Genomic DNA, 55667 nt, shown 5'->3' with positions numbered 1-55667 from the left:
CCCGGGTGGCAGCTGGTTCTTCAGTTCCACCACGGCGGCGTTCAGGCCATCGACCACCTCAATGGTGTTCTCGCCCTGCGACTTTTGCACCGACAGAAGCAGCGTGCGCTGGCCGTTGTAGAGCGCCAGGCTTTCCACTTCCTGCGCGCCGTCGTTGACGCGGGCCACCTGGTCCAGGCGCACCGGCGCCCCGTTCTTGCGGGCCACGATGATCTTGCCGAAATCCTCGGGCCGCTCCATGCGCGCGTCGATCTGCACCACGCGCTCCTGCGCCAGCGAGCGGATCGCACCCACGGGCAGGTCCTGGTTCTCGTTGCGCACGGCATTGGCCACCTGGTCGGGGGTCACGCCAAAGGCTTCCAGGGCCTGCGGGTTGAGGTAGATGTTGATTTCGCGCTTGGTAGCACCCACCAGGTTCACCGCGCCCACGCCGCGCACGTTTTCCAGGCGCTTCTTCAGGATCTGCTCGGCCCAGGTTGTCAGTTCCACCGCGCTGCGACCCGATTTTTCGTCGGGCAACACGGCCAGCGACCATACGGCGCGGCTGGCAGGGTCAAAGCGCAGCACGCGTGGCTCCTTGACCTCGGTGCGCAGCAAGGGGCGCACGGTGGCGACCTTTTCGCGCACATCCTCGGCGGCCTTGCGGCCGTCGATGTGGAGCTGGAACTCAATGATGACAACCGCCGTGCCCTCATAGCTGCGCGAGGTGAGGGCGTTGATGCCCGCAATCGAGTTGACACCTTCTTCGATCTTCTTGGTGACCTCGCTCTCGACGATTTCAGGCGACGCACCGGGGTAGTCCACGGTGACCACCACCACCGGGAAGTCGATGTTGGGAAACTGATCGACCTTGAGGCGCTGGTACGAGAACAGGCCCAGCACGACGATGGCGAGCATCACCATCGTGGCGAACACGGGGTTTTTAAGACTGACTTTGGTGAACCACATGGCGCGTCAGCCCGCTCAGGGTGTCGTGCGCGAGGCAGCGGGAGCGGGTGCAGGCGCGGAGGCCTGGGACGCGACAGCGGCCTGCGCTGCGGTCACGGGCGTGCCTTCGCGCAGCGAGCCCATGCGGCCCGCAATGACGGTCGTGCCCACGGGCACGCCATCCACTGCCACCAGGGTCTGTCCGTTGACCACGGCGCGGGCGCCGGTCTGCACCGGTGCATAGGCCACGCGGCCGTCCTTGATGGTCTGCAGGTAGGGGGCGGGCTTGTCGGTGCGCACGGCGTCCAGAGGCACGGTCAACACCTGGGCGCTGCCGGTGGTCAACAGGCCTTGCACAAACAGGCCCTGGCGCAGGCTGGCGGTTTGGGCCGGTTGGTCTACCCGCAGATAGACCGGCACCGTGCGGCTGCCCGTCTGGGCGCTTGGGTTGATGCGCACCACCGTGGCTTGCACCGGGGTTGCAGCGCCTTCCACCGTCAGTTGGGCCTTCTGGCCCACACGCACGGCCAGCGAATCGGCGGGGGTGAGCAGGGCTTCGAGTTCCAGGCGGGACAGGTCCACCACTTCAATGATGCGGGCGTCTACAGGCACCCGCTCGCCCGGCTGGGCAAGGCGCTGCGCGACCAGGCCGCTGATCGGGCTCTTGAGCACGGTGTCCTCCAGCGCCTTGCGCGCCACGTCAGCAGCCGACACAGCGGCCTGGTAGCTGGACTGGGCGGCCTCCAGGCTGGCCTGCGAAGTGACCAGCGCGGTGACGGAGATAAAGCCCTGGTCCACCAGCGCGCGGTTGTTGTTGTACTGCCGCTGGTTGATGTCCACCTGCGACTTGGCGGCATCGGCTTGCTGCTGGGCCTGGCGCAGTCGAGCGCGGGCTTCGGTGGGGTCGATTCGTGCCACTTCCTGGCCCGCCTTGACGGTATCGCCCTCGCGCAAGGTCAGGCCCTGCAGTTCGCCCGCCACACGGGCCTTCACCATGGCCGAGTCCACCGCCCGCAAAGAGCCCGACACCGGCACCCCCAAGGAGAGCTGGGACGACTGCACGGTGACCACCTCATCGGCAGCCAGTTGCAGCGGTGCCTCGGCGCGCTGGGTAGATGCCTCGGCCAAGGCCTTTTGCTGCGCCTGCCGCGCCGCCATGGCCCGCCACACGCCGCCGCCGAGCAGCACGACAACGATGGCCGCAGCCATCCAGGGAATCCAGCGTTTCATGGTCAGGAGGTGCGCGAGCGCTTGGAGGAGGGGGGGAGAGAAGAGGGGGAGGGCTGTGCGCCAGCCGACGGATCGTGACAGGCGCTTGTGCCGGCGGATGCCTCAGCGCGCACACACAGGCCATGGAGGATGTTGTCCGCCTGGGTCTCGATGTACTGCTCGGGCGTCATCTCCATCGAGTCGGGCACGCAGGCGCCCAGCGAGTGTTTCCACAGCGTCAAAAAGATCATGGGCGCCAGCACCAGGTACACCGCGTAGTCCAGGTTCACCGGGCGGAACTCGCCCCGGGCAATGCCCCGCTCCAGGATGCGGCGGACCAGCGCCTGGCCGGGAAGGATGACCTCTTGCTGATAGAACTGGGCGATTTCGGGGAAGTTTTGTGCTTCGCTCAGCATCAGCTTGGTGATGCCGGATGCCTTGGTGGCGCCGATGCGCTCCCACCAGACCTGATAGCAATACCGCAGCACCTCGCTGGTGGTGCCCACGAAGCTTTCCAGCTCGTTGTTCCATTCGGCAAAGCGCCCGGCGATGTTCTCGCGCACCACCGCCTTGAAGAGTTCTTCCTTGCTGGGGAAGTACAGAAACAGCGTGCCTTTGGACACTCCGGCGCGCGCCGCCACCTCGTCCACCCGTGTGGCGGCAAACCCCTTCTCGACAAACAGGTCGAGTGCGGCCTCCAGCAGCTCTCCCGGGCGGGCTTCCTTGCGGCGCTCGCGTTTGGTGCTGGTCGTAGCAGTGGAGGTTGGGGGGGGAGTGGTCAAACCGGCTATTTTTAATGACTGACTGGTTAGTAATGTAGCCAATGCCTGTAGGAGCGTCAATGCGGCCGTGCCCTGTGCCGCCAAAAAAGGCGCGTGTTGGGTGTCGAAGCGCCGTTGGCTGGCACGGCGGTTGCGTGCACTCGGTGCTGTGCACCGGCAACGCAAATGTCCTCAGCATGGCAAATTTCACTCCTAAATGTCTTATTGACAGGACATTAGAACTATTCCTAATATGACTTCCATGCCGTCCAACAACCTGCCACTCCCCAAGTACCACCAGATCTATCTGGTGCTGCGCGAGCAGTTGCAGGAAGGCCGGTTTGCCGATGGCTTGCCGGGCGAGCTGGCGCTGATGCGGCAGTTCGCTGTGGCGCGTGTCACGGTGCGCCGCGCGCTGGAGCTGCTGGAGGGCGAGGGCATGATCTCCCGCGAGCCCGGCCGGGGCACCCGGCCGGTCCCCCCCGCTGCGACCCACGCAAACGACGCAGGTGGCGACGGCGAAAACAGCCGGGCGCACCTGACCGGCCTGCTGGAGAACCTGGTCAGCATGGGCCTACGCACCTCCGTCAAGGTGCTGGATGTGGATACCGTTACCGCGTCCCGCGCGGTGGCCGGGGCGCTGAACATCGCAGTCGGCGATGCCGTGCAAAAAGCGGTGCGCGTTCGTAGCACCAAAGAGGGGCCGCTGTCGCATATCACCACCTATGTCCCTGCCGACATAGCGCGCCAGTTTGGGCGGCGTGAGCTGGCACGCAAACCCATTCTGGTGCTGCTTGAAGAATCCGGCGTCAAGGTAGGCCGCGCGCACCAGACCATTTCGGCCAAGCTGGCCGATGCCGTGGTGGCCAGGCACCTGGATGTCTCGGTGGGATCGGCGCTGCTGGCCGTGCGCCGCCTCATTTACGACGACCAGGAGCGCCCGGTGCAATGGCTGCACGGGTTGTACCGGCCAGACCGCTACGAATATGAAATGCAGCTGTCCCGCGTGGGCAGCATCGATGCCAAGGTCTGGGTCAGCAAAGAGCTGTCGGCCCAGTTTCACTGAATTCCATCCCCCACCTCAACCCTACCTACCTGCCAGGAGAATGCCCATGAGTACTCGCCGCCATTTCATGACCCAGTCGGCTGCCGCCGCGTCGGCACTGGCCTTCCCACTGGTGGGCGGTGCCCAGGCCAAGTCCGTCAAGGTGGGGGTGCTGCACCCCGTGACCGGGGCACTGGCCTATTCGGGCCAGCAATGCCGTGAAGGCGCGATGATGGCCATCGAGGACATCAACAAGGCGGGCGGCATCAAGGCCCTGGGCGGTGCCAAGCTCGAAGCGCTGCTGGGCGACGCGCAGTCGCAGCCCCAGGCCGGTGCCGCCGAGGTCGAGAAGATGAATGAAGCGGGCGTTTCAGCCGTGGTGGGGGCGTTTGCCTCGGCCATCTGCCTGGCCACCACGCAGGCCGCCGCCAAATACAACCTGCCGCACATCGTGGACGTGGGTGTGGCCGACCAGATCGTGGAACGGGGTCTGAAGAACACCTTCCGTTTTGGCCCGGGCTACAAGAAGTGCACTGAAACCGCCATGGCCAACCTGCATGTGCTGAACACCGCAGCCGGCAAGCCCGCCAAGACGGTGATGATCATCCACGAGGAATCGCTGTTTGGCTCGGGCACTGCCCAGCTGCTGTCGCGCGAACTGCCGGGCTACGGCTACGAAGTCAAGGAGGTCATCAAGCACGCCAATCCCACGCGCGATTTCAATAACATCGTGCTGCGCATGAAGGCGGTGAACCCGGACATCGTCATCCCCGCCAACTACTACAACGAATACGCGCTGCTGGTGCGCACCATGCAGCAGCAAAAGGTCACGCCCAAGGCCATCTATTCGGTGCTGGGCGGTGCGGCGTCGAGCTACAAGTTCGTCAAGGAGTTTCCGGACGCAGCCAACGGCATCATCGACTGCAACCACTGGTTCAACCCCAAGGACAAGCGCGCGCAGGACCTCAAGAAGCGCGTCGAGGCCAAGGGCCTGTTCTTCAGCTACGAGCTGTTCATGACTTACACCTCGATGTGGCTGCTGGCCGATGCGCTGGAGCGTGCCAAGTCGGCAGACCGCGCGGCGCTGATCGACGCACTGGAAAAGAGCACCTTTGCCGATCACATCATGCCGTACGGCCCCACCAAGTTCGTGGCCGGGCAGAACCAGGGCGCCCAGCCGCTCATGACCCAGGTGCTGAACAAGGACATCAAGGTCATCATCCCGCGCGACTACCGCGAAGCGGACCCGCTGTTCCCGCTGAAGGCCTGACACCCACCACTTTTCAGCCCTGATCGCAGGGGCTGCGGGGCGCCTCATACCGAGGCGCCAGGCCGCGTCTTTGCCTGAATGGCGTCCATTCCCTCCATGTTCGACCTCAGCATCCTCTTTCCGTCGGTCCTCAACGGCCTGACCACGGGCGCGGTGTATGCCCTCATCGCGCTCGGGCTCACGCTGATTTATGGCGTGCTGCACATCATCAACTTCGCGCATGGCGCGTCGCTGATGCTGGCGCTGTACGCGGTGTACCTGCTCAAGCAGCACTTCGGGCTGGACCCTTACCTGGCGCTGCCCATCCTGGTGCCGGGTATGTTCGCCCTGGGTTATGCGCTGCAGCGCCTGGTCATCAACCGCGCCAGCCATGGCAAGGACGAAAACATCCTGCTCGTCACGCTGGGCATTTCCATCGTGATGGAAAACCTCGCGCTGTTGTTCTTCAAATCCGACACACGCACCATCGACACGGCCTACACCCTCACCACCGTGGCGGTGGGTCCGGCCATGATCGCCTTGCCCAAGCTGGTCGCCTTTGCTGGTGCGCTGGTGGTGTCGGCCGTGCTGCTGTGGATCGTGGGCCGCACCGACCTGGGCCGCGCCATCCGCGCCGTGGCCAAGGAGAAGCACGGCGCCAAGCTCATGGGCATCAATGTGGACCATGTGTATGCCATGAGCTTTGGCATTGGTCTGGCCTGCCTGGGCGCTGCCGCGTGCTTTCTGCTCCCCGCGTATTACGTGAACCCGCAGGTGGGCAGCGGCTTTGTCCTGGTCGCGTTCACCATCGTGGTGCTGGGAGGCATGGGCAGCTTTACCGGCGCGCTGGTGGGCGGTCTGCTGATCGGCGTGGTGGAGTCGCTGGGCGGCCTGTACCTGGGTGAATCGCTGGGCCAGATCGGCATCTTTGCCATCTTCATCGCCGTGTTGCTGTTCCGCCCGCAGGGCTTGTTTGGAGCCAAGGCATGAAGCAGCTTGCAAGCATTGGATTGTTTGCCGTCGTCGTGGCGGCCATCGCAGCGTTTTCCGACTCTGGCGTGTTGCTCAATTTCGTGATGATGTCGCTGTATGCGGCGCTGCTGGCGCAGGCGTGGAACATCCTCGGGGGCTTTGGCGGCCAGTTCTCGTTCGGGCACGCATTGTTCTTTGGCACGGGGGCCTACATCCAGGCCATTGCCCAGATGCAAGGGGGCATCAACCCCTGGTTGGCATTGCCTATGGCAGTGGCCGGCAGCGCGCTGGTGGGGCTGTTCGTGGGCGGGCTGTCGTTCCGCTACGGGCTCAAGGGCTCGTACTTCGCGCTGGTCACGCTGGCCTTTGCCGAAGTGTTTCGCATCCTGGCGCTGTCGGTGCCGTTCACTGGCGCAGGCGTGGGGCTGATGCTGCCGCTTAAGGAGTTGCTCTCCAACATGCAGTTTGGCTCGCGCAAGGGCTTTGTCTTCCTGATCCTTGCGCTGGTCACGCTGGCGCTGCTGGTCAGCTGGTGGCTCAAGAACTCGCGTTTTGGTGCCTGGCTGCAGGCCGTGCGCGACAACGAAGACGCGGCGCGCGCCATCGGCGTCAATCCATTCGGCGTGAAGATGGGCGCCATTGCCCTGTCGGGCGGCTTCATGGGGGCAGCCGGGGCGTTCTATGTGCAGGTGTTCCAGTACATCGACCCAGGCATTGCCTACGGTTCGGTAACGTCGGTGGAGGCCCTGGTGGCGGCCATCGTGGGTGGCATTGGCACTGTGTGGGGCCCTGTGCTGGGTGCGCTGGTGCTGCACATCCTGGCCGACGTCACGCGCAACCTGTTCGGCCAGCTGCCGGGCATCAACATGGTGATTTACGGCGTGGTGCTGGTGCTCATCGTGATGTTCCTGCCCCGTGGCATTGCGGGCATCGGGCAGTCGGTGGTGGCGGTGTGGAAACGTTCGGGAGGCCGCCATGGCGAATGACCTGTTGCAGCTCAGCGGGCTGAGCAAATCCTTTGGCGGCCTGAAAGCCGTGCAAAACGTGAGCCTGGCGGTGCCTGAGGGCTCGTTGACCGCACTGATCGGCCCCAATGGAGCAGGCAAGACCACGCTCTTTGCACTGATGTCAGGTTTTGTACGGCCCGACACAGGCACCGTGCGCTTTGCGGGCCAGGACATCACGGGCCAGGCCCCGCACCTCAACGCCCGGCTGGGCATGACGCGCACGTTCCAGATCGTGCAGCCTTTCGCAGCGCAGACCGTGCGTGAAAACATTGCTGTGGGCGCCCACCTCAAAGAGCCCAATCGCCGTGCCGCCCTGGAGTTGGCCAGCGAAGTCGCTGCCCGTGTGGGCCTGGCCCCGCAGCTGGACAAACCTGCAGCCGACCTCACGGTGGCGGGCCGCAAGCGCCTGGAGCTGGCGCGCGCCCTGGCCACCCGGCCGCGGCTGCTGCTGCTCGATGAAGTGCTGGCTGGCCTCAACCCCCAGGAGATTGCCGAGATGATTCCCGTGGTGCGCGGCATTGCCGATGGTGGCGTGACCGTGTTGATGATCGAACACGTCATGCAGGCGGTGATGAACCTGGCTGAGCATGTGTGGGTGCTGGCCCAGGGCCAGCTCATTGCGCAGGGCAACCCCGCGCAGGTCACCTCGGACGAGCGTGTGATCGAGGCCTACCTCGGCCACGGCACCGCCGCCCGTTTGCGCGCCGCCGCACCGCAGGAGGCCGCATGAGCACCGCCCCCTTGCTGGAAATCACCGGCCTGCGCGGCGGCTACGGCCGCGTGGAAGTGCTGCGGGGCGTAGACCTGCAGGTGCAGCCCGGCGAGACTGTGGCGCTGGTGGGCAGCAATGGCGCGGGCAAGTCCACGCTCAACAACGTGGTCTGCGGCATCTACAAGGCCTGGGCGGGCAAGGTGGCGTTTGATGGGGCCGACCTCAGCGGCGCCCACTACACCGAGGTCGTCAAGGCGGGCCTGATCCAGGTGCCCGAAGGCCGCAAGATATTCCCCAACCTGAGCGTGATGGAGAACCTGGCGCTCGGCAGCTTCACCCGGGCGCGCGAGCGCCGCGCCGAGAACATCGACAAGGTGTTCGCCACCTTCCCGCGCCTGAAGGAGCGCACCCTGCAGCTCGCCGGCACCATGAGCGGCGGCGAGCAGCAGATGCTGGCCATTGGCCGCGGAATGATGGCCGAGCCGCGCCTGCTCATCCTTGACGAGCCTTCGCTGGGCCTTTCGCCGCTGCTGGTCGAAGAGATGTTTGGCCTGATCCGACAGTTGCGCTCCACAGGCCTGGCGGTAATGCTGGTGGAGCAGAACGTGGGCCAATCCCTCGAAATCGCCGACCGCGCCTACGTGATGGAAAACGGAAGCATCCGCTTCTCGGGTGCCCCCGCCGATCTGTTGCGCAGCGACGACCTGCGCCGCGCCTATCTGGGGCTGTGATGCCTGCACTTGCCCCGCAAGCCACCACCCCACAAGTCACAAAACCACAGGATTGGAGACACACCCCATGACTTCACGCCGTCACATCTTGGTTGCCCTGGGCGCCGCGCCCGCCCTGTGGCAGGGCCCGCTCGCGCTGGCCCAAGGCAATACCCCCATCCGCATCCTGGTGGGGGCGCCAGCCGGTGGCTCCACCGACACGCTGGCGCGCACCCTGGCCATCGAAATGGGCCGCCTGCTGGGCCGCACCGTCATTGTCGAGAACCGACCTGGCGCGGGCGGCAACATCGCGGCCGACGCAGTGGCCAAGGCCGCGCCCGATGGCAATACCCTGCTGATGAGCTTCACCAGCCATGCCATCAACGCCAGCCTGTACAAGACGCTGCCGTTCGACCCCATCAAGGACTTCACGCCGCTGACCTGCGTGGCGACCTCGCCCTCGGTGCTGGTGGCCAACCCCGCCGTGCCCGCCAAGGATGTGCGGGAGCTGATCGCCCTGGCCAAGGCCAAGCCCGGCAAGCTCAACTTTGCGATCGGCGCCGTGGGCTCGTCGCTGCACCTGGCGGGGGACGCGTTCAAGATGCAGTCGGGTGCTTACATCGTCAACATTCCGTACCGGGGTACTGCGCCCGCGCTGCAGGATGTGCTGGCCGGGCAGGTGGAGCTGATGTTTGCCGCCGTGGGCAACGCCCAGGCGCAGATCCGCGCGGGCAAGCTCAAGGCGCTGGGGGTGACCAGTGCGCAGCGCCTGCCCGCGTTCCCCGATGTGCCCGCGATTGCCGAGGTGCTGCCCGGTTATGAGTCCAGTGCCTGGTTCGGGCTGTTCGGCCCGGGGCAGATGAACCCGGAGCTGGCCAAGCGCATCAGCGACGCCGCGCGCCAGGCCATCGCCTCGCCCGATGTGAAGCGGCGCCTGGAGCACGAAGGTGCCGTGCCCGTGGGCAACAGCCCCGAAGAGTTTGCGCGCTTTGTGCAGGCCGAGATCCCGCGCTGGGCCAAGGTGGTGCAGTTTTCCGGAGCCAAGCCCGAATGAGCCTCCCACTCAGCCCCCCGAGCACGCTGGCGCAGAAGCTCGTGGCCCGCGCCAGTGGCCGCGACCGCGTCACGCCCGGCGAGATCGTCAATTGCCGCGTCGATCTGGCCATGTTCCACGACTCGTCCGGCCCACGCCGGCTCAAGCCCATGCTGGAAGAGCTGGGCGCCCAGATCTGGGACAAGCGCCGCGTGGTCCTGGTGATGGACCACTACCTGCCCGAGCGCGACGACGAATCCCGCCGTATCGTGCGCATCGCCCGCGACTGGGCGCGCGAGCAGGATTTGCCCCATGTGTACGACGGCCAGGGCATCTGCCATGTGGTGGTGCCCCAGCACGGCCACATCCGCCCCGGCATGTTCTGCGTGGGCGGCGACTCGCATTCGCCCACGGGCGGCGCGTTTGGCGCCTACATGTTTGGCATCGGCAGCACCGAGATGCTGGGCGTAGTGGTCACCGGTGAGATCTGGCTGCGCGTGCCCCATACTCTGCAAATGCACTGGAGCGGCCAGCTGGCTGTGGGCGTGACCGCCAAGGACATGATGCTGCACATGATTGGCCGCTTTGGCATGAACGGCGGCCAGTACCAGGCCGTGGAATTTGCCGGCCCCGCCGTGCAGGCGCTGGGCATGCAAGAGCGCATGACCCTGTCCAACATGAGCGCCGAGCTGGGCGCACAGGCCGGGCTGATTGCCCCCGACAACACCACCCGCGACTGGCTGCGGGCTGCGGGTGTGCCCGATGCAGATCTGCAGGGGCTGGATGCCTGGCGCACGGACGAAGGCGCTGACCTGACGCGCCACACCTTCGACGCCACCACACTCACGCCCCAGGTCGCCGCCCCCCACAGCCCCGCCAATGCCGCACCCGTGGCGCAGCATGCTGGGCAGGGCATCGATGTGGCCTACATCGGCGCCTGTACTGGCGCCAAGCTGGACGACTTGCGCGCCGCCGCCAGCGTACTGCGTGGAAAGCAGGTAGCCCCTGGCGTGCGCCTGATGGTGGCGCCCGCCAGCCAGCGCGACCAGGCCGCCGCCCAGGCCGAAGGCGTGCTGCAGGTGCTGCAGGACGCAGGGGCCGAGCTGTTTCCCACCACCTGTGGGGCCTGCGCGGGCTATGGCGACACGGTGGGCGACGCCACCAACGTTATCTCCAGCACGGCGCGCAATTTCAAGGGTCGCATGGGCTCGCCCACGGCGCAGGTGTACCTGGCCTCGCCCTACACGGTGGCGGCCTCGGCCCTGCGTGGCTGCATCACTGATCCCCGTGAGGTGCTGGCATGACGAGCGAACACCGCATGGCCGCAGCGCCGGGCCGCCCCCAACAAGGCCCGGCCCCCTCGGGGGGCAGCGAACCACGCGCAGTGGGGAGCGTGGGGGCACGAGTCTGGAAGTTGGGTGCCGACATCGACACCGACGTGCTGGCCCCCGGCCACGCCATGAAGCACGGCATCGACGTGCTGGCGCGCCACTGCCTCGAATCCGTACGCCCCGACTTTGTGGCGGGCGTGCGCAAGGGCGATGTGATCGTCGCCGGGCCCAACTTTGGCATTGGCTCGTCGCGCGAGCAGGCGGCTGCCTTGCTGGTGCGCCTGGGCGTGGCGGCGGTGATTGCGCCGTCGTTCAGCGGCCTCTACTTTCGCAACGCGTTCAACCTGGGCCTGCTGCTGCTGACCTGCCCCGAGGCCGAGACCATCGGGGAGGGGGAGGGCATCACCTTGAACGAACAAACACCTTCGGTCACCACCGCCCAGGGGCGTGTGCTGGCCTGCGACCCGATTCCCCCGTTTCTTTTGGACATGGTGCGCGCCGGTGGGCTGATGAACCAGCTGCGCGCCCGCTTTGACAAGGAGCCCCTGCATGGCTGAACACACACCCACCCCGCCGCCCATGGCCCCAGTCATGGACCCGGTCACCTTGGCCGTGCTGCGCGGTCGGCTGGAACAGATCGCTGACGAGATGGACGCCACGCTCTACCGCAGCGCGTTCAACCCCATCATTGCCGAGGCGCACGATGCCTGCCACGGCCTGTACGACGCCACCACCGGCGACACGCTGGTGCAAGGCAAGTCCGGCCTGCCTGTGTTTGTGGGCGCCATGGCCTTTGCCGTGCGTGCTGCCATGCGGGCAGCGGGCGAGCGCGGCGGCATCACAGCGGGGGATACCTGGCTGTTCAACGACCCCTACGAGGGCGGCACCCACGCCAACGACTTCAAGCTGGTACGCCCGTTCTTCCGCAACGGCCAGCTGTTTTGCTTCTTGGCATCGGCCGCGCATTGGCACGACGTGGGCGGCGCCGTGCCTGGCAACTACAACCCGGCCGCCACCGAGTGCTGGCAAGAGGCGGTGCAGATTCCGCCCGTGCGCATCGTGCGGGGCGGTGTGTTCGACGACGACGTGCTCGCCATCCTCAAGGCCAACACCCGCCTGCCCGACAGCCTGTGGGGCGACCTGAACGGCCAGCTGGCCGCGCTGGATCTGGGCGAGCGCCGCCTGCACGACCTGCTGGACCAGTACGGCGATGCCCAGGTGCAGCAGGCCATGGGTGAGCTGCGCACGCGTGCCGTCAAGCTCATGCAGTCGCATATTGCGGCGCTGCCCGACGGGCGCTACAGCTTCAGCGACATCCTGGACAACGACGGCGTGAAGGATGAGGCGCTGACCATCGCCCTCGACATGACGGTGCAGGGCGAGCGCCTCACGCTCGACTTCTCGCGCACCTCGCCGCAATGCGCCGGGCCGGTCAATATCTCGCGCGCCACGGCCATTGCGGCGTGCTATGTGGCGCTCAAGCACTTGTTTCCTGATGTACCCGCCAACGCCGGTGTGCTGGACGCGGTGGACTTTGTGCTGCCCGAGGGCCTGGTCATCAGCGCCGCACGGCCACGCCCGGTGGGTGGCTACACCGAGACCATCCTGCGCATGATCGATGTGATCTTCAGCGCCACTGCGCAGGCCGACCCCAGGCGCGCCATGGCCCAGGCCTACGGCACCATCAACGCACTGTCCATCGCCGGGCTGCGCACCGATGCCGCGCGCAAGGGCCAGCGATGGGTCATGTTCAGCTTTTTTGGTGGCGGCCACGGCGGGCACAGCGATGGCGATGGCCTGAGCCATGGCAACGCGCCGATTTCCACCGCCACCATCCCGCCGCTCGAAATTCTGGAGGCTGCGTACCCCGTGCGCTTTACGCAATGGGCACTGCGCCCTGATTCGGGCGGTGATGGCGAGCACCGCGGCGGCCTGGGTGCGATCTATGAAATCGAGCTGCTGGAGCATGACGCCGAGGTCTTCATCTTTGGCGAGCGCGGCAAGGCCGCACCCCAGGGCATTTCGGGCGGTAGCGCCGGTTCCATGAACGTCTTCAGCTATGAAAACAATAGTGAGTGGAAGCAGCCCCCTATGCGCTCCAAGATGATCGGCATCCGCCTGAAGCAGGGCGAGCGCGTGCGGCTGGAAACTCCCGGTGGAGGTGGCTACGGTGTACCGGCCGCACGGGCCGCAGCAGCGCGTGATAAGGATTTGGCGATGGGCTACGTCACTGCCCCCGCCACAGCGAAAGGCAAGGCATGAGCAGCGGCAAGGTTTCGGATCAGGCTTCGTATGTGGTGGGTGTGGACGTGGGCGGCACGTTCACCGACCTGTTTGTACTGGACGAGCGCGATGGCAGCGCCCGCATCGTCAAGGTGCCCAGCACCCGGGGCGAGGAGGCGCGCGGTTTCATGAACGGCGTGGCGCGTGTGGCCGATTCGGCCGCGCAGATCGCCACCATCGTGCACGGCACCACCGTGGGTACCAATGCGCTGCTGGAGCGCAAGGTGGCACGCACCGGCATCATCACCACCCGCGGCTTTCGGGACGTGCTGGAGATGCGCCGCCGCGACCGGCCGCAGACCTGGGGCCTGCGCGGCAGCTTCGAGCCCATCGTGCCGCGCAACCTGCGGCTGGAGGTGGACGAGCGCGTATTGGCCGATGGCACAGTGCACACACCGGTGGATGTGGAGCAGGTCAAAGCCCAAGCGCGCGCGCTGCTGGAGGCGGGCTGCGAGGCTGTCTGCGTGTTCTTCATCAACACCTACGCCAACCCCGCCAACGAGCAGGCCGCCGTGGCCGCCGTGCGCAGCGTGTGGCCCAACCCGCATGTGACGGCCGCCAGCGAGGTGCTGCCCGAAATCCGGGAGTTCGAGCGCTGCTCCACCGCCACGCTCAACGCCGCCCTGCAGCCCGTAGTGGGCAGCTACCTGGAGCGGCTGGAGGGCGACCTGCGCACGCAGGGCTTTGGCGGCGAGCTGCTCATCGTGCAAAGTAACGGCGGCGTGATGTCGCGCCAGACGGCCTGCGATGTGCCCGTGCGCACCGCGCTCTCGGGCCCGGCGGCGGGTGTGATTGCCTGCGCGGCGATTGCGCGTGCGGCAGGCTTCCCCGATGTGATCACGGGCGACATGGGCGGTACCTCGTTCGACGTGTCACTGGTGGCCAAGGGCGAGGCGGCGTTGGCCGCACAGACGGCCATTGAATTTGGCATGGTGGTGCGCTCGCCCATGATCCAGATCGAGACCATTGGCGCGGGTGGTGGCTCGATTGCCTCGGTGGATGCCAGCGGCATGCTGCAGGTGGGCCCCGAGTCGGCCGGTAGCATCCCCGGCCCGGCCTGCTATGGCCGGGGCAACACCCGGCCCACGGTCACCGATGCCAACGTGCTGCTGGGCCGTATCGCCGCCGACCGGCCCCTGGGCGGTGGCCTGCTGGCCGCCATGGACGCGCAAAAGTCGCGCGACGCCATCGAGACCCATGTGGCCCGACCCCTGGGCCTGGATGTGATGGCAGCCGCCGAAGCCATCCTCACGGTGGCCAACGCCAAGATGGCGGGCGCTGTGCGCGTGGTGTCCATCGAGCGCGGGCACGACCCGCGCCAGTTTGCCTACATGCCCTTTGGCGGCGGCGGCGCACTGCATGTGTGCGCCATGATGCGCGAGGTGGGCGTGGGCACGGGCATCGTGCCGCGCTACCCCGGCGTCACCTCCGCCCTGGGCTGTGTGATGGCTGACATGCGCCACGACGCGGTGCAGACGCTGAACAAACCCCTGGTCGACCTGGACGTGGCCGACCTGCGCCAGCGCGTGGCCACACTCGCAGCCACCTGCCAGCAGCGCCTGGACTCAGCGGGCGTGAAGTTTGTGGAAGTGCAGGAAATCATTGCGCTCGACATGCTCTACGCCGGGCAGACCCACACCGTGCAGGTGCCCGTGGCGGCTGATGCGCTGAGCCACGAAGGCATCCGCGCAGCGTTCGAGGCCGCCTACCGCGCCGCCTTTGGCCGTGTGCTTGACGGCATTGCCGTGCGGGTGATGAACCTGCGCTACGCCCGCGTGGGCGTGCGCCCCAAGTTCGACCTGACGGTACTCGCCCCGCAGACCACTACCGTGAACCCGTCGCTGGGCGTGCAGCGTGTGTTCCACGCCGGCCGCTGGTGGGACGCCGCGCGCCACGCACGGCTGGACCTGCCCGTTGGCACCCGCATCGACGGCCCGGCCATCCTGGAGCAGCCCGACACCACGGTGTGGCTGGAGCCTGGCTTCAGCGCCACGGTGGACCCGCTGGGCAATCTGCTGGTGCGGGCCGACGGGGAGGGCGCAGCATGAGCCACGGCGCACCTAACCCGAGCATCAACCCGCACCACGCCGCGCTGGTCATCATCGACCTGCAAAACGACTTTCTGGCCCCGGACGGCGCCTACGCGCGCGGTGGCGCGGTGAGCGCTGCCGCCCAGGCCTTGCCACCCCGGGTGGCAGCGGTGGCCAAGGCACTCAAGGCGGCGGGCGGCATGGTGGTGGGCAGCCAGTTCACCCTGTGGCCCGATGCGCAGGGCGAACCCATGGTGTCGCCGCACCTCAAGGCCTTGCGCCCATTTCTGCGGCGCGGCGACTTTGCGCCCGGCAGCACAGGCCAGGCCCATGTCCCCGAGATCGCACCGTGGGTGGACGTGTCGGTGTGCAAGGTGGCGTACTCGGCTTTCTTCAACACCCAGCTGGACTGGGTGCTGCGCCGCGCGGGCATCACCACCGTGGCGGTGTGTGGCATTGTCACGAACGGGGGCGTGGCCAGCACGGTGCGCGATGCGCACATGCGCGACTACCAGACGCTGGTGCTGTCCGACGGCTGCGCAGCCTTCCAGCAGGCAGTGCACGACACCTCGGTGGCCGACATGGCCAACGTGGCCCAGGTGCTGACCTGCGCCGACTTTGCTGCCGCTGTGGCCGCCCCTTCCGCATGAATTCGCCCATGAGCACCCCCCGCATCTGCCATGCCGAGCACCTACCCGGCACCGTGGCGCAGGACGCACATGTGCCCGTGCTCATCGTGGGCGGCGGCGCCTGTGGCCTCACGGCGGCGCTGATGCTGCACGACGCCGGTGTGGACTGCGCGGTGCTGGAGCGCGATGCCACCCCGCTGGGCTCTTCGGCCCTCTCATCCGGCTTTATCCCCGCGCCCGGCACGCAGGCGCAGCGCGCGGCGGGCATTGATGACAGCCCGGAGCGGTTTGCCGCCGACATCAGCGCCAAGGCCAAGGGCAGGGCAGCGCCCCATTTGGTGCAGGCCTATGCTCAGGCCATCGGCCCGGCGCTCGATGCACTGCAAGCGCGCCATGGCCTGCAGTGGCAGGTGCTCGATGGATTTTTGTACCCCGGCCACAGCGTGCGCCGCATGCACGCCACGCCCGAGAAAACCGGCGTGGGCCTGATGGGCCGCCTGGCCAACGCGGTGACGGCGGTGGACATTCCCCTCATCACCGAAGCCACGGTGCGCGAGCTGTGGGTCAATGCCCAGCAGCGCGTGATCGGCGTGGGCTACGAGCGGCCTGATGGCACCCTGGAGCACCTGGCCTGCGACGCACTCATCCTGGCCTGCAACGGCTTTGGTGGCAACCCGTCCATGGTGCGCGAGCTGCTGCCAGAAATGGGCGACGCCCTGTTCGCCGGCCACACCGGCAACGACGGTAGCGCCATCGCCTGGGGCCAGGCGCTGGGCGCACGGCTGGCCGACCTGGGCGGCTACCAAGGCCACGGCTCCTGGGCCATTCCACAGGGCGCGCTGATTTCATGGGCGCTGATGATGGAAGGCGGCATCCAGGTCAATGCGCTGGGCGAGCGCTTTCACGACGAGACGCAGGGCTACTCCGAGGCGTCGGTGCATGTGCTGGCGCAACCGGGCGGCGTGGCGTGGAATGTGTTCGATGCGCCCATCCTCGCGCTGGCCCGGGGCTTTCCGGACTTTGTGGATGCTGAGGCGGCAGGTGCGGTCAAGCACTGCGACAGCGTGCAGGCGTTGGCGGCCACCATTGGCTGTGAAGAATCAAAATTGATAGCTACTCTGGTAAGCACCACTAGCGCTAGCGACCAAAACGATCACAACCGCCGCGTATTCGCTCGTCCACTTCAGGCACCGTTCTGCGCCGTCAAGGTGACCGGCGCGCTGTTCCATACCCAGGGCGGGCTGGACATCGACGCCCAGTGCCGTGTGCTGGGGCAGACCGGCCAGCCATTTCCCAATCTTTTGGCCGCAGGCGGTGCGGCCCGTGGCGTGTCGGGCGATGCGGTGTGGGGTTATCTCTCCGGCAACGGCCTGCTCAGCGCCGTGGCCGGGGGCTACATCGCTGCGAACACGGCGGCCGGGCTGAACCGTCAGAAAGTTTGAAGACATGACCCCTTCATCGTTCAAAAAACGCCTCCATGAACCCCGCGCCATCCTGGCCCCCGGCGTCTATGACGCCCTGAGCGCCCTGGTGGCCGAACAGGCGGGCTTCGAGGCGCTGTACCTCTCGGGCGCATCGATTGCCTACACGCGCCTGGGCCGCTCCGACGTGGGCCTGACCACCTACACCGAGGTGGAAGACACCCTGGCACGCATCACCGAGCGCGTAAACACGCCGGTCATCGTCGATGCCGACACCGGCTTTGGCAACGCACTCAACACCCAGCGCACCGTGCGCGGCTTTGAGCGTGCGGGCGCCGCCATGGTGCAGATCGAGGACCAAGGTTTTCCCAAGCGCTGCGGCCACCTGGACGGCAAGTCGGTGGTGCCGGTGGGCGAGATGTGCGGCAAACTCCACGCTGCGCTGGACGCGCGCCGCAGCGCCCACACGCTGATCCTGGCCCGCACCGACGCGCTGGCCGTGGAGGGCATCGACGCCGCATTTGACCGCGCCGAGGCGTACCTGGAATGTGGTGTGGACGCGCTGTTCATCGAGGCCCTGCGCACCCCCGAGCAGATGGACGTCGCCTGCCAGCGCTTTGCCCACCGCATCCCGCTGCTGGCCAACATGGTCGAAGGCGGCAAGACACCGATCCAGGGCGCGGCCGAGCTGCAGCAGCGCGGCTTTCGCATCGTGATCTTCCCCGGCGGCACCGCCCGCGCGGTGGCGCACACGCTGCAGGGCTACTACGCCAGCCTGCAAACGCACCAGACCACAGCGCCCTTCAAGGACCGGATGATGGACTTTGACGGCCTGAATGCGCTGATCGGCACGCCCGAACTGATGGCACAGGGTCGCCAGTACGAGTAGCCCCCCCAAGGGGTAAAGGCCAATGCCCCCGCCCGCACTGCGGCGGGTGAGGGCGCGTACCATGCCGTGAACGTTTTTCCCCCGAACTGCATGGAGATCTCCCACATGGCCCACAACCCACAAACCATCACCCTGGGCGGCGGCTGCTTCTGGTGCACCGAAGCCGTGTTCGACCGCGTGCGCGGCATCACCGATGTGGAAAGCGGCTACACCAACGGCCACACCATCAACCCCACGTACGAGCAGATCTGCCAGGGCGACACCGGCCATGCCGAGGTGGTGCGCCTGACCTTCGATGCCGATGAGATCAGCCTGGAAGAGATCCTGGAAATCTTCTTCCACACCCACGACCCGACCACGCTCAACCGCCAGGGCAATGATGTGGGCACGCAGTACCGCAGCGGCATCTACTACGACAACCCCGAGCACGGCGAGATCGCCAACGCCATGATCCGCCAGATGTCGCAAGACAAGCTGTTTGGTGCGCCCATCACCACCGAGGTGAAGCCGCTCTCGAACTACAGCACGGCCGAGGCCTACCACCAGAACTACTTTGCCAACCACCCCAACGCGGGGTACTGCGCGTTTGTGGTGGGGCCGAAGGTGGAGAAGTTCAGGAAGACGTTTGCACGGTACTTGAAGGGGTGAGTCCGGATCGGGGGATACCCCGTTGCTCCAACATGGTTACCAGATCGGCCCAGCTTGAAGACGCGGGCGAGAGCCTCTGGCTGGGCACGTAGGCATAGAGATTGTTTGACAACTCTATTTCTACGAATTGCTTTCCCAGCCGATAGGAACGCACAGAGGTCCAAGGGGCAAACGACTCTACCCCTGAATCGGATTCGCGCAGCCCTTCCTCGGAAATCTCAAGCCGAACGGGCTGCGGCGCATGGCTGCGAAACGATGGGCGCAAGCCCCACAGCGCCCTGTCCAGAAGACCAAACTGAGCGAAAAAAGGTCGTATTCGCCATGCCAGCGCGATCAATAGCGCAATCAGAAGCAGCCAGCGCTGGTACCTGAGCGCCACCAGAGCCACGCAGAAGAGGGTCACTGCGATGGCCCATTCCCGGGCATAGTATCTGCGCCCTTGGACGGCTAGGTGGCGCAGTCCACCGCCTTCGCGAAACCGCCGACTATGGAATCGCCAGTCTTGAACATATTCGTAGAGCAGAGGAGATTTCATCGAGATATTTTGGGCGGAGGGGCGCGCGATTCAGGTGGCAAAGAGCAGGCCTGCCTGCCGGCGGTGAACGACAAGGCGCCACGCACTATAGCCATCCTCCATGGCAAGAAGGTGTCGCATCTTTCGGGTAACGAGGTTGAAGCCAAGAAGGCGGAGTGAAGAAGGCATAATGCAAACCGATTGCGTTATTGACCTTTCCCTAGCCCACTACGGTACCTACCGCACTTTCATGCCCGCCCCGGCTTTACCACCCTCGTCCCCGCATAGTCCGCAGTGGCCTCTTCCCCCCGGCATGCGCGCCACCCGCGCCACGCGGGCGTTGGCGGCAGTGTACGAAGCCCGGCCGGACGCAGCCCTGTCAGAGCCCGAGGTTGAAGCGGCCTTAGCTGCAGCGGGCGTTGCGGTCAACAAGGTCACGGTCTACCGCATGCTCGATCGTTTTGCCGCCGCCGGCCTGCTGCACAAGCAAGTCGATGCCGCCCGCGTGACGCGGTATGCGCTGGCGCCGCAAGGGGAGGAGGGCGCCGCCCCACGTTTTGAATGCGACGACTGCCACCGCCAGTTCCGCCTGTCACAGGGTTCGGCCAAGGTGCAGACCGCCCTCAAGCAGGTGCTGCGGGCGCTGGCCACCGCAGGACACGAGAGCTTGGCGGTGGACATTGCAGTGCACGGGCGCTGTGCCGACTGCGCGCACCCGGCAGAGGGCGCTGCCGCATGATCCGCACCCGGGGACTCTCCTACACCTATGCCACGGTGGGCGCAGCGCCACTGCGCTTTCCGGATGTGGATCTGCGCCAGGGCGGCACGCTGCTGCTGCGGGGGCGCTCGGGCACCGGCAAATCGACCTGGCTGGCGCTGATGGCGGGGCTGCGCGGTGCCAGCGGGGGCGACCTGTTTGTGGCGGGCACCCAGCTGGGCACGCAGCGGGGGGCCGAGATCGATGCCTGGCGCGCGTGCAACATCGGCTTTCTGCCGCAAAAGCTGTACCTCAGCAGCGCACTCACCGTGGCGGACAACCTGGCGCTGGCGTACTTTGCGGCCGGGCTGCCGCGTGACGATGCGGCCATTCACCGTGCACTCACCCAAGTGGGGGTGGCCGAGCTGGCCGCCCGCAAGCCGCACCAGCTCTCCGGCGGGCAGGCGCAGCGCGTGGCGCTGGCGCGGGCCGTCCTTCTGGCGCCGCAGGTGCTGCTGGCCGATGAGCCCACGGCCAGCCTGGACGACGAGGCGGCTACGGATGCGCTGGCGTTGCTGCAGCAGAGTGCTACGGCCTGTGACGCCAGCCTGGTGATAGCCACGCATGACCAGCGTGCGGTGTCTGCCCTGGCAGGTGTCCAGACCCTCGATTTGAATGAAATCGGCCCAGAGCGCCGGTTGAATATGCCTGAGCAGCTATGAATTCAGGAGTATTCAAGCTCGCCCGCCTGTCCTGGCACTACCTCTGGTCCCGCCCGCTGGCGGCCGTGCTCAACCTGCTGGTGCTCACGCTGGGCCTGGCCGCCATCACGCTGGTGCTGCTGGTGGCCACGCAGCTCGACAAGGCGTTCGAGCGCGACCTGAGCGGCATCGACCTGGTGGTGGGCGCCAAGGGAAGCCCTCTGCAGCTGATCCTGGCGGGCGTGTTCCACATCGACGTGCCCACGGGCAACATCCCGCTGCAAGAGGTGCAGACGCTGCAGAAGAACCCGCTGGTGGCGCAGGTCATCCCGCTCAGCCTGGGTGACAGCTACCGGGGCTTCCGCATCGTGGGCACCACGCCGGACTACATCACGCACTACGCGGCCACGCTGGCCGAAGGCGCGCTGTGGCAGCAGCCCATGGACGCGGTGCTGGGCGCCAGCGTGGCGCGCGGCATTGTCAAGGCCAGCCACGCAGGTGCGCCGCTGGTCGGCGCCACCTTCATCGGCAGCCATGGCCTGGATGGAGGAGGGCATGCGCACGGCGACCACCCCTATCGCGTGAGCGGCGTGCTCGCGCCCTGCGGCTGTGTGCTGGACCGGCTGATCCTGACCAGCACCGAATCCGTCTGGATGGTGCACGAGACCGCCACGGCCAACGATGCCGAAGACCTGGAAATTCTGAAGGAAGAGCGCGAGGTGACTGTGGCGCTGGTGCACTATCGCACGCCCATGGCGGCCATCACGCTGCCGCGCCTGATCAACGGCGGCACCTCAATGCAGGCGGCGGCGCCTGCCATCGAGGTCACGCGCCTGCTGCGCCTGCTGGGCGTGGGCGCCGACGTGTTGCGGGCCTTTGGCGGCGTGCTGCTGGCCGTGGCAGCTCTCAGTGTGTTCATCGCCTTGTGGAATGCCGTGCGCGAGCGCCGCGCTGACCTGGCCATGCTGCGCATGCTGGGCGCACCCCCGGGCCGCGTGGCCGGGCTGGTGCTGTGGGAGGCGCAGTGGCTGGCCGCGCTCGCGTCCATGCTGGGGCTGCTGCTGGGCCACGGCCTGGCGCAGGCCTTGGGCTGGGCTTTGCAGGCGCAAGGGTTGCTGCCGGTGACGGGCTGGATCTGGCTGTCCGCCGAAGCCGGTGTGCCGCTGTTGGCCGCAGGCGTGGCGGCGGTGGCGGCGCTGCTGCCGGCGATGCAGGCCTACCGGACCGATGTGGCCGACTTGCTCAGCCAGCCATGACCGTCCCGTTGAACACCCCCGTTTTTGTTTAACCCAATTCTCTGAATCACCTGGAAGGACCCACCATGAAGCAACTGATCTCCGCGCTTGCCCTGGCCCCCATGCTCCTCGTTGGTGCGCTGGCCCACGCCCAAGCCCACAACGACAAGGACACCCAGGAAGACATCGCCCGCCACCGTGCGATGGCGGCCGCGCACGAGGCGGCTGCGAAGTGCCTGGAATCCGGCAAGGGCCACGACCAGTGCCAGAAAGATTTGCAGGCGGCATGCCGGAACCTGGCCATCGGAAAATACTGCGGCATGAAGCATGCGCACTGATCGCCTGTTTGTCTTGAAGCTTGTTCGCCCGGAGTCCCCGCCATGCCCCGCACCTTGAACCCCTTGCCCGTCACCGTCCAGATGGCTCGCCTGGCTTGTATTGCCGCCGCGTTGGCAGTGGCAGGCGGTGCACATGCGCAGCAAGGCGGTGCCACCAAGCCCGCGCCGGGCGCTTTTGAGCGCGCCAAAGAAGGCGCGGCCGCAGCACCGGTGCTGTCGTCGCCCCTGCCTGCGGGTGCGGGCACTGCCGTGCCAGCCGGGTCGGGTGCGGGGTATCACAGCCCCAACAGCCCGATTGCCCCGCTGCCCCAGCGCAACGACGTGGTGCCCTGGTCGGTGCTGACCGATTTGAGCAAGAAGACCACCAAGGACGGCATCCTGCCCGTGTTCAACGACGCCCAGAAGGGCATGGACAAGACCACGCAGCGCATCCAGGGCTTCATGGTGCCGCTGGATGCCAAGCCGACGCAGACGCACTTCATCCTCACCTCCGTGCCGCTGACCTGCTCGTTCTGCACGCCGGGCGGGCCCGAGAGCATGGTCGAAATCAAGGCCAAGACGCCCGTGCGCTATTCGCTGGAGCCCGTGGTGGTGGAAGGCAAGTTCACCGTGCTCCCTAATGATCAATATGGCCTGTACTACCGCGTGGTGGACGCGGTGCCGGTGAAATAATCCACGGCTTTTAGCGCTGCAGCGCTACAGCCTCTGCCGCAATCCTTTTCCCTTTCGTTCCTGACGTGACCCGCGCGCTTCTTCGCCCCCAGTACCTGCCGTCCGCCGCGCTGCGCAGTGCGGTGGTGCGGCGCGTGGCGTTGGCGTGGCTGCTGCTGGCCCTGGTGGTCGTGCCCACGCTGGGGCGGCTGCACCAGGTGGTGCACGGGGGAGCGCTGGACCAGGCCCATGCCGGTCTGCTGGCCGCGCCGTCGTCGCTGCCCGGACAGCCGGCGTGGGACCCGGCCCCCACTGCGCAGCCCGCTGCCGCACCGGGCCACAGTCTGTGGCTTCCGTATCTGCTGGCCCACCACGCGCCGGTGGACTGCCTGTTGCTCGACCAGCTGGCGCTGGGCGACGCATTGCATGCTGCCCCGCTGGCGCTGCCCGCGGCCGATGCGCCACTGCCGCCCGCCATACACGCGGCGGGGCGAGCGAGCACACCCCACATTGCGCTGTTCCACGCGCGCGGCCCGCCGGTCGCCTGACGCGCAGCGCACCTCTAGGGACCCTCTGCACGAATCAAGCGGCAAGTGGGCGCAGCGGATCGGGAAGGGCTGCAAGGCGCAAAACGCAGCAATAGCCGTAGCTATTGCGAGTATTTGCAACGCGGCAGACCGCCCGAGCCCGCTGATGCACACGGCGCGCTGACTTGTGCAGAGGGTCCTTAGCCCCACCTTCTCAGACGGCGTATCCGCTGTGTGCCTTGCAGGGCAACGCGGCGGTGTTGTGCCTGCTGGCGAGCGGCGTGAGGCGCGGTCTGCAGGCCGCAATACGCAGGCTTGGCTGGCGGCTGCCAGCGGCCGCACCACGGTGCGCCCATCATTACTCCTGTTTTCATAGCTGCTTGCGCATATTTCACTGGCGCTTGCAGCGGTTTTTATTCATCAACTCGCGCCCAGGGCGCGGGTCGGCATGCGCAGGCGCGTTGGCACCGCCAGCGCCGCGCATGCCTTGTTGCAGGCCACCACCATGACCCACACGTTTTCTACCCACCGCTTTGTTTCTCGCCGCGCCCGTCCGGCCCTCCACCCCGTGGCCCTTGCAACCCTGCTGGCGCTGTCGGGCACCAGCGTTGCCACCCAGGCGCAGACTGCGCCCGTGCCCGCTGCCGCGGCGGACGCCGCACCCAGCCTGCCCGCTGTCACCGTGTCGGCCAGCGGCCTGCAATTGGGCGCCAGCGACATGACCACCCCCGCCACCGTGCTGGAAGGCGATGAACTGGTGCGCCGGCGCGAGGCCACGCTGGGCGAAACGCTGAACAGCGAGCCCGGCATCACCAGCAGCCACTTTGGCGCCGGTGCCAGCCGCCCCATCATCCGCGGCATGGACGGCCCGCGCGTCAAGGTGCTGAGCGATGGCGCCGAGCTGCACGACGCCTCCACCATCAGTCCCGACCACGCGGTAGTGTCCGAGCCGCTGCTCGCCACGCAGATCGAGGTGCTGCGCGGCCCTTCGGCCCTGGTCTATGGCAACGGCGCCGTGGGCGGCGTGGTCAACGTGCTGGACGGCAAGGTGCCCACCGCCATTCCGCAAAAGGGCTACGAAGGCAGTGCCGAGCTGCGCGCCAATTCGGGGGCGGGCGAAGGTGCCGGGGCCTTCTCACTGACCGGCGGTGCAGGCAACTTGGCTGTGCATGTGGAAGGCGTGGCGCGGGACGCAGGCGACTACCGCGTGGGCAAAGGCTGGTCGGGCGGCAGCAAGGTGCTGGGCAGCTTCAACCGCACGGACACCGGCAGCGTGGGCCTGTCGTGGGTGGGCGACCAGGGCTACCTGGGGGCGGCCTACACCCGCCAGACCGCCAAATACGGCCTGCCTGGCCACAACCACAGCTTTGACGGCTGCCACACCCATGGCGACCACCTGCACTGCGGCGCCCACGCGGACGACGAAGCTGACGGCCATGACCACGACCATGACGCAGCGGCCGGCGATGTGCCGGTGGTCGACCTGCGCAGCGAACGCATTGACGTACGGGGCGAGCTGCGCAACCCGTTTGCCGGCTTCTCGGCACTGCGGCTGCGCGCGGGCGTTACCGACTACAAACACGACGAAGTCGAAGACGGCGCCATCAGCACGACCTTCAAGAACAAGGCCTACGACACACGCGTGGAGCTGCAACACGAGCCCATCGGCGGCTTCAAGGGCGTGATCGGCCTGCAGACCTCGCAGCGCAAGTTCAGCGCCGAGGGCGAGGAGGCCTATGTGCAGCCCACCGTGACCCGCAAGACAGGCCTCTTCGTGCTGGAGGAGTACCGCTGGAACGACTGGCGCTTTGAAGCCGCCCTGCGCCACGACCGCCAGACGGCCGAAGCCCAGACCAGCGGCATCGAGCGCAGCCACAACGGCACGTCGGCATCGCTGGGCGCGGTGTGGAAGTTCACGCCCGGCTACCAGGTGGGCACCTCGTTCACCCGCGCCAGCCGTGCCCCGTCGGCCGAAGAGCTGTACGCCCAAGGCCTGCACATGGCCACCAGCACCTACGAACGCGGCAATGCCGACCTGCGCTCCGAAATCTCGCAGAACATCGATGTGAGCCTGAAGAAGACCAGTGGCGACACCACCTTTGGCGTGAGCGTGTTCCGCAACCGCATCAACAACTACATCTATGGCCGCACCCTGGATGAACTGGACGGCTTACAGCTGCTGCAATACAGCCAAGCCGACGCCACCTTCACCGGCATCGAAGGCCAGGTGCGCCAGCGCCTCACGCGCAATCTGGGCATCACGCTGTTTGGCGACACCGTGCGCGCCAAGCTGGACGGCGGTGGCCTGCTGCCGCGCATCCCGGCCACTCGCGCAGGTATCCGCCTAGATGCCAACTGGCAGGCGTGGGAAGGGCAGGTTGAATGGGTGCAGGTGGCCCGCCAGAACCGCGTGGCCGACTTTGAAACCGCCACGCCCGGCTACGGCATGCTGAACCTTGGCGTAAGCTACAACGGCCAGTTCAGCAGCGGCACGCCCTGGCAGGTGTACCTGAAGGCCAACAACCTGACGGACCGCCTGGCCTATGCACACACCTCGTTCATCAAGACCGCTGCGCCGCTGATGGGCCGCAACATCACGCTGGGGGTGAAGGTGGCGTTCTGACGGTTGATGCCGTCGTGACGTGCGTGAGCCAGCGCGGGGGAGGGCGTTGCTGGCTCGCGAACCTCCAGGCTCCTAACCAGCCAGACCAGGGAGGACTTGGATGCATGCCATACTTGGTTCACATGGTTGATTTTTCGATTCGTGAAGGCGCCGTTGCCTGAGTCCCCGTGATCGCGCACGCCCGATGCTGGAACGGGATTGACTGCCCGGCAGGCCGCCCCAAGTCGGCTGCGCGACACGTGAAGGACTTGTTCATCGCGGCCCTGCATGTCTCTGACCTGTTTTGCGATACCCCTGCATGCCCACCACTCCCGCGCCGTCCGCAAACCTTTTGCAACTGCTCCCTGAGGCGGTGGTGCAGACCGATGCGCTGTGGGAGATCACGTATCTGAACCCGGCGTGGCACAAGCTCACCGGGCATTCGGTTGAGGCGGCCCTCGGGCGGTCTTTGCTGGAGTTCGTGCATCCCGATGACATTGGCACCATGCGCTCAGGCATGCCGGTGTTCCGCCTGCGCTTTGCCGACGGGGACTACCGCTGGGTGCGTCTGCAGTTCCACCCCGAGACGGATGCGGCAGAGCGGGTGATCAGCCGCCAGGGTGTCCTGATCGAGATCACCGAGGTCACCGAGCAGGTGCTGGTGGAGGTGCGCCAGCGCTTTCTGCGCTTGCTGGAAACCATTGACGGTGTGGTGTGGGAGGCTGAAATCGGCGTGGGCAACACCTTTCTGAGCCCGCAGGTCGAACGCTTGTTTGGCTACTCCGTCGAGGAGTGGCGGGCCGACCCGGGCTTCTGGCGGGCGCATGTGCATCCCGATGATCTGGAGGAGGCCCTGCGCATCGACGATGCCGCTTACAACGCCACGCACAGCCATGCCTACGAGATGAGCTACCGGCTGATTGCCAAGTCGGGCAAGGTCGTGTGGGTGCGTGACCTGTGCCGCGCGGTGGTCGAGCCGGGTCGGCCGAACCGCATGATCGGCCTGATGATCGACGTCACCCAGCAGAAGAACACCGAAATCGATTTAGTGCGCTCCGAAAACCGCTATTCGCTGGCGACGCGCGGCTCCAATGACGGCATCTGGTATTGGGACTTGCGCACGGACACCCTGCACGTGTCGGGGCGCTTTCTCCAGATCGTCGGGCTGGGTAGCCGCGATCATGTGTATGAGGGCGGCTGGCGCTTTCTGGAGCAACTCATCGACCGCGAGGATCGCGCTCGTGTGCAAGAGGCCTACAGCAGGCACCTGTCCGGAAACAGCGCGAAATTTTCGGTGGACTTCCGCGCGTTCCACGGAGCGGGGCGGCTGGTATGGGTCAATTGGCGCGGGCTCGCCGAGTTCGAAGACGGCGTTGCGGTGCGCATGGCGGGCTCGTTGAGCGATCTGGCCGAGCGTGGCAGCTCCTACGATGCGCTGACCAACTTGCCTGGTCGGCCATTGTTCCGCGACCGCCTTGCGCAACTGATTACGCTGCACCAGGGCGACGGGGCGAACGGGGATGGAGTGCCCACGCGCGGTGGGGCCACCATGTTCGCTGTGCTGCTGCTGGACCTCAACGGGTTCAAGGCGGTCAATGACTGCTACGGACACCATGTAGGCGACCAGCTCTTGCAACAGGTGGCGCGGAGGCTCGAATCCTGCGTGCGGTCGGTGGATCTGGTCGCCCGCATGAGCGGCGACGAGTTCAATGTGCTGTTGGAGTCCATTGACCCCGCTGAAGCCAGCCAACGCGCCCAGCAGATTGCCGTCGCGCTTGCTGCGCCCTATGTGATTGGCGAACATACTGTGATCAGCGGCGCGAGTATCGGGTTGGTCAGCAGCGCGTCCAGGCTGGCGACGGTGGACGACTACCTGCGCGCGGCAGACACTGCCATGTACCGGGCCAAAAGTCAGTCACTCGGAGTGTGCGTGTTTCAGTAAGGCGCCGTATCCAGGCGTGGTTGCGGCGGTTAGTGGCTGGATCAGGGAACAATCGCCACCGATTTGACCTGGGCCCACACCGCGCTGCCGGGCGCCACGCCCAGCGCGTGCAAGGACCGGTGGGTGACCCGCGCCAGCAAAAATGACTCGCCACAGCGCAGCCGCACCAGCGCTTGCGAAGGGTGTGCGTCGGGTGCTATGGAGTCGATCACACAGGGCAGGTGGTTCTGGATGCTGGTCTGCATGGGCTCCTGCACCGTCAGGCTCACGTCGCGGGCCAGCACTCGCAGCCGCACTGGCTGGCCTACGGGTAGGCCGCTGTCGCGCAGCCACATGGCGCCACCCGCAAAGCCCACGCGCGCCAGGTGCCAGGTAGTGTCCCGCTCCAGCACCTGGCCGCGCAGCAGCGCGCCCGCGTCGTCGCCGAGCACCACCGGCAGTTGCACGGACGACAGCACCTGGTCCACCGGCCCGGCGGCCGTTACCTGGCCTCCGTCCAGCACTACCAGGTGGTCGGCCAGCCGCGCCAGTTCGTCGGCGGAGTGCGTGACATACAGCATGGGGATGTGCAGCTCATTGCGCAGGCGCTCCAGCCAGGGCATGATCTCCTGGCGCCGCGCCAGGTCAAGCGCGGCCATGGGTTCGTCCAGCAGCAGCAGGCGGGGCGAGGTTGCCAGGGCGCGGGCAATGGCCACCCGCTGGCGCTCGCCGCCCGAGAGCTGACCCGGCCGGCGCTGCAGCAGGCGGCCAATGCCCAGCAGCTCGATGGCAGCCTGCAGCGTGGCCTCCGCCTGCGCAGACCGGGCGCGCTTGAGGCCATACCGCAGGTTGCCCAGCACGTTGAGGTGCTCGAATAGGCTGGCCTCCTGGAACACATAACCCAGCGCCCGCTGGTGTGTGGGCCAAAACACCTGGGCGGCATCGTCTTGCCACACCTCGCCGGCCACGGCCACCAGGCCAGGGCGTGCGCGCTCCAGCCCCGCCACACACCGCAGAACGCTGGTCTTGCCCGAGCCCGATGCGCCGAACAGCACCGTGATGCCGCTGCCGGGCAGATGTAGGTCCACGTCCAGTTCAAAGTCGGCACGCGGCAGCGCGAGCCGGATGCGCAGGTCGCCGGGCGCACTCATGGCAGCACCCGCGAGCCACGGTTCTTGAGCAGCGCCAGGCACAGCAGCACCACGAACGAGAACAGCACCATGCCGCCCGCCAGCCAGTGCGCCTGGGCGTATTCCATGGCCTCCACATGGCCGTAGATCTGGGTGGAGACCACCCGTGTCTTGCCCGGGATGTTGCCGCCGATCATCAGCACCACGCCAAACTCGCCCACCGTGTGGGCAAAACTCAGGATGGCTGCGGTGAGCAGGCCGGTGCGGGCCTGCGGCAAGGCCACCGTGAAAAACGCATCCAGCGGGCTGGCCCGCAGGGTGGCGGCCACCTCCATCGGGCGGCGGCCCATGGACTCGAAAGCGTGCTGCAGCGGCTGCACCGCAAATGGCATCGAAAACACCACCGAGCCAATCATCAACCCGGTAAAAGTGAACGACAGCAGGCCCCAGCCCATGGCCTGCGTGAACTGCCCCAGCGGCCCGGCCGGCCCCATGGCCACCAGCAGGTAAAAACCGAGCACCGAAGGCGGCAACACCAGCGGCAGGGTCACGAAGGCGCCCACCGGCCCCTTCCACCAAGACTGCGTTTGCGACAGCCACCAGGCCAGCGGCGTGGCGATCAGCAGCAGCACGAGGGTGGTGAGGGTGGCGAGCTGCAGGGTCAGCCAAACGGCTTGCAGTGCTTCAGGGCCCAGGGGCATGGAGGAAAAAGACGGTGACAGAGAGGATGTGTGAGTATCTCAGTGCTCGTAGCCAAAGCCGCGAATGACTGCCCGCGCCTTGTCACCCTTGAGGTATTGCAGTAACGCGGCCGCCGCGGCGTTGCCCTGGCCCTTGTTGAGCAGCACGGCGTCCTGGTGCAAAGGGGAGTAGAGCGTTGCAGGCACGGCCCACACCGAGCCCTCCACCAGGCGGCCATCGGCCATCACCTGCGACAGGGCGACAAAACCGAGCTGGGCATTCTGGGTGGCGACGAACTGGTGGGTTTGGGCAATGTTCTCGCCCTGCACAAACTTGGGCCGCAGGGTGTTCAGCACGTCCAGTTGGGTCATCACCTCCACCGCGGCAGCTCCATAGGGGGCGAGCTTGGGGTCGGCCAGCGCGATCTTGTCAAAGGTGCCGGATTTGAGCACCTGGCCCTGTGCATCCACCAAGCCGGGCTGCTTGCTCCACAGGGCCAGCTTGCCAATGGCGTAGGTAAAGCGGCTGGCATCGACCGCTAGGCCTTCCTTGGCGAGCTTGGCAGGGGTTTCATCGTCGGCGGACAGCAGCAAGTCAAACGGCGCGCCGTTCTTGATCTGCGCATAGAACCGCCCGGTGGAGCCAAAAGCCAGCGTGGCTTTGTGGCCGGTGTCCTGCTCGAACAGGCGGGCAATCTTTTGCATCGGGGCCGTGAAGTTAGCCGCCACGGCTACCGACACCTCGCCCGCATGGGCTGAAAACGCCATCGCCAAGGAGGTGGCCAGGGACAAAAGAAAACGCTTCACGACAACCTCGCTATTCTTTTATGGAATAGCGAGACTGTAGCATGGCCGCTGCTGCGCTATTCCACTAATGAACAGCGGTTCCGCAAACGTCCGCACCACGCAGTTAACATGCCCGCATGAGCAATTCTTCCCAGCCCCTGGCCGATGTGCTGGGCCACGAGGTCACGGACAAACGCATCGACATCCTGCGCCGCATCGGCGAGGTGGGCTCCATTTCCGAGGCGGCGCGGGGCGCGGGCGTGAGCTACAAGGCCGCCTGGCAGGCGCTGGAGACGCTGACCAACCTGGCCGGCGTGCCGCTGGTCGAGAAGGTGGTGGGCGGCACCGGCGGCGGCGGGGCTGCACTGACCCCGGCAGGCCAGCGGGTGCTGCAGGCCGCCCACGCGCTGGCCGCTGCGCGCCGGCAGGTGCTGAGCCGACTGCACAGCGACGACGACGCAGCCACCGGCCGCGCCGCATTGGCGCTGCGCACCAGCATGCGCAACCAGTTTCCTTGCACCGTGGGCAAGGTGCGGGCCTTGGGCGGGCAGGTGCGTGTGCAGCTGCTGCTGGCGGATGGGCAGGCGCTGCACGCATCCATCACCCGGGTCAGCGCACAGTTGCTGGATTTGAAGGCTGGGCTGGGTGTGCTGGCGCTGTGCAAGGCAACAGCGGTTCAGGTGGCCCCGGACCCGGCCAGTCCCGCAGGCAATGCCATGGCCGGAGTGGTGCGGAGCGTCGCTCGCGGTGCAGCCCCGGAGGTGGTGCTGCAGCTGCCCAGCGGCATCCAGCTGGTGGGCTTTGCTGCTGCAGGAGTCAAGGTTCGAACGGGCCAGCAGGCCACGGCGGTTTTTGACGAATCCAGCATCGTCATCGCCGCGAATTTTTGAGGGTTGACCGCCCTCCAGCGCGTTTAAGAACCTGTTCAAACAGCCAGGAGGGCCAGAGGCCCCCACTACCGGCTGCGGTCGCCGTCGCGCACAGATTCGATGGCGCCGTTGTAGATGCGAACCACCCCCAGAAAGGTGCCAGGCCCCCGGTCGTACGTCCACTCTTCCATGGGCACGCACTGGTTGGCCAGCACCGCTGCGGGGCTGCCGGGGCGATAGGGAGTCACCACCCAGCCCAGCTGCAGCATGGAAACGCACACGCCCTGGCGGTAGATGGGGTCACCACATTTCTGGAGCAGGGTCACCGGAGAGTCTCCCTTGCCCACCAGCGAACCATTGCAGCGCAAGGACTGCGAGGCCTGGGCGGGCAGCGCCGTGCACAGGGCCAGTGCGGCTGCCAGCAGTTGCAAGGTCTTTCGGCAAGTGCCTGACGGCGCGGGCTGGGTCAAAAGTGATCTCATGGCGGCGGATTCCAGAAGGCTGGACCTCACTGTACAGCGGCCCGCCGCAGAAGGACTAACCCGCCTTTCGCTTCGCTTTCATCGCCCGTCCGTAGAAGCACAGTGGCCCGGGCCTGCCACAGGCGGCATGATCGGGGGATGAAACTGCTGTTGGTCGAGGACGATTTTGATCTGGCTGGCGCCCTGAGCCGCAGCCTGGTTGCGCGTGGATTCGAGGTGTTGTGCTGTGCCGATGGCAAGGAGGCCCTGGCCGCCGCGCGGCGCACCGCGTTTGACGTGATCACGCTCGACCTTTCGCTGCCGGGCCTGGACGGGCTGGAGGTGCTGCGGCGCCTGCGCGATGGCGGCAGCACCACGCCGGTACTGGCATTGACGGCCCGCGCGGCGGTCACGGACCGGGTGGCGGGTCTGGAGGCCGGAGCCGACGACTACCTGGCCAAGCCGTTTGACCTGGACGAACTGGTGGCGCGGCTGCGGGCCCTCACGCGCCGCGTGGGGCGCGACGGGCAGTTGCGCTGCGGGGCGCTGTACCGCGAGCCGGGCAGCGGCGTGTTCTACAACGATGCCTTGCCGCTGGAGCTGTCGCAGCGGGAGTCCGAGCTGCTGCGGCTGCTGATGTCGCGCGTGGATCGGGTGGTCAGCAAGGAAGAGCTGCGCACCCAGGTGTTTGCCAACACGGACGAGCAGGTGCAAGCCGATGCGGTGGAAGTGGTGGTGCACCGGCTGCGCAAGAAGCTGGTGGGCACCAACGCCGAGATCGTGACCTTGCGCGGCGTGGGCTACCTGCTGTGCGACGCCGACAGCATGGCCGCCCACAAGACGGACAAATCCGAAAAATCCGACAAAGGCGGGGTGGCACGGTGACGCTGCGCTGGTGGCAGCAGCGGCTCTGGCGGCCGCGTGGCGGCTCGTTGCAGCGGTGGCTGCTGGTGGGCTGGCTGGTGCCGCTGTGGGCCCTGGTGGCCGTGATCTGCGCGGTGCAATGGGCCTACCAGGCGCAGCAGGACGCCGCTGCGCAGGACGAGGCCCTGCGCCAGGCGCTGGCGCATTGGCCTGCTGATCTATCAGTAGACCCGGCCACATCGTTGTCTGCCCAGCCAGCGCCCGGCGTCTGGTACCGCGAGAGCAACCTGGACGGCGAACGCCTGACGGGCAGCGCCGACCTGCCGCGTGTGCCCCCCACTGAGGCGGTACGTGACCCGGGTGCGGTGCACTTCTACCTGGCGCAGGTGGGCGACCGGCTGGTGCGGGTGGCCGTGACCTTGTACCAGCCCACCGTGGCGACGGGCGGGCAAGCTGCAGCTGCGCCCGTGGTGCGCCAGGTGGCGCGCCCGCTGGGCGAACGCCTGCCCGGTGCGCGCAGCCTGCTGGGCGGTGGCTCGGGCCTGTGGTGGGTGCTTCTGCTGGCCCTGGCGATGACCGCCGTGGCGGTGCTGCTGGCGCGGGCGGCGTCGGGCTGGCTGCGGCATGCCGATGTGTCGCTGATGCGGCCGCTGAGCACCGACGCTGCGGTCACGGCAGAGCGCATCTACGAAGGCCCGTCAGAACTCGCGCCCGCCGTGCAGCATTTTGCCGAGCTGCAACACAGCCAGAGCCGCTGGATCGAGGAGCAGCGGCGCTTTCTGGCCGATGCCACCCACCAGCTGCGCACCCCCATGGCTGTGCTGCGCACCCAGCTGCAGGCCGCCATGGCGGGCGACATGTTGGTGGGCGATGCGCTGCAGCAGATGCTGCACACCGTGGACCGCGCCTCGGGCCTGGCCAACCAGTTGCTCAGCATGAGCAAGGTGGAGCAGCTCAAGCGCATGGGCGAGCTGCCCAGCGTGGACCTGAACGCGATGGCCCGCGAGGCCGTGAAGGAGCTGGCTCCGCTGATTGCGGCCAAGCGGCTCGACTTTGCGCTGGAGGGCCCCGACACGCTGTGGGCACCCGGCGACGCGGCGCTGCTGGGCGAGCTGATGCGCAACCTGCTGGCCAACGCCATCCACCACACGCCCATCCATGGGCGTCTGGGCGTGCTGCTGCGCGACAGTACCGGGCGGCGCGAGGTGCTGGTGTGGGACGAGGGCCCCGGCATCGATGACGCTGTGCGGCAGCGATTGTTCCAGCCGTTTTCGGCCGGGCAGGGTGGGGTGGGGCTGGGGTTGTCCATCTGCCGGCAGATTGCAGAGGCGATGGGCGCGCAGGTCACGCTGTTCAACCGCATGGATGCGGGGCAGGTCATCGGCGTGGATGCCGTCGTGGCATGGGAAGAATGAGATGCCCGTGACGCCCCCCTCTGAGACACCAACCGTGCATGGCATCGAGTTCCGGGATGTCAGCAAGCGTTACGGCTCGTCGCCCGACGCTCCGTTGGTGGTGGACCACATCAGCTTCAGCGTGCCGCGCGGCACGCTCACCACCATCCTCGGGCCGTCGGGCTGCGGCAAGACGACCACGCTGCGCCTGATAGCCGGGCTCGAATCGCCCACATCGGGCCGCATCTTTATCGACGGGCAGGATGTGACCCCCCTCGGCCCGGCGCAGCGCAATGTGAGCCTGGTGTTCCAGAACTACGCGCTGTTTCCGCACATGAACGTCATCGACAACGTGGTCTACGGCTTACACCTTTCGGGCCTGGGCAGTCAGCAGGTGCGCGAAAAGGCCCGCGCCATGCTCGACACCGTGGGCCTGCACGGCCTGGACCAGCGCAAGCCGCATGAGCTGTCGGGCGGGCAACAGCAGCGGGTGGCGCTGGCGCGGGCGCTGGCGCTGGAGCCCGCCGTGCTGCTGTTTGACGAACCCCTGTCCAACCTGGACGCCCGCCTGCGCCGCGCCATGCGCGAGGAGATTCGCGCCCTGCAGCAGCGCCTGAAGCTCACCGTGGCCTATGTCACCCACGACCAGTCCGAAGCGCTCGCCGTCAGCGACCAGATCGTGGTGATGGACCGGGGCGCCATCGCCCAGCGCGGCGCGCCCAGCGCGCTGTACGAGCAACCCACGTCCGAGTTTGTGGCCGGCTTCATGGGCGAGGCCATGCTGTTTGCTGCCCATAACCACGCGCCCAGCCCGGGCAGCATCGCAGCCACCGGGTATGCGCAGCTGGGCCCGCTGCGCGTGCCATCACCCGCCGCACTGCCCACCGGCCCGGTCAAGATCGCCGTGCGCCCGGAGGCCTGGGTGATTGGCCCGGCCACATCGGCGGGCCTGGCCGCGCGGGTCATCCGCTGCACCTACCTGGGCAGCGTCATGGAATACACCTTTGCAAGCGCCCTGGGCGCCATTTTTGTGGTGTCGCCCCTGGTGGAATTGCCGCTGGATGTGGGCGCCCCGGTCAGCCTGACGCTGGCAGACCATGGCGTATCCGTGGTGGCTGGATAAGGCGCGCGGCATTTGCTAGGTATGCGCACTGCATGCACCACGCCGTTTTGTTAACTCCCTGTTTGATGAGTCATGCCTCTGGACTACACCGTCGCTGTTTTTGACCTGGACAACTGCCTGATGGATGCGCGGGCGGTGGGCCCTTTGTTCGAGCCCGCGTTCGAGGCTGTGCGGCAAGCCAACCAGGGCGCGCTGAGCCCGCAGGCCCTGGACCAGGCGCTGCAGGCTTGCTGGTTCACTGCGTTCGACCTGGTGGCTGAGCGCCACCGTTTCACGCCGGCCATGCGCGCGGCCGGATGGGAACGTTTCAGCCAGATGGAAGCCACAGCACCGCTGCAGGGCTATGCCGACATCGGCCTGCTGCCTCGCATTCCGTTGCGGCGCTACCTGGTCACCAGCGGCTTTCGGCGCCTGCAGAACAGCAAGATCGATGCACTGGGAATCCGGGCCTGGTTCGAGCAAGTTCTCATCGACGCAATTGACGCGCCACCCACCGGTACCGGACATGGCAAGCAGGCCCTCTTTGAAAAGATCCTGGCCCGCGAGGGTTGCACGCCCCGCCAGATGCTGGTGGTGGGCGACAACCCCTTGTCCGAGCTGGCGGCCGGGCGCGCGCTGGGGGCCACCACCGTCCAGACCGTGCGGCCGGGTGTCGAGCCCTGGCCTCTGGCAGACCACCGGGTGGAGGGGCTGCAAGGGCTGCTGGCTCTGCTCTCGGCGGACGCACCGCGCGCCGCAGCGGATACGCCCCCAGCGGGTGCAGGCCAGAGGACTTGAAAGGAATCGGCGCCAAGTGTTAGTGGAATATGCGCTGATAGCTATTGAAAATATAGCAAATTATCGGGGTGCACCAGACGCACCACGCAGAGTCGGCAGAGATCATGGGAGACAATCGGCGCCCACCCTTGCCGACCTGGCGCGCTTTTCTCCGTGAACTCTCCTGTCTTCACCTCGCTGATCCCCGTTATCCTGTTCATTGCCATCGGCTTTTATGTGGGGCGGCGCGGCTGGATACGTGCCGAGTCCGTCAAGGACCTGGCCAACCTCGTGTTCATGGTGCTCACGCCCGCGCTGCTGTTCCGCACCATGAGCACGGTGCACATCGAAGACCTCAACTTCGGCCCGGTGGGCATCTACTTTGTGGCGTTTGGTGTGGTCTATGCCGCCACGCTGGCGGTGCAGGGCTTCAACACGCTGGGCGCCGCGCGGGCGCTGGCCAACACCTTCAGCAACACGCTGATGATCGGCGTGCCGCTGGTGGGCCTGGTGTTTGGCGAGGCAGGGCTTGTCACGCTGTTCACCCTGATCTCGGTGCACTCGCTCATCCTGCTGACGGCCGCCACCGTGGTGTTCGAGCTAGCGGCCGCGCGCGAACATGCCGGGCGCCCGGGCGGGGTGCAGCAGCCCATGTGGCGCACGGTGCTGCAGGCCATCCGCAACGGCATCGTGCACCCTGTGCCGCTGCCCATCATTGCTGGTTTGCTGTTTGCGCAGACCGGGCTGGTGGTGCCCGAGGTGGTGGGCAAGCCCCTGCAGCTGCTGGGCCAGGCGCTGGGGCCGATTGCGCTGCTGCTGGTCGGGGTGACGCTGGCATTCACCAAGGTCGGCCACCAGTTCAAGGCCGCGCTGCGTATTGCGCTGGTGAAGTGTGTGGTGCACCCGCTGGTGCTGGCCAGCATGGGCTGGGCGCTGGGCCTGTCGGGCATGCCGCTGGCCGTGATGATCGTCGCAGCATCGCTGCCCGTGGGGGCCAACGTGTTTTTGTTCTCGCAGCGCTACCGCGTGGCAGAGGAAGAGGTGACGGCCAGCGTGGCGGTGTCCACCGCCATGGGTTTGGTCACCATGCCGTTGGTGATTTTGGCGGTCACTCGCTGGGTCGCGGGCTGAGCCAGCGACCCAGGGCCCAGGTTCAGGTCAGGGCGCCAGCCGCTCCCGCACCCATTCGCCTGCGTCCAGCCGGTAGCGCAGCCGGTCATGCAGCCGGCTCTTGCGCCCCTGCCAGAACTCCCACTGGTCGGGCTTGAGGCGGTAGCCGCCCCAGTGCGGCGGGCGGGGCGGTTTCAGCATGAATTGCGCACCGTACTTGGCCGCATTGGCCACCAGCACGCTGCGGCCTGAAATGACCTGGCTTTGCGGACTGGCCCAGGCGCCGATGCGGGAGTCGAGCGGGCGGCTGTGGAAGTATTCGTCGCTTTCCTCGTCGCTGACCTTCTCCACCACGCCTTCGATGCGCACCACACGCTCCAGCTCCACCCAGTGGAACTGCAGGGCGGCATAAGGGTTGCCGGCAATCTGCCGGCCCTTGCGGCTGTCGTAGTTGGTGAACCAGACGATGCCGCGCTCGTCATAGCCCTTGATGAGCACGATGCGGGTGCTGGGACGCAGGTCGCTGCCCACGGTGGCCAAAGTCATGGCGTTGGGCTCGGGCACTTCGGCACTGATGGCCTCTTTGAGCCACTGGTCAAACTGCTGCAGGGGGGCAGCGTGCGAGGCGTCTTCGTTGAGTTCGGCGCGCTCGTAGCTCTTGCGGAGGTCAGCGATGGAGTTCGTGGTCATGGCCACGATTGTGCATCCCTCGTACCATGGCTCTTTGCCTTAGGGCAGGGCGCCGTAGTCATGCGCACGGGCTTTGGTAGTGGCCGAATTTGTGTTCGTTTATATTCCTGGTTCCGATGAAACCCAAAGACGACGAAAAGCAGCGCGCCATTGCCCAGGCCACCTTTGAACTGGTGGCCCAGCGGGGCCTGAGCGGCCTGACCCTGGCCGACATCGCCCGGGCAGCGGGTGTGGCCACAAGCACGCTGTACGTGTACTACCCGTCCAAGGACGAACTCATCAGCCAGCTGTACCAGGACGCCAAGACCGTCACGGCCGCGCGCATCATGGACGGCATAAAACCTGGCATGCCTTACCGCGCACGGGTGCGCCGCGCCTGGGGCAACTTGCTGCGGCACCGGCTGGACCAGTACGCCGAGGTGGTGTTCCAGGAGCAGTACTACAACTCGCCCTGGTTCACCCAGGGCAACCGCGAATTTTCGACCCGGCTGATGGCAGGTTTTTTTGCGCTGATGGAAGAAGGTCAGCAGCAGGAGATCCTCAAAGCCGTGCCCATTCCGCTGCTCACGGCCAGCCTGGTGGGCTCGGTGCGGGAGACCGGCAACCTGATCCGCACCCAGGTGCTGCCCGACGACGAGGCCGTGCACCAGATGGCTTTTGGGCTGTGCTGGGATGCCATCAAGGCGTAAATCGGGTCGCTGCAAAAACTTGGCTTTTGCGGTTTAATCGAATAGTTATTCTCTTAAAAAAACAAAGCGGCTCAACCTGTGCCCACGCCGCCCTACCGATTGCGCTGTGCTTTTGAGCGCTGACTTTCACCCCAAGGAGTCCCACGATGCCTACCCTCAATATCAACGGCAAAGACACGGCCGTGGATGCCGACGAATCCACCCCCATCCTCTGGGCCCTGCGCGACACGCTGGGCATGACTGGCACCAAGTTTGGCTGCGGCCAGGCGCTGTGCGGTGCATGCACTGTGCATCTGAACGGTGCGCCGGTGCGGTCCTGCATCACGCCCATCTCGGCGGCAGCGGGCCAGAAGATCACCACCATTGAAGCCATTACCGCCGACGACAAGGTGGGCAAGGCCGTGCACGCCGCCTGGGTGAAGCACGACGTGGCCCAGTGCGGCTACTGCCAGAGCGGCCAGATCATGAGCGCCACCGCGCTGCTCAAGGGCAAGAAAAAGCCCACCGATGCCGACATTGACGCTGCCATGGCCGGCAACGTGTGCCGCTGCGGCACCTACGTGCGCATCCGCGCCGCCATCCACGACGCTGCCAAGACCCTGGCCTGATTGAAGGAGACCACCATGCACTTCGAACCCCATGCCCTGCAGGGCCAGGCACAGCATTTCATGCCAAAACACCTCCAATCGCTAGTGGATAAAGCGCAAGGCGCTATCACTTCGGGAGCAATCGACGTATCGGACGGCGTGGCGCGCCGCACCTTCCTCAAGGTGTCTGCGGCCTCGGGCTTTGCACTGGGTGCGTTTCCGCTGGTGTCCGCGGCCCAGGGCGCGGCGGCTGCGGCGCCCACAGGCCTCAAGCCGCACGAACAGCCCTCGGCCTTTGTGCGCATTGATGCCGATGGCACCGTCACCGTCACCATCAACCGGCTGGACTTTGGCCAGGGCGTGCAGACCGGCCTGCCCATGATCCTGGCCGAGGAACTGGATGCCGACTGGAGCAAGGTGCGCAGCGTGCACGGCGACGCCAACCCGGCCTATGCCGACCCTGCGTTCGGCATGCACCTCACGGGCGGCTCCAACTCCATCAAGAACTCGTATACCCAGTACCGCGAACTGGGCGCACGCACCCGGGCCATGCTGGTCGGGGCGGCTGCCGCGCAATGGGGTGTGGACGCGTCGGCCCTGCGCACCAGCAACGGCTTTGTGGTCGGCCCCGGCGGCAAGAAGCTGGGCTACGGCCAGTTGGCCGAAGCCGCCATGAAGCAGCCCGTGCCCGAAAAGGTCACCTTGAAGGACCCCAAACAGTTCCGCCTGATCGGCAAGCCCACCGGGCGGCTGGATGCCAAGGCCAAGTCGAGCGGCCAGCAGGACTACGGCATCGACGTACGCTTGCCCGGCATCCTGACTGCCGTGGTGGCCCGCCCGCCCGTGTTTGGCGCCAAGGTGAAGTCGCTGGACGACAGCGCCGCCAAGGCCATCAAGGGCGTAAAGGCCGTTCTGCGCGTGCCCACAGACCGGGGCGGCGAGGGCATTGCCATCGTGGCCGACGGCTACTGGCCTGCCAAGCAGGGGCGCGACGCGCTGAAGGTGGAATGGGACACCAGCGCGGTGACCAAGCCCGACACCACTGCGCTGCTGGCGCAGTACCGCGAACTGGCCGCCAAGCCGGGCAATGTGGCCATGCAGGCCGACATGGCACCGCTGGCGGGCGCCCCCCACAAGATCAGTGCCGAGTTCGTCTTCCCGTACCTGGCGCATGCGCCCATGGAGCCGCTCAACTGCACCGTGAAACTGGACGGCGACAAAGCCGAACTCTGGATGGGCACGCAAATGCCCGGCCTGGACGCGATGGCCGCCGCCAAGACGCTGGGCCTGCAGCCGCAGAACGTCAAGGTCAACACGCAGATGGCCGGTGGCGGCTTTGGCCGCCGTGCCATCCCTACCAGCGACTACGTGGTGGAGGCCTGCGGCGTGGCCAAGGCCGCGCGCACTGCAGGCATCACCGCGCCGGTGCGCACGCTGTGGAGCCGCGAGGACGACATCAAGGGCGGCTACTACCGCCCCATGCATGTGCACCGCGCCGAGATCGGCTTTGACGCCAAGGGCAAGATCCTGGCGTGGGACCACACCATCGTCGGCCAGTCCATCACCAAGGGCTCGCCGTTCGAGGCCTTTATGATCAAGAACGGCATCGACGCCACGGCCATCGAAGGCATGAAAGAGCCCTACGACGTGCCCATGAAGCTGTCGGTGCACCACCCGGAGGTGAACGTGCCGGTGCTGTGGTGGCGCAGCGTGGGCTCCACCCACACGGCCTACGCCATGGAGACGCTGATCGACGAAGTGGCCCGCACTACCAAGCAAGACCCGGTAGCCTACCGTCTGGCCCTGATGGGCGACAAGCACCCGCGCCACAAGGCGGCCCTGCAGTTGGCCGTTGCACAGTCGGGCTACGGCAAGAAGAAGCTGGCCGCAGGCCGCGCCTGGGGCGTGGCGGTGCACGAATCGTTCGAGTCGGTGGTGGCCTATGTGGTCGAGGCGTCCGTCAAAGACGGCACGCCCAAGCTGCACAGCATCACCGCCGGCGTGCATTGCAACCTGGTGGTCAATCCCAAGAGCGTGGAAGCCCAGGTTCAAGGCGCCGCGCTGATGGGCCTGGGCACCTGCCTGCCCGGTGCTGCCATCACGCTCAAGGACGGTGTGGTGGAGCAGAGCAACTTCGGCGACTACGCCGTGGCCCGCATCACCGACATGCCGCAGGTGACGGTGCATATCGTGCCCAGCGCCGATCCGCCAAAGGGCATGGGCGAACCTGGCCTGCCGCCGCTGGCGCCGGCATTTGCCAATGCCATAGCGCAGATCACGGGCAAGACGCCACGCGAGCTGCCGTTCAAGCTGGCTTGATAAAGCTTGTTGGAATGAGAGCGCCGGGCTGGGGAAAGCCCGGCGCTTTTTTTATGACTCATCCACCGGCTTCAGTTCGGTGTCCACCACAGCATTGCTCTGGCTGTGTTTTGGCACGCAGCTTTCGGCCTACTTCAAGCGGCAGAGAAATGACTGCAATGCACCCAATACCATCATTGAATGGTGCGACGTAGACAACCAGAATCAAACGGCCATCTGCCCACGATGCGGCGTTCATGCAGTAGTTGGCTTCAATGGTCCGCCACGATGACGTGTGGTTGAGGACTATTCGCACATGCGCCTTCGGCGAGGATTGAGCTTCAGCTTTGGGCCCATTTCGGACCTATGATTTGACCATCTTGCAACCCAAAAGCAGCCACTCATGGATTAATTTAAGTGGTCAACATGGGCCGCCTTTTTCAGTGCGAGGTCACCTTTTGCGCTGCTTCATTTCGGAAGCAAATTGACGCGATAAGCCTTCGCAATCCGTCTGTTCGCAGTCGTACCACGAGCATTCTGAAAACGTGCAACCGCTGTTGAGGTTGTCTTTCATGAATCTACAGCCCTCAAATCGGCACTTTGCGAAGACACACCCGGCGAAGCTCGATCCACGAAAGAGGCAATTTCGGAATTCCACCTCGACGAACTTGGTCGTGCTGAACAGTCCCCAATACCAAGACGAATCACCGATACCGCAATCGCTCAGGATGCCCTCGAACGCTTTGCCTTCCATATCAATATTGGAAAAGGTGCAGTAACGAAAGACGTCGTTCTCCCAGCCCTTCGGGAGTTCGGAATTGCCGAAAAAATCGGTGCTTTCGTAGAGTGTAGCCATGGGCTCAATAGTAGCGATGACGCGTTGCCAGAAAGCCGTCCGTCGCGACCTTCCGGTAGTGGCCGATAGCTCTCGTTCGGCTACCGTCACTGAATGATTGCAACACAGCTATGGCGGTTACCCGTCTTTGATGAGCAGGGCCCGTTGCGCGCGGTCGGCGAAGGTTAGGTGTTACGCCATGGGTTGGCGGCGCTCAATACTTTAGCTCCACCCCCAGATCGCTCAGCTTTTTCGCAAAAGAGTCCCTGCGCTTTGCCGCCTTGGCCGCTGTCTCGGTGGCAGCTTGGATGGCCTTGGGGCCTTTATTTGCAGCGGCTTGAATTAGCCCGAATTTGTGAGCGGCATCTGCCTCAGCCCGCTTGAACGTGGCGATGAGTTCAGTATGTGCAATGAGTGGATTCACAGTAGCTCCCATAACAATCAGCGTCGTGATTCTTAAATTTGGACGTTGGCGCGAAGCAACGCTGTTCTCAATTCGCGCGTGGACGGTTTCGATAGATCCACCTTTTGTACTGCCAGATCGAACGAAGAGCCTGGCTTGATACAGGCGGGCACTATCTTTTTGGCCGGCAGCTTGGCAGGGTAGGTGCCTTTACCCGGACACATGCGAACGGAAAACCCGAATTCTTCCAGCAGGCCTTTTGCATACAGCTCCGCCAATTGGTGAAACGATACGAAGGTGGAGCGTTTTACGTCTTTGAGTCCGGGCTGGCTGACGTCGCGAACGAGCTCGAATTTGCCCAGTGAATCACGCTGTGTATCGGTAAAAGGATGCAGCAAGAAAGTCTGACGAACGCCATCCTTTTTGGACACCAAAGTGTGCTCGACGGTTATATCGGTTAGGAGCATATTTTTTCTATCTCCGCGAGGTGCGGTTTGTCCGGCTACATCCGCCGGCGAGCTTCACCCAAATTCGCAGATTTTGTTTTCAAACCCAGTTACCGGGGTGTGCAATGCGGGCAAAAATCACCCGCGGGGCCGGGACTTTAACTGAAGGGCCGCCCATGGCAGTTCCACATAGTGCACGGCAAACAAACCGGTTCGGGCCAAAAACTGCCTGCCAATAGTGGAGTGGTCAAGTGAAAGTTCGAAATCAGCCTGAGACCGTCTGTGGCGGTGCAGACCAACCCTATTGAATGAAAAGTGCTACCAGCGCTTTTCCGATAAGCGCTGACAGCTATCAATATTAAAGTGATCGACAGGATTGTTGGCGGCGCAGCCATCACTTCATTTGAAACTAGGCTGGTTGACTTTGCGCCCTGGAGACCCTCCGAGGAGCGTGCGCCGCAGTCCCTCAGCCTGTCCGCCGGTCCATGAGATGCTCTGGCCCCAGCGCTGCGCAGGTGGTGGCGCCCAGCATGGCCAGGTTGCGGTCCACCTCGGCGCGCAATAGATCAATGGCCGCTGTTACGCCCGCCTCGCCGTCCACTGCAGCGGCGTAGTTGAAGGGCCTCCCCACAAACACTGCCTGCGCGCCCAGTGCCAGGGCCTTGATCACATCGGTGCCCCGGCGGATGCCGCCGTCCAGCATCACCGTCATGCCGCTGCCCGCCTGCTCGACAATCGCGGGCAGCACGCGCAGCGGGGCCACGGCGCCGTCGAGCTGACGGCCGCCGTGGTTGCTGACGATGATGCCGTCCACCCCGTGCTGGCGGGCCAGGGCGGCGTCCTGCGGGCTGAGGATGCCCTTGACCACTAGCGGGCCGCGCCACTGGCGGCGGATGTGGGCGATGTGACTCCAGTCAAAGTGGTCGCGCGCGGCAAAGTCGCGCTGCACGCGCGAAGACAGGATGGGTGCGCCGCGCTCGGCAAACGAGTTTTCAAAATGTGGCATGCCGTGGCGTGCCAGCGTGCGCAGCAGCGTGCCCGCCAGCCAGCGCGGGCGCACCATGCCGTCCCACGCCAGGCGCAGGCTGGGGCGCAGCGGGGTGGAGAAGCCCGCGCGGATGTTGTTCTCGCGGTTGCCGGCCACGGGGATGTCCACCGTCACCACCAGGGTCTGCACGCCTGCCGCAATTACGCGCCACAGCAAGGCGTCGATGCGTTCCGGTGTGCCGGGCAGATAGGCCTGGAACCAGGTGCCGGGGGCCGCGGCCATCACTTCTTCCAGCCGGATGAGGGAGCTGCCGCTCTGCACGGCCGGAATACCCGCCGCTGCCGCCGCACGGGCCAGCACGATGTCGCCCCGGTAGGCCGACAGCGCTGCGATGCCCATGGGCGCGATCCCGAAGGGGCTGACGTAGCGCTGGCCGAACAGGGTCACGCCCTGGTCACGCTCGGCTACGTTGCGCAGCACGCGGGGGACGAGGGCGATCTCGCGGAACGCTTGGCGGTTGTCGTCCAATGCCTGGTTGTCCTCGGCAGCACCGGCCACGTAGCCAAAGATGGGGCGCGGCAGCACGCGGCGGGCGGCGGCTTCGAAGTCGTCCAGCGAGAGCAGATCAGCCGTGCGGCCGCTGCGGCGCGTGCCGTTGAAAGCGCCCCAGGCGTTGGGGGAGGGCGGTTGGGGTGTGGAGGAGGGGGTGGACATGGCGTGGTTTCAGGCAAAAGCAGACGGGGGCTGGAAAGCAGTGTCCTGAAACCGCAATAATCAAGAAAGCGAATTTATTGCGAATGATTTGTTCGCTAAATTAAAAATATATCTACGACATGACCCTCAAGCAGCTCGAAGCTTTCTACTGGGCCGCCACCTGCAGCAGCTTTGCCATGGCGGCCGAGCGGGTGCACTTGTCGGTGTCGTCCCTGTCCAAGCGGATTGCCGAGCTGGAGGCCTCGCTGGGCCAGGTGCTGTTTGACCGCGCAGGGCGCCGTGCGGCGTTGACGGAGGCAGGCACGCGGCTATTGCCACTGGCGGGTGGGTTGCTGCAGCAGGCGGACCGTTTGCAGCAGGAGATGGGTAGCACCACTGGGCTGCGCGGCCCCTGCCGACTGGGGGTGGGCGAGTTGACGGCAATTACCTGGCTGCCTCGTTTGGTCTCAGCCCTGGCGGCGGCGCACCCGGCGCTGGAAGTGTCTGTGCATGTGGATGTGGGCGCTGCCCTGGCGGAGCGGCTGGACAAGGGCGAGCTGGATGTGGCCGTGATTGCAGGCCCCGCCAGCCGCAGCGCGCTGACGTCAGTGCCGTTGGCGCATGCGCGCTTTGCTTGGTGCGCAGGCCCTGGCGTGGCACGCGACTTGCATCAGATGGATGCCGAGGCCGTGCAGTCGCACGCGCTGGTGACGCTGCCTCAGGGCTCGGGAGTGACCCACCTCATCGACAACTGGCTGCGACAGGCTGATGCCCGCCCCGCGCGCCGACTGGTGTGCAACCACTGGGGCGCGATTGTGGGCTTGCTGGCACAGGGCAGCGGCATTGGCTTGCTGCCCGAGGGCTGGGCGCAAGCCCTGTGCGAACGGGGTGTTCTGCAGCTGCTGACCAGCCCGGTGCCCCTGGGCTCGCTCGGCTACGCGCTCCATAGCCGGCGGGACGACCTGCGGCCCCTGGTGGGTATGCTGCACGGCATGGCGGCGCAGCACGCGGATTTCACGGTGGGGAGTGGCGCTTTCTGACGGCCTGATGCGCGGATGGCGGGCCTAGAATCGCGCTGACTGCACGCCGCAGCCGCCGGTCCCCGGAACCTGTTCAAGCGCAACCCCATGCTCCAACCCACCTCGCTCCCCGTAGTTCTGGTGCTGGCCTCGGGCCGGGGAGCGCGTTTTGCCGCATCCGGCGGTGCGGTGCACAAGCTGCGCGCGCCCCTGGGGGCAAAAACCGTGTTGGAGCACACCCTGGATGCCGTGCGCGCTAGCGGTTTGCCTTGGCACCTGGAAGACGCAGGCCACCCGGGCATGGGCGATTCGATCGCAGCGGCTGTGCGCGCCACGGCCCAGGCGCCCGGCTGGCTGGTTTTGCCGGGGGATTTGCCACTGATCCGCCCCGACACCTTGCGCACCATGGCCGCCGCGCTGGCAGACCCGGACTGCGCCGTCGCCATGCCGGTGTACCAGGGCGAGCGCGGTCACCCCGTGGGGTTTGCGGCTGCATGTTTGCCCAGCCTGCTGGCGCTGACTGGCGAGCAGGGCGCCGCCAGCGTGGTGCGTGCGCAAGCGCAGCAGGGCAGGGTACGGCAGGTGGAGGTGGATGACGCAGGCACGGTGACCGACATAGACACCGTGCAAGACCTGGAGCGCGCCGCACAGTTGCTGGCGGCGCGCGGGTAGTGGCGGCGAAGGCCGCTTTCCCTTTCCTTCACTTGGACGCGATCACCGCACAGGCCAGGCGCGGGCCTGCGTTGCCGGTGGGCTGGGTCTTGTAGTCGTCAGGGTCACGGTGGACGATCAGCCCCTTGCTGACGATATTGTTATCGGTGGAGCCCACGCGAATGGTTTTCGACTCGAAGTTGAAGGTGGCAACACCGTTGGCATCGGCCTTCAGACTGGGCAAGTCGCCCGTGTGGTGATCACCCATTCCGTGGTGGCCGTGGGCCTTGCCGCCGGGGTTGAAGTGGCCGCCTGTGCTCATGCCGTCGCCGCTGCTGCAGTCGCCCTTCTCGTGCACATGAAAGCCGTGCTCGGCATTGGGCTTGAGGCCGCTGATGGAGCCCGACACCTTCACCACGTCGCCCGACTGCACAAAAGACACGGTGCCTGTCGCTGTGTTGCCGCGCGTGGGCTCCAGCTTGGCGGTAGCACTGGGGCCCGAGGAATAGGCGGCGCAACCTGCCATGGCAAGCACAGCGATGGTCGACAGAGCGTATGCAAAACGAATCTTCTTCATGATTCCAACTCCTGCAGATGAATAAAAGAACGCGGTATTGAACCCGGCTTCAAGGCACAGTCTCACCAACCGCCGCATATGCGTCCAGCAAAAGTGTGCACTATGCCTCTTTTTGGGCCAGCGCGATCAACCGGGCCAAAGCCCGGTCATGGATGCCATGCTTTCGCAACTCGTCATAAGTGGCCTGGGCGTAGTCCCGCGTGGTGCCGTAGCGCCCGCAGGCCTCATCAAAGATGCGGCGGTATTCATGGTCAGGCAGCTCGCCTGTGTGGTTGGGGCTTTTGCGGGACAGGGTGAACGCCAGCGCACTCACCGGCCCCTCTGGTGTCTGGCAGGTGAGCCAGCGCGGGTCATACACGCCGGTGGGCATCTCGCGCTGCCACAGGTTGATCATCACCTGCCGCGCATGGGCCTTGTCTATGCGGAACACCATGCCCCGGCAGCTGCCGCCCGACAGCATGCCGAACACCAGGCCCGGGCACTCCGGCGTGCCCCGGTTGATACGGCTCCACATCTTCAGCGCCCGGTGCCAGCCGTGGACCTTGGCAGGGCGGCGCTCGGCATAGTCAAAATCCGGCCGCCAGATGAGCGAGCCATAGCCAAAGATCCACAGGTCCTGATGGCCGCCCCATTCCTGGAGGGCACGCTCCAGCATGGGCACCGGGTCTCGCAGTGGGGCGGGCAGATTCGTCATGGCTTCACTCTACAATCGAAAGCTTTGCTGCAATCGGCCAGGGCCTTGTTTTCGCACCCTCTGCAGGGCCGGCCAACCACTTTTTTCATCACTACAGGGATCCCTTCATGTCCAGCTCTGACGACGATAGCCAAGAACGTTTTGCCCTCGGTTTTCTCTTTGCACTGATTGCGTTGGTGATCTCCGTGGTGGTGGGCACCGTGGTGGTCAAGCGTCTGGGTGCCAAGGCCCCGGCACAGCCCGCAGCGGTGGTTGTGGACGCTGCTCCGGCCGCACCGGTTGCCGTCGAAGAAGACGTGGCCAGCGTGCGCGTTGAAAACGGTGTGGTGAAGTTCTACTTTGCCACCGCCAAGGCCGAACTGGCCGCAGGCGCCAACGAAGCCCTGGCCGATGTGGTCAAGGGTGTGGCCGAAGGCAAGAAGGCCGTTGTTTCGGGCTTCCACGACGCGACGGGCGACGCTGCCCTGAACGCTGAACTGGCCAAGCAACGCGCAGTGGCCGTGGCCGAAGCGCTCAAGGCCTTGGGCGTGACTGAAGACAAGGTGGAGCTGAAGAAGCCCGAAGAAACCACCGCGACCGGCAGCAACGCCGAAGCACGCCGTGTGGAAGTGACGCTGGGCGCCCTGTAAGCGCTGCCTCCTTCCCCAACAAAAAAACCCAGCAATGCCGGGTTTTTTCGTTGTCAAAATGGCCGCTTGCGCTAGTGGAGCATGCGCAAGCAGCTATCTATTTGATAGTAGAAATTACCGCAGCCCCTGGCCGCCTGCGCCTTCGGCGCGCTGGATCAACTCGATCTTGTAGCCATCGGGGTCGGTCACAAACGCGATCACCGTGGTGCCGCCCTTGACCGGGCCGGGTTCGCGCGTCACGTTGCCGCCCGCCGCCTTGATCTTCTCGCACGCCGCATACGCATCGGGCACACCCAGGGCAATGTGGCCGTAGGCCGTGCCCATGTCGTAGCTTTCCACACCCCAGTTGTAGGTCAGCTCGATCTCGGCCTGGCCGGGGTTACCGCCCTCAAAGCCCAAAAAGGCCAGCGAGTATTTGTACTCGGGGTTCTCGGACTGGCGCAGCAGCTGCATGCCCAGTACCTGGGTGTAGAAATCAATCGAGCGTTGAAGGTTGCCAACGCGCAGCATCGTGTGGAGGAATTTCATCCCTTCGATTGTGCAGGCAAGTCAAAAACCAGGCAGGTGGTGGTGGCGTGGGCGTACAACGTGCCGTCTGGCCCCACCAGGCGCGCCTCGGCCGTGGCCAACTGGCGCCCACAGTGGATCACGCGGCCCTCGGCACGCACCCGCTGCACCTTGGGCGTGATCGCCCTGACCAGGTTGATGCCCAGCTCGGCCGTGGTGTAGCCGCGCCCGGGCTCCATGCGGGTGTGGATGGAGCAGCCCAGGGCGGAGTCGAGCAGGGTGGCAAACCAGCCGCCGTGTACCGTGCCCATGGGGTTCAAGTGCTCTGCACGAGGCGTGCCCTGGAAGATGGCGATGCCTTCGCCCACTTCGACGATCAAGAAGTCCAGCGTCTTGGCAATGGCCGCGTAGGGCAGCTCGCCGCGCAGCATGGCCTGCATTTGCTGCAGGCCGTTCAGGTGGGCAATCTGGTCGCGGGTGGCCACGCCAGGGCCAGGGCCCGCATCCAGCGTCGCGAGGATGTCGCGCTCCTGCGCCAGCCAGTGTTCGAGGTGATTGTTGGAGGTCATGGTGTGTCCGGCTTGTTGACGGGGACGAAACTTTTAGATTGCATATGCAATTATTGCAGATACAATTAAATGCATGCAAGCCGAACCGTCCACCCTGGCCCCCGTGCTGCCGCAGGGCTGCACCAACTTCAAGCTGCGCCAGCTGATGCGCCGCGTCGCCAACCACTACGACGCCGAAATGGCGAAGTGCGGGCTCAAGACCACGCAGTACTCGCTGCTGTCCCATGTGCTCAAGCTGGGCCCGATCCGCCCAGGTGACCTCGCCACCGAGATGAAGATGGATGCCTCCACGCTCACGCGCAACCTGCGCCCGCTGGTGGATGCCGGCTGGGTGACGCTGAAGGCGGGCACGGACGCTCGCAGCCGCTTGGTCCACATCACCGACGCAGGCCGCGACAAACGCGCGGAAGCGCAGCGCCACTGGAAGGCCGCGCAACTGGCGCTGAATGAAACGCTGGGTGTGGAACGCGTGATGGCGCTGCATGCGCTGGTGGACGACTCACTCGATTTGCTGGCAGCGCTGCCAGCGCAGGAGGCAGGGCATGACGAATAACACGACCCCTCAAGCCGCAGCCAGGTCTGCCGCGCCACTGGCCCTGTGGCTGGTGCTGCTGGCCGCAGCAGGCACCTTTGCGATGACGATGGGCACGCGCCAGACCATGGGCCTGTTCCTGTCTGCGCTCAACACTTCCACGGACCTGGGCATTGGCAGCATCAGCCTGGCGTTTGCGTTTGGGCAGCTGTGGTGGGGCCTGACCCAGCCGTTTGCCGGGGCAGTGGCCGACCGCATCGGCACAGGCCGCGTGATCTTGCTGGGCGTGGCGCTGGTGGCGCTGGGCACGTTCATCACCCCGTACATGACCACCACCGCCGGACTGATCTTTGCGATTGGCGTGCTGGCCGCTGGTGGTGCGGGCATGGCCGGGCCGTCCGTGCTGATGGCGGCCACTGCGCGGCTGGTGCCGTTGCAAAAGCGCGGGCTGGCGAGCGGCATCGTCAATGCGGGTGGCTCGTTCGGTCAGTTTGTGATGGCGCCCATCGCCATCAGCCTGACGGCCGCCGTGGGCTGGGCTAGCGCCCTGCAGTGGCTGGGCGTGCTGGTGCTGCTGGCGCTGCCAGCGGTGTGGGTGCTCAAGGGCAACTCCAACGCGCTGGCGGCGCAGGCGGCTGCGGCGTCCGGCCAGAAGGCCTTGACCGCGCGCGAGGCCATTGCCCAGGCGCTTGCTACTCCTAGCTATCGGTACTTGGCGGCGGGCTTTCTGGTGTGCGGATTTCATGTGGCCTTCCTGGCTACGCACTTGCCCGGCGTGATTGCGGCCTGCGGGCTGTCGCCCGAAGTAGGCGGCTGGTCGCTGGCGGTGATCGGGCTGTTCAACATTGTGGGCAGCCTGGCCATGGGCTGGGCAGTGGGGCGCTGGCGCATGAAGTCGCTGCTGTCGCTGCTGTATGCGGTGCGTGGCCTGGCAGTGCTGATCTTCCTGTTTGCACCCAAGACGCCTGCTGTGGTGCTGATCTTCGCCGCCGTCATGGGCATCACGTTCCTGTCTACGGTGCCCCCCACGGCCGGACTGGTCGCCAAGATGTTTGGCACGGCCAACATGGCCATGCTGTTCGGCATCGTGATGCTGTCGCACCAGGTGGGTGGCTTCCTGGGTGCCTACCTGGGCGGCAGCGTGTTCCAGGCCACCGGCAGCTATGACTGGGTCTGGTACATCGACATCGTGCTGGCCCTGGGCGCAGCGCTGGTCAACCTACCCATCCGTGAAGCACGCCTGGCCCGGCCCGCCGCCACGGCCGCCTGAACAGCAACATCCCCTCTCCAAGAAAGCCATCGACATGACGCAGTCTCCGGCCAGCCACGCCTCGACAACCACAAAGCCCCCGATCTACCTGGAAGACTTGTCGGTGGGCGATCAGTTCACCAGCGGCGAACACGCCATGGACGAGGCGCAGATCACCGCGTTTGCCGCGCAGTTCGACCCGCAGCCCTTTCACCTGGACGACGCCGCAGCCCGTGACACTTTGTTTGGCGGCCTGGCTGCCAGCGGCTGGCACACGGCGGCAGTGACCATGCGCTTGCAGGTGACGAGCGGTCTGCCGATTGCGGGCGGCATCATCGGCGCAGGTGGCGAGCTGACCTGGCCCCGGCCCACCCGCCCCACCGACGTGCTGCATGTGGTGAGCGAGGTGGTGCAGATCCAGCCCTCCAAATCCAAGCCCGACCGTGGCATGGTCACCGTGCGCAGCGAGACGCGCAACCAGCATGGCGATGTGCTGCAGCTGACTACCGTGCGCATCGTTGTGCCACGCAAGCCTGCGGCCGGTGGGGCAGGGGCCTGATGTGACCGAGGCACTGAACCCGCGCACCCGCATGCTGCTGGAGGCGCCCATCGCGCCCACCTTGCTGCGGCTGGCCGCGCCCAATGTGCTGGTGATGCTGGCGCAGGCGGGTGTCGGACTCATCGAGACCTACTTTGTCGGCAAGCTGGGCACGGATGCGCTGGCGGGCATGGCGCTGGTGTTTCCGGTGGTCATGTTGATGCAGATGACTTCGGCAGGCGCCATGGGGGGCGGCATTGCATCGGCCATTGCCCGAGCCTTGGGCGCGCGGCGGCGCCAGGATGCCGATGCGCTGGTGCTGCATGCGCTTGCCATTGCGGCGGTGTTTTCGCTGGTCTTTACCGTGGGCGTGGTGGGAGGAGGGCGCTGGCTCTACACCCGCATGGGCGGCACCGGCGGCGCGCTGGATGCGGCGCTGGTCTATTCCAACTGGGTGTTTGCGGGCGCGTTTATGGTCTGGTTGTTCAACACGCTGTCGGCCGTGATCCGGGGCACGGGCAACATGGCTGTGCCGGCGTATGTCACGGTGCTGGGTGCGTTTGTGCTGGTGCCGCTGTCGCCGCTGTTCATCTTTGGCTGGGGCCCTATGCCCGGCCTGGGCATTGCCGGGGGCGCCATTGCGCTGATGGCTTATTACCTGATCGGCAGTGTGGTGCTGGCCGCCTATCTGTGTTCACCGCGCAGCCTGCTGCGGCCTTCGCTGGCGCATATCCGGTTTCGCTGGGTGTTGTTCAAGGACATCCTGCGGGTGGGGCTGGTGGGTACGGTGTCTACCGTTGCGACCAATCTGGCGATTGGCGTGACCACCGCATTGGTGGGTGGTTTTGGCACGGCGGCCATCGCGGGATACGGCACCGCATCGCGGCTGGAGTACCTGCTGGTGCCGCTGGTGTTTGGCCTGGGCGCACCGCTGGTGGCCATGGTGGGCACCTGCATCGGTGCAGGCCAGCGCGAGCGCGCCTTGCGCGCCACCTGGATCGGCGCGGCCATGGCGTTTGTGATGGCCGAAGCGATTGGTCTGTGGGCGGCGGCTTTTCCCAGTGCGTGGCTGTCACTGTTCAATAGCGACCCCGCCATGCTGGAGGCGGGTGCGCTGTATCTGCGCACCGTCGGTCCGGTGTACGGGTTTTTTGGCCTGGGACTGGTGCTGTACTTTGCCTCGCAAGGGGCAGGGCGCCTGCTCTGGCCCGTGATCGGCAACATCGTGCGCCTGGCGGTGGCCGTCACCGGCGGCTGGCTGGCACTACGCTGGGGCGGTGGACTGGCTGCCGTGTTTGCGGCGCAAGGGGCAGCGCTGGTGCTGTACGGCCTGGTCAACGCCTGGGCGATTGCTGGCGGCGCCTGGTTCGGCCCGGTCGGCTGGCCGCGCAGCACCTCAGGGCTGCTGCAGCGCATGCCACAGGTCTGAAAGTCATAAAAATAGCCGCTAGCGCTAGTGGATCATGCGCTGGAAGCTATCAAAAAAGGAGTGGTCGAAAGTGCGTCAGACCGGCACGGTGTAGTTGAGCGTCATGCGCCCGCCGTCCACGGTCACGATCTCTCCGGTCACATAGCTCGCCGCGTCGCTCGCCAGCCAGGCCACCACATCGGCAATCTCGGACGGCTCGCCCAGCCGCTTCATGGGCGTGCGGCTCATGATCTTGTTCTTGGCCTCATCGCTGGTCAGCACCGCCTTGGCGGCCAGTTCGGTGGCGATGGTGCCTGGAGCCACCGCGTTCACGCGGATGTTCTTGTCGGCCAACGCTAGCGCCATCACGCGCGTGAGCTGGTTCACGCCGCCTTTGCTCACGTTGTAGCTGGAGATGTTAGGAATGGTCAGTACGCCGTTGACTGAACTCATATTGACGATGGCGCCGCCACCCGAAGCAACCATCGCCCGCGCCACCGCCTGACCGACCAGGAACGAGCCCTTGAGATTGACCCGCAACACGGCGTCAAAGTCGGCCTCGGTTACCTCCAGAAAATCTGCCGCGCGGAAGATACCGGCGTTGTTAACCAGCACGTCGATGGGCCCGTGGGCGGCCAGGGTCTGGGCCACCAGCGCATCTACCTGCGATTTATCGCCCACATCGCAGTGGACGTACAGCGCACCCAGTTCCTGCGCCAGTGCCTGGCCGCGCGCATCGTCCACATCCACGATCACCGGCTTGGCGCCTTCGGCCGCAAAACGGCGGATGCAGGCCTCGCCAATGCCTTGGGCGCCACCCGTGACGATGCAGACGCGATCACGAAGGCCGAAGTGGATGTGGGATGTGGAGGGGGCTTGTGTGGGAAGTGTCATGGGCGGTTATGGTAGCGGCATGGACGGATGACAGAGGCCAGAGAGTCCAGATTGAGCGACGAGATACAGTCATGGGACTCACTATTTATTAGATACGATGTATATTATGTAAAATTAAAATTTCGAAATACGTTTGTTGAAGTACAGGTGTTGGTGCCGAAGGAAATTCAGAACCGCGTGGCAATGGCAATGGCAATGCGTAAAACTGCCGAAAATTTGTAGTTCCGACAGGTCCGCATGGACAGCATGCAGCGCAAACGCACCAGCGGAAACCAGTACGTCGCGCCCATTCGGCGCGTCAGATCAACACAAAATCTGCGGCCAGCGTTGCGGGGTGCGTTGAACTCCCCAGCAAAGCAATCTGAACGGCGGCTACTCCCCCCGCGCCGTCAGCGTCGTAAGAGAGAACGCCTGTCACGCTGCTGTAGGTGAGATTGGCGCTCAGGCCCACCGTATCCCCAACTACGCCCAGGCCCGCATAGATGCTTGTAGACAACGCAATGACATCAACGCCCGACTGAAAGTCAGTGATCGTGTCCACATTACCCACACTGGGTGCTGTAGAAAACACAAAACGGTCAGAACCTGCGCCGCCGGTCAACGTATCCTTGCCCAGCCCCCCCACAAGAGTGTCGTTGCCTCCTTGGCCGCTGAGCAGGTTGGCTCCGTCCCCGCCCGTGAGCAGGTTGCTGTCGCCACTGCCGGTCAAGTTCACGTTCAGCGCGCTGACAACCGTAGCGTTCTCCACATTCGCCGACAGTACGTAGGTGCCCGTCGTCGTGAATTCCACCTGTACGCGATCGACCCCCTCCGAAACGGCTTCCACGATCACGTCGCTGGCCATGTTCACGATGTATCTGTCATCCCCTGCTCCGCCCACCAGGCGGTCTCCGCCTGCTCCTCCATCCAGTGTGTCGTTACCTTCGGCACCCGTGAGGGTGTTGGCACCAGCGTTGCCGGTCAGCCAGTTGGCCAGGCTGTTGCCTGTGATGCCAACTGAGGCAGTCGAGGTCACGATGGCGTTTTCCAGGTGGGCGCTTAGCGTATACGTACCCGAAGCTAGGTTCACTCGCACCAGGTCCGTGCCGTTGTCCACCGTCTCCACAATCACGTCTGCCGCTACGTCCACCTCGTAGGTGTCGTTGCCCGAGCCGCCTTCCAACGTGTCGTTGCCCGTCCCGCCGATCAGAGTGTCGTTGCCGTCGAGACCGATAACCCAGTCGTTTCCCGCCAGCGTGTTGAAGTTGTCATCGCCTGTGGTGCCGATCACAGTGTCGGCGTAGGCGGTGGCAGAGTTTCCAAGAAGCTGCACCAGTGTGCGTGTGACGGCACCGTCAAACACGAAGTTCTCAACACCACGGGTAGTCACTATCTGGCCTGTGCGGGTGAGGATCACGTCAGTGGCGGTTCGACTGACGATGTAGTCCCCTGGATTACCCAGCAGGATTGCCGTGTCATCGCCGGTCCCACCGTCCAGCGTATCCTTGCCCAGCCCCCCCACAAGAGTGTCGTTGCCTCCTTGGCCGCTGAGCAGGTTGGCTCCGTCCCCGCCCGTG

General features: G+C 65.8%; 58 protein-coding genes (1 of these 58 running past the window's edge). 39 read left to right on the top strand and 19 right to left on the bottom strand.

The features are described from left to right. The 3 genes in view from ACT531_RS05135 to ACT531_RS05125 are tightly spaced (at most 15 nt apart) and all read right to left on the bottom strand, a layout consistent with a single transcriptional unit that may run on beyond the window. On the bottom strand, positions 1–948 hold the beginning of the coding sequence (locus tag ACT531_RS05135; RefSeq protein WP_476016721.1) for an efflux RND transporter permease subunit. 2235 nt of this gene lie to the left of the window's left edge; 948 of the gene's 3183 nt are visible here — the first part of the coding sequence; the start codon lies at positions 946–948; its stop codon lies beyond the left edge, outside the window. Positions 949–963: 15 nt separating this feature from the next. Continuing rightward, on the bottom strand, positions 964–2157 hold the full coding sequence (locus ACT531_RS05130) for an efflux RND transporter periplasmic adaptor subunit (RefSeq protein WP_476016720.1): 1194 nt from the start codon (positions 2155–2157) through the stop codon (positions 964–966). 2 nt (positions 2158–2159) lie between these two features. Continuing rightward, positions 2160–2918, bottom strand: a complete 759-nt coding sequence (locus ACT531_RS05125) for a TetR/AcrR family transcriptional regulator (protein WP_476016719.1) — start codon at positions 2916–2918, stop codon at positions 2160–2162. 232 nt (positions 2919–3150) lie between these two features. Between ACT531_RS05125 and ACT531_RS05120 the strand changes: the two genes are divergently transcribed. From ACT531_RS05120 to msrA, 15 genes are all read left to right on the top strand, one after another. Continuing rightward, complete coding sequence (locus tag ACT531_RS05120; protein ID WP_015014064.1) at positions 3151–3963, top strand: GntR family transcriptional regulator; 813 nt, start codon at positions 3151–3153, stop codon at positions 3961–3963. Positions 3964–4009: 46 nt separating this feature from the next. Continuing rightward, the gene (locus ACT531_RS05115) at positions 4010–5212 is read left to right on the top strand and encodes an ABC transporter substrate-binding protein (RefSeq protein ID WP_015014065.1); all 1203 of its coding nucleotides are present in this window, start codon (positions 4010–4012) and stop codon (positions 5210–5212) included. A gap of 96 nt (positions 5213–5308) precedes the next feature. Next, on the top strand, positions 5309–6181 hold the full coding sequence (locus ACT531_RS05110; protein ID WP_110959148.1) for a branched-chain amino acid ABC transporter permease: 873 nt from the start codon (positions 5309–5311) through the stop codon (positions 6179–6181). Continuing rightward, complete coding sequence (locus tag ACT531_RS05105; RefSeq protein ID WP_476016718.1) at positions 6178–7149, top strand: branched-chain amino acid ABC transporter permease; 972 nt, start codon at positions 6178–6180, stop codon at positions 7147–7149. Before ACT531_RS05110 ends, ACT531_RS05105 begins: the two co-directional genes overlap by 4 nt. Continuing rightward, on the top strand, positions 7139–7900 hold the full coding sequence (locus tag ACT531_RS05100) for an ABC transporter ATP-binding protein (protein ID WP_110958648.1): 762 nt from the start codon (positions 7139–7141) through the stop codon (positions 7898–7900). Before ACT531_RS05105 ends, ACT531_RS05100 begins: the two co-directional genes overlap by 11 nt. Further along, positions 7897–8613, top strand: a complete 717-nt coding sequence (locus ACT531_RS05095) for an ABC transporter ATP-binding protein (RefSeq protein ID WP_476016717.1) — start codon at positions 7897–7899, stop codon at positions 8611–8613. Before ACT531_RS05100 ends, ACT531_RS05095 begins: the two co-directional genes overlap by 4 nt. A 67-nt stretch (positions 8614–8680) precedes the next feature. Further along, complete coding sequence (locus ACT531_RS05090) at positions 8681–9646, top strand: tripartite tricarboxylate transporter substrate binding protein (protein WP_476016716.1); 966 nt, start codon at positions 8681–8683, stop codon at positions 9644–9646. Next, complete coding sequence (locus ACT531_RS05085) at positions 9643–10929, top strand: 3-isopropylmalate dehydratase large subunit (protein ID WP_476016715.1); 1287 nt, start codon at positions 9643–9645, stop codon at positions 10927–10929. Before ACT531_RS05090 ends, ACT531_RS05085 begins: the two co-directional genes overlap by 4 nt. Further along, entirely contained in the window at positions 10926–11513 is a 588-nt protein-coding gene (locus ACT531_RS05080) for a LeuD/DmdB family oxidoreductase small subunit (RefSeq protein ID WP_476016714.1), read from the top strand. The genes ACT531_RS05085 and ACT531_RS05080 overlap by 4 nt, the downstream gene beginning before the upstream one ends. After that, entirely contained in the window at positions 11506–13218 is a 1713-nt protein-coding gene (locus tag ACT531_RS05075) for a hydantoinase B/oxoprolinase family protein (RefSeq protein ID WP_476016713.1), read from the top strand. The genes ACT531_RS05080 and ACT531_RS05075 overlap by 8 nt, the downstream gene beginning before the upstream one ends. Beyond that, positions 13215–15287, top strand: a complete 2073-nt coding sequence (locus ACT531_RS05070) for a hydantoinase/oxoprolinase family protein (RefSeq protein WP_476016712.1) — start codon at positions 13215–13217, stop codon at positions 15285–15287. The genes ACT531_RS05075 and ACT531_RS05070 overlap by 4 nt, the downstream gene beginning before the upstream one ends. Beyond that, the gene (locus ACT531_RS05065) at positions 15284–15919 is read left to right on the top strand and encodes a cysteine hydrolase family protein (protein WP_476016711.1); all 636 of its coding nucleotides are present in this window, start codon (positions 15284–15286) and stop codon (positions 15917–15919) included. Before ACT531_RS05070 ends, ACT531_RS05065 begins: the two co-directional genes overlap by 4 nt. A gap of 8 nt (positions 15920–15927) precedes the next feature. Then, entirely contained in the window at positions 15928–17340 is a 1413-nt protein-coding gene (locus tag ACT531_RS05060; protein ID WP_476016710.1) for an FAD-dependent oxidoreductase, read from the top strand. Positions 17341–17344: 4 nt separating this feature from the next. Next, positions 17345–18208 (top strand): isocitrate lyase/PEP mutase family protein, encoded by an 864-nt coding sequence (locus ACT531_RS05055; protein ID WP_476016709.1) that lies wholly within the window; start codon positions 17345–17347, stop codon positions 18206–18208. Positions 18209–18313: 105 nt separating this feature from the next. Then, positions 18314–18856, top strand: coding sequence for a peptide-methionine (S)-S-oxide reductase MsrA (gene msrA, locus ACT531_RS05050; protein WP_291442993.1), 543 nt, complete (start codon positions 18314–18316; stop codon positions 18854–18856). Here the strand turns inward: msrA and ACT531_RS05045 are convergent. Beyond that, the gene (locus ACT531_RS05045) at positions 18822–19391 is read right to left on the bottom strand and encodes a hypothetical protein (RefSeq protein ID WP_476016708.1); all 570 of its coding nucleotides are present in this window, start codon (positions 19389–19391) and stop codon (positions 18822–18824) included. The two genes, msrA and ACT531_RS05045, sit on opposite strands and share 35 nt — an antisense overlap. A 292-nt stretch (positions 19392–19683) precedes the next feature. Here ACT531_RS05045 and ACT531_RS05040 point away from each other — a divergent pair, with 292 nt between their 5' ends. The 8 genes from ACT531_RS05040 to ACT531_RS05005 all read left to right on the top strand — a co-directional run bounded on the left by ACT531_RS05040 (position 19684) and on the right by ACT531_RS05005 (position 28063). Then, positions 19684–20109, top strand: a complete 426-nt coding sequence (locus ACT531_RS05040) for a Fur family transcriptional regulator (protein ID WP_440596055.1) — start codon at positions 19684–19686, stop codon at positions 20107–20109. Next, positions 20106–20789 (top strand): ABC transporter ATP-binding protein, encoded by a 684-nt coding sequence (locus ACT531_RS05035; RefSeq protein ID WP_476016707.1) that lies wholly within the window; start codon positions 20106–20108, stop codon positions 20787–20789. Before ACT531_RS05040 ends, ACT531_RS05035 begins: the two co-directional genes overlap by 4 nt. After that, positions 20786–22024, top strand: coding sequence for an ABC transporter permease (locus ACT531_RS05030; RefSeq protein WP_476016706.1), 1239 nt, complete (start codon positions 20786–20788; stop codon positions 22022–22024). The genes ACT531_RS05035 and ACT531_RS05030 overlap by 4 nt, the downstream gene beginning before the upstream one ends. Positions 22025–22089: 65 nt before the next feature. Next, positions 22090–22341 (top strand): hypothetical protein, encoded by a 252-nt coding sequence (locus ACT531_RS05025; RefSeq protein ID WP_295938803.1) that lies wholly within the window; start codon positions 22090–22092, stop codon positions 22339–22341. A gap of 42 nt (positions 22342–22383) precedes the next feature. Next, positions 22384–23013 (top strand): DUF3299 domain-containing protein, encoded by a 630-nt coding sequence (locus ACT531_RS05020; RefSeq protein ID WP_476016705.1) that lies wholly within the window; start codon positions 22384–22386, stop codon positions 23011–23013. A 65-nt stretch (positions 23014–23078) separates the two neighbouring features. Further along, positions 23079–23540, top strand: a complete 462-nt coding sequence (locus ACT531_RS05015) for a hypothetical protein (RefSeq protein WP_476016704.1) — start codon at positions 23079–23081, stop codon at positions 23538–23540. Positions 23541–24024: 484 nt separating this feature from the next. After that, on the top strand, positions 24025–26142 hold the full coding sequence (locus ACT531_RS05010; protein ID WP_476016993.1) for a TonB-dependent receptor domain-containing protein: 2118 nt from the start codon (positions 24025–24027) through the stop codon (positions 26140–26142). Positions 26143–26440: 298 nt separating this feature from the next. Continuing rightward, on the top strand, positions 26441–28063 hold the full coding sequence (locus ACT531_RS05005; protein WP_476016703.1) for a PAS domain-containing protein: 1623 nt from the start codon (positions 26441–26443) through the stop codon (positions 28061–28063). Positions 28064–28104: 41 nt separating this feature from the next. Here the strand turns inward: ACT531_RS05005 and modC are convergent, their stop codons facing one another. Genes modC through modA form a run of 3 tightly spaced genes read right to left on the bottom strand, consistent with a single transcriptional unit; the run spans position 28105 to position 30659 of the window. Beyond that, positions 28105–29193: a molybdenum ABC transporter ATP-binding protein gene (gene modC, locus ACT531_RS05000; RefSeq protein WP_476016702.1), complete on the bottom strand. Its 1089-nt coding sequence runs from the start codon at positions 29191–29193 to the stop codon at positions 28105–28107. After that, positions 29190–29873, bottom strand: coding sequence for a molybdate ABC transporter permease subunit (modB, locus tag ACT531_RS04995; RefSeq protein ID WP_476016701.1), 684 nt, complete (start codon positions 29871–29873; stop codon positions 29190–29192). The genes modC and modB overlap by 4 nt, the downstream gene beginning before the upstream one ends. A 39-nt stretch (positions 29874–29912) precedes the next feature. Further along, positions 29913–30659, bottom strand: coding sequence for a molybdate ABC transporter substrate-binding protein (gene modA, locus ACT531_RS04990; RefSeq protein WP_476016700.1), 747 nt, complete (start codon positions 30657–30659; stop codon positions 29913–29915). Between the two features lie 116 nt (positions 30660–30775). Between modA and ACT531_RS04985 the strand changes: the two genes are divergently transcribed. Further along, on the top strand, positions 30776–31528 hold the full coding sequence (locus ACT531_RS04985; protein ID WP_476016699.1) for a TOBE domain-containing protein: 753 nt from the start codon (positions 30776–30778) through the stop codon (positions 31526–31528). A gap of 65 nt (positions 31529–31593) precedes the next feature. Here the strand turns inward: ACT531_RS04985 and ACT531_RS04980 are convergent, their stop codons facing one another. Further along, entirely contained in the window at positions 31594–31989 is a 396-nt protein-coding gene (locus ACT531_RS04980) for a DUF2845 domain-containing protein (protein ID WP_476016698.1), read from the bottom strand. Between the two features lie 138 nt (positions 31990–32127). On the opposite strand from ACT531_RS04980, the gene ACT531_RS04975 reads away from it, so the two are divergent. From ACT531_RS04975 to ACT531_RS04955, 5 genes are all read left to right on the top strand, one after another. Next, positions 32128–32853 carry a response regulator transcription factor gene (locus ACT531_RS04975; RefSeq protein WP_060985401.1) on the top strand — a complete coding sequence of 242 codons (726 nt, stop codon included), beginning with the start codon at positions 32128–32130 and terminating at the stop codon, positions 32851–32853. Beyond that, complete coding sequence (locus tag ACT531_RS04970; protein WP_476016697.1) at positions 32850–34247, top strand: sensor histidine kinase; 1398 nt, start codon at positions 32850–32852, stop codon at positions 34245–34247. Before ACT531_RS04975 ends, ACT531_RS04970 begins: the two co-directional genes overlap by 4 nt. 1 nt (position 34248) lies before the next feature. Beyond that, positions 34249–35349, top strand: a complete 1101-nt coding sequence (locus ACT531_RS04965) for an ABC transporter ATP-binding protein (RefSeq protein WP_476016696.1) — start codon at positions 34249–34251, stop codon at positions 35347–35349. A 72-nt stretch (positions 35350–35421) separates the two neighbouring features. After that, positions 35422–36126, top strand: a complete 705-nt coding sequence (locus ACT531_RS04960; RefSeq protein ID WP_476016695.1) for an HAD family hydrolase — start codon at positions 35422–35424, stop codon at positions 36124–36126. Between the two features lie 153 nt (positions 36127–36279). Continuing rightward, positions 36280–37236, top strand: a complete 957-nt coding sequence (locus ACT531_RS04955) for an AEC family transporter (protein ID WP_476016694.1) — start codon at positions 36280–36282, stop codon at positions 37234–37236. 27 nt (positions 37237–37263) lie between these two features. Here the strand turns inward: ACT531_RS04955 and pdxH are convergent, their stop codons facing one another. Next, on the bottom strand, positions 37264–37905 hold the full coding sequence (gene pdxH, locus ACT531_RS04950) for a pyridoxamine 5'-phosphate oxidase (protein ID WP_209819643.1): 642 nt from the start codon (positions 37903–37905) through the stop codon (positions 37264–37266). Between the two features lie 116 nt (positions 37906–38021). On the opposite strand from pdxH, the gene ACT531_RS04945 reads away from it, so the two are divergent. The 3 genes from ACT531_RS04945 to ACT531_RS04935 all read left to right on the top strand — a co-directional run bounded on the left by ACT531_RS04945 (position 38022) and on the right by ACT531_RS04935 (position 41500). Next, complete coding sequence (locus ACT531_RS04945; protein WP_309824178.1) at positions 38022–38594, top strand: TetR/AcrR family transcriptional regulator; 573 nt, start codon at positions 38022–38024, stop codon at positions 38592–38594. A 146-nt stretch (positions 38595–38740) separates the two neighbouring features. Then, complete coding sequence (locus ACT531_RS04940) at positions 38741–39202, top strand: (2Fe-2S)-binding protein (RefSeq protein ID WP_476016693.1); 462 nt, start codon at positions 38741–38743, stop codon at positions 39200–39202. Positions 39203–39217: 15 nt separating this feature from the next. Further along, positions 39218–41500, top strand: coding sequence for a xanthine dehydrogenase family protein molybdopterin-binding subunit (locus ACT531_RS04935; RefSeq protein WP_476016692.1), 2283 nt, complete (start codon positions 39218–39220; stop codon positions 41498–41500). A 430-nt stretch (positions 41501–41930) separates the two neighbouring features. Here the strand turns inward: ACT531_RS04935 and ACT531_RS04930 are convergent, their stop codons facing one another. The 4 genes from ACT531_RS04930 to ACT531_RS04915 all read right to left on the bottom strand — a co-directional run bounded on the left by ACT531_RS04930 (position 41931) and on the right by ACT531_RS04915 (position 44865). Further along, on the bottom strand, positions 41931–42335 hold the full coding sequence (locus ACT531_RS04930; protein WP_476016691.1) for a pentapeptide repeat-containing protein: 405 nt from the start codon (positions 42333–42335) through the stop codon (positions 41931–41933). A 193-nt stretch (positions 42336–42528) separates the two neighbouring features. Next, positions 42529–42738 (bottom strand): hypothetical protein, encoded by a 210-nt coding sequence (locus tag ACT531_RS04925; protein ID WP_476016690.1) that lies wholly within the window; start codon positions 42736–42738, stop codon positions 42529–42531. Between the two features lie 32 nt (positions 42739–42770). Beyond that, a complete protein-coding gene (locus tag ACT531_RS04920; RefSeq protein ID WP_476016689.1) occupies positions 42771–43184 on the bottom strand; it encodes a hypothetical protein in 414 nt (137 codons plus the stop codon). 445 nt (positions 43185–43629) lie between these two features. Next, positions 43630–44865, bottom strand: a complete 1236-nt coding sequence (locus tag ACT531_RS04915; RefSeq protein WP_476016688.1) for an alpha-hydroxy acid oxidase — start codon at positions 44863–44865, stop codon at positions 43630–43632. Between the two features lie 119 nt (positions 44866–44984). On the opposite strand from ACT531_RS04915, the gene ACT531_RS04910 reads away from it, so the two are divergent. Together ACT531_RS04910 and ACT531_RS04905 are read left to right on the top strand one after the other, a co-directional pair. Next, positions 44985–45884 (top strand): LysR family transcriptional regulator, encoded by a 900-nt coding sequence (locus ACT531_RS04910; RefSeq protein ID WP_476016687.1) that lies wholly within the window; start codon positions 44985–44987, stop codon positions 45882–45884. Positions 45885–45971: 87 nt separating this feature from the next. After that, a complete protein-coding gene (locus tag ACT531_RS04905; protein ID WP_476016686.1) occupies positions 45972–46535 on the top strand; it encodes a nucleotidyltransferase family protein in 564 nt (187 codons plus the stop codon). A 28-nt stretch (positions 46536–46563) separates the two neighbouring features. On the opposite strand, the gene ACT531_RS04900 is transcribed toward ACT531_RS04905, so the two are convergent. Next, entirely contained in the window at positions 46564–47091 is a 528-nt protein-coding gene (locus ACT531_RS04900; protein WP_476016685.1) for a superoxide dismutase family protein, read from the bottom strand. Between the two features lie 100 nt (positions 47092–47191). Beyond that, entirely contained in the window at positions 47192–47785 is a 594-nt protein-coding gene (locus ACT531_RS04895) for a gamma-glutamylcyclotransferase (RefSeq protein ID WP_476016684.1), read from the bottom strand. Between the two features lie 107 nt (positions 47786–47892). Between ACT531_RS04895 and ACT531_RS04890 the strand changes: the two genes are divergently transcribed. Next, entirely contained in the window at positions 47893–48414 is a 522-nt protein-coding gene (locus ACT531_RS04890) for an OmpA family protein (RefSeq protein WP_209819653.1), read from the top strand. Between the two features lie 114 nt (positions 48415–48528). On the opposite strand, the gene gloA is transcribed toward ACT531_RS04890, so the two are convergent. Continuing rightward, the gene (gloA, locus tag ACT531_RS04885; protein ID WP_476016683.1) at positions 48529–48942 is read right to left on the bottom strand and encodes a lactoylglutathione lyase; all 414 of its coding nucleotides are present in this window, start codon (positions 48940–48942) and stop codon (positions 48529–48531) included. Further along, on the bottom strand, positions 48939–49490 hold the full coding sequence (locus ACT531_RS04880; protein WP_422849595.1) for a PaaI family thioesterase: 552 nt from the start codon (positions 49488–49490) through the stop codon (positions 48939–48941). The genes gloA and ACT531_RS04880 overlap by 4 nt, the downstream gene beginning before the upstream one ends. A 73-nt stretch (positions 49491–49563) precedes the next feature. Between ACT531_RS04880 and ACT531_RS04875 the strand changes: the two genes are divergently transcribed. The 4 genes from ACT531_RS04875 to ACT531_RS04860 are packed head-to-tail and all read left to right on the top strand — an operon-like array spanning position 49564 to position 53238. Continuing rightward, positions 49564–50043, top strand: coding sequence for a MarR family winged helix-turn-helix transcriptional regulator (locus tag ACT531_RS04875; protein ID WP_476016682.1), 480 nt, complete (start codon positions 49564–49566; stop codon positions 50041–50043). Continuing rightward, positions 50033–51292, top strand: coding sequence for an MFS transporter (locus ACT531_RS04870; RefSeq protein WP_476016681.1), 1260 nt, complete (start codon positions 50033–50035; stop codon positions 51290–51292). Before ACT531_RS04875 ends, ACT531_RS04870 begins: the two co-directional genes overlap by 11 nt. Positions 51293–51326: 34 nt before the next feature. Beyond that, the gene (locus tag ACT531_RS04865) at positions 51327–51830 is read left to right on the top strand and encodes a MaoC family dehydratase (RefSeq protein ID WP_476016680.1); all 504 of its coding nucleotides are present in this window, start codon (positions 51327–51329) and stop codon (positions 51828–51830) included. A gap of 31 nt (positions 51831–51861) precedes the next feature. Next, positions 51862–53238 (top strand): MATE family efflux transporter, encoded by a 1377-nt coding sequence (locus ACT531_RS04860; protein ID WP_476016992.1) that lies wholly within the window; start codon positions 51862–51864, stop codon positions 53236–53238. 75 nt (positions 53239–53313) lie between these two features. On the opposite strand, the gene ACT531_RS04855 is transcribed toward ACT531_RS04860, so the two are convergent. Then, on the bottom strand, positions 53314–54111 hold the full coding sequence (locus tag ACT531_RS04855) for an SDR family NAD(P)-dependent oxidoreductase (RefSeq protein WP_476016679.1): 798 nt from the start codon (positions 54109–54111) through the stop codon (positions 53314–53316). Positions 54112–54409: 298 nt separating this feature from the next. After that, positions 54410–55667, bottom strand: a 1258-nt coding sequence (locus ACT531_RS04850; RefSeq protein ID WP_476016678.1) for a calcium-binding protein, incomplete at its 5' end; no start/stop codon positions are given.

The organism is Acidovorax sp. DMC1, assembly GCF_056314325.1.
The sequence above is the reverse complement of the archived record's forward strand: the minus strand, read 5'-3'. Positions and strand labels throughout refer to the sequence as shown.

Coding starts and splice junctions, on each gene's coding strand:
- ACT531_RS05130 (WP_476016720.1), bottom strand. CDS start 2,157: ATGAAACGCTGGATTCCCTGGATGGCTGCGGCCATCGTTGTCGTGCTG.
- ACT531_RS05120 (WP_015014064.1), top strand. CDS start 3,151: ATGACTTCCATGCCGTCCAACAACCTGCCACTCCCCAAGTACCACCAG.
- ACT531_RS05115 (WP_015014065.1), top strand. CDS start 4,010: ATGAGTACTCGCCGCCATTTCATGACCCAGTCGGCTGCCGCCGCGTCG.
- ACT531_RS05110 (WP_110959148.1), top strand. CDS start 5,309: ATGTTCGACCTCAGCATCCTCTTTCCGTCGGTCCTCAACGGCCTGACC.
- ACT531_RS05105 (WP_476016718.1), top strand. CDS start 6,178: ATGAAGCAGCTTGCAAGCATTGGATTGTTTGCCGTCGTCGTGGCGGCC.
- ACT531_RS05100 (WP_110958648.1), top strand. CDS start 7,139: ATGGCGAATGACCTGTTGCAGCTCAGCGGGCTGAGCAAATCCTTTGGC.
- ACT531_RS05095 (WP_476016717.1), top strand. CDS start 7,897: ATGAGCACCGCCCCCTTGCTGGAAATCACCGGCCTGCGCGGCGGCTAC.
- ACT531_RS05090 (WP_476016716.1), top strand. CDS start 8,681: ATGACTTCACGCCGTCACATCTTGGTTGCCCTGGGCGCCGCGCCCGCC.
- ACT531_RS05085 (WP_476016715.1), top strand. CDS start 9,643: ATGAGCCTCCCACTCAGCCCCCCGAGCACGCTGGCGCAGAAGCTCGTG.
- ACT531_RS05080 (WP_476016714.1), top strand. CDS start 10,926: ATGACGAGCGAACACCGCATGGCCGCAGCGCCGGGCCGCCCCCAACAA.
- ACT531_RS05075 (WP_476016713.1), top strand. CDS start 11,506: ATGGCTGAACACACACCCACCCCGCCGCCCATGGCCCCAGTCATGGAC.
- ACT531_RS05070 (WP_476016712.1), top strand. CDS start 13,215: ATGAGCAGCGGCAAGGTTTCGGATCAGGCTTCGTATGTGGTGGGTGTG.
- ACT531_RS05065 (WP_476016711.1), top strand. CDS start 15,284: ATGAGCCACGGCGCACCTAACCCGAGCATCAACCCGCACCACGCCGCG.
- ACT531_RS05060 (WP_476016710.1), top strand. CDS start 15,928: ATGAGCACCCCCCGCATCTGCCATGCCGAGCACCTACCCGGCACCGTG.
- ACT531_RS05055 (WP_476016709.1), top strand. CDS start 17,345: ATGACCCCTTCATCGTTCAAAAAACGCCTCCATGAACCCCGCGCCATC.
- msrA (WP_291442993.1), top strand. CDS start 18,314: ATGGCCCACAACCCACAAACCATCACCCTGGGCGGCGGCTGCTTCTGG.
- ACT531_RS05045 (WP_476016708.1), bottom strand. CDS start 19,391: ATGAAATCTCCTCTGCTCTACGAATATGTTCAAGACTGGCGATTCCAT.
- ACT531_RS05040 (WP_440596055.1), top strand. CDS start 19,684: ATGCGCGCCACCCGCGCCACGCGGGCGTTGGCGGCAGTGTACGAAGCC.
- ACT531_RS05035 (WP_476016707.1), top strand. CDS start 20,106: ATGATCCGCACCCGGGGACTCTCCTACACCTATGCCACGGTGGGCGCA.
- ACT531_RS05030 (WP_476016706.1), top strand. CDS start 20,786: ATGAATTCAGGAGTATTCAAGCTCGCCCGCCTGTCCTGGCACTACCTC.
- ACT531_RS05025 (WP_295938803.1), top strand. CDS start 22,090: ATGAAGCAACTGATCTCCGCGCTTGCCCTGGCCCCCATGCTCCTCGTT.
- ACT531_RS05020 (WP_476016705.1), top strand. CDS start 22,384: ATGCCCCGCACCTTGAACCCCTTGCCCGTCACCGTCCAGATGGCTCGC.
- ACT531_RS05010 (WP_476016993.1), top strand. CDS start 24,025: ATGACCCACACGTTTTCTACCCACCGCTTTGTTTCTCGCCGCGCCCGT.
- ACT531_RS05005 (WP_476016703.1), top strand. CDS start 26,441: ATGCCCACCACTCCCGCGCCGTCCGCAAACCTTTTGCAACTGCTCCCT.
- modC (WP_476016702.1), bottom strand. CDS start 29,193: ATGAGTGCGCCCGGCGACCTGCGCATCCGGCTCGCGCTGCCGCGTGCC.
- modB (WP_476016701.1), bottom strand. CDS start 29,873: ATGCCCCTGGGCCCTGAAGCACTGCAAGCCGTTTGGCTGACCCTGCAG.
- ACT531_RS04985 (WP_476016699.1), top strand. CDS start 30,776: ATGAGCAATTCTTCCCAGCCCCTGGCCGATGTGCTGGGCCACGAGGTC.
- ACT531_RS04980 (WP_476016698.1), bottom strand. CDS start 31,989: ATGAGATCACTTTTGACCCAGCCCGCGCCGTCAGGCACTTGCCGAAAG.
- ACT531_RS04975 (WP_060985401.1), top strand. CDS start 32,128: ATGAAACTGCTGTTGGTCGAGGACGATTTTGATCTGGCTGGCGCCCTG.
- ACT531_RS04965 (WP_476016696.1), top strand. CDS start 34,249: ATGCCCGTGACGCCCCCCTCTGAGACACCAACCGTGCATGGCATCGAG.
- ACT531_RS04960 (WP_476016695.1), top strand. CDS start 35,422: ATGCCTCTGGACTACACCGTCGCTGTTTTTGACCTGGACAACTGCCTG.
- pdxH (WP_209819643.1), bottom strand. CDS start 37,905: ATGACCACGAACTCCATCGCTGACCTCCGCAAGAGCTACGAGCGCGCC.
- ACT531_RS04945 (WP_309824178.1), top strand. CDS start 38,022: ATGAAACCCAAAGACGACGAAAAGCAGCGCGCCATTGCCCAGGCCACC.
- ACT531_RS04940 (WP_476016693.1), top strand. CDS start 38,741: ATGCCTACCCTCAATATCAACGGCAAAGACACGGCCGTGGATGCCGAC.
- ACT531_RS04935 (WP_476016692.1), top strand. CDS start 39,218: ATGCACTTCGAACCCCATGCCCTGCAGGGCCAGGCACAGCATTTCATG.
- ACT531_RS04930 (WP_476016691.1), bottom strand. CDS start 42,335: ATGGCTACACTCTACGAAAGCACCGATTTTTTCGGCAATTCCGAACTC.
- ACT531_RS04920 (WP_476016689.1), bottom strand. CDS start 43,184: ATGCTCCTAACCGATATAACCGTCGAGCACACTTTGGTGTCCAAAAAG.
- ACT531_RS04915 (WP_476016688.1), bottom strand. CDS start 44,865: ATGTCCACCCCCTCCTCCACACCCCAACCGCCCTCCCCCAACGCCTGG.
- ACT531_RS04910 (WP_476016687.1), top strand. CDS start 44,985: ATGACCCTCAAGCAGCTCGAAGCTTTCTACTGGGCCGCCACCTGCAGC.
- ACT531_RS04905 (WP_476016686.1), top strand. CDS start 45,972: ATGCTCCAACCCACCTCGCTCCCCGTAGTTCTGGTGCTGGCCTCGGGC.
- ACT531_RS04900 (WP_476016685.1), bottom strand. CDS start 47,091: ATGAAGAAGATTCGTTTTGCATACGCTCTGTCGACCATCGCTGTGCTT.
- ACT531_RS04895 (WP_476016684.1), bottom strand. CDS start 47,785: ATGACGAATCTGCCCGCCCCACTGCGAGACCCGGTGCCCATGCTGGAG.
- ACT531_RS04890 (WP_209819653.1), top strand. CDS start 47,893: ATGTCCAGCTCTGACGACGATAGCCAAGAACGTTTTGCCCTCGGTTTT.
- gloA (WP_476016683.1), bottom strand. CDS start 48,942: ATGAAATTCCTCCACACGATGCTGCGCGTTGGCAACCTTCAACGCTCG.
- ACT531_RS04880 (WP_422849595.1), bottom strand. CDS start 49,490: ATGACCTCCAACAATCACCTCGAACACTGGCTGGCGCAGGAGCGCGAC.
- ACT531_RS04875 (WP_476016682.1), top strand. CDS start 49,564: ATGCAAGCCGAACCGTCCACCCTGGCCCCCGTGCTGCCGCAGGGCTGC.
- ACT531_RS04870 (WP_476016681.1), top strand. CDS start 50,033: ATGACGAATAACACGACCCCTCAAGCCGCAGCCAGGTCTGCCGCGCCA.
- ACT531_RS04865 (WP_476016680.1), top strand. CDS start 51,327: ATGACGCAGTCTCCGGCCAGCCACGCCTCGACAACCACAAAGCCCCCG.
- ACT531_RS04860 (WP_476016992.1), top strand. CDS start 51,862: ATGCTGCTGGAGGCGCCCATCGCGCCCACCTTGCTGCGGCTGGCCGCG.
- ACT531_RS04855 (WP_476016679.1), bottom strand. CDS start 54,111: ATGACACTTCCCACACAAGCCCCCTCCACATCCCACATCCACTTCGGC.